Annotated in this window: 54 protein-coding genes and 2 pseudogenes (1 of these 56 only partly in view); 29 read left to right on the plus strand and 27 right to left on the minus strand. The window is 71.7% G+C overall.

What is annotated here, in order from left to right; genetic code table 11:
• Positions 1-137: 137 nt before the first annotated feature.
• The 9 genes from AB0B29_RS33935 to AB0B29_RS33975 all read right to left on the minus strand — a co-directional run bounded on the left by AB0B29_RS33935 (position 138) and on the right by AB0B29_RS33975 (position 8,617).
• Complete coding sequence (locus AB0B29_RS33935) at positions 138-470, minus strand: TcmI family type II polyketide cyclase (RefSeq protein WP_362245940.1); 333 nt, start codon at positions 468-470, stop codon at positions 138-140.
• A gap of 20 nt (positions 471-490) precedes the next feature.
• Positions 491-970 (minus strand): SRPBCC family protein, encoded by a 480-nt coding sequence (locus tag AB0B29_RS33940; RefSeq protein WP_362245942.1) that lies wholly within the window; start codon positions 968-970, stop codon positions 491-493.
• Position 971: 1 nt separating this feature from the next.
• Entirely contained in the window at positions 972-1,226 is a 255-nt protein-coding gene (locus tag AB0B29_RS33945; RefSeq protein WP_362245944.1) for an acyl carrier protein, read from the minus strand.
• A 32-nt stretch (positions 1,227-1,258) separates the two neighbouring features.
• Positions 1,259-2,512, minus strand: a complete 1,254-nt coding sequence (locus AB0B29_RS33950) for a ketosynthase chain-length factor (protein ID WP_362245946.1) — start codon at positions 2,510-2,512, stop codon at positions 1,259-1,261.
• On the minus strand, positions 2,509-3,777 hold the full coding sequence (locus tag AB0B29_RS33955) for a beta-ketoacyl-[acyl-carrier-protein] synthase family protein (protein ID WP_362245948.1): 1,269 nt from the start codon (positions 3,775-3,777) through the stop codon (positions 2,509-2,511). The genes AB0B29_RS33950 and AB0B29_RS33955 overlap by 4 nt, the downstream gene beginning before the upstream one ends.
• A complete protein-coding gene (locus tag AB0B29_RS33960) occupies positions 3,774-4,217 on the minus strand; it encodes a cupin domain-containing protein (RefSeq protein WP_170320929.1) in 444 nt (147 codons plus the stop codon). The genes AB0B29_RS33955 and AB0B29_RS33960 overlap by 4 nt, the downstream gene beginning before the upstream one ends.
• 69 nt (positions 4,218-4,286) lie before the next feature.
• Positions 4,287-5,441 carry a SchA/CurD-like domain-containing protein gene (locus AB0B29_RS33965; RefSeq protein WP_362245950.1) on the minus strand — a complete coding sequence of 385 codons (1,155 nt, stop codon included), beginning with the start codon at positions 5,439-5,441 and terminating at the stop codon, positions 4,287-4,289.
• A 357-nt stretch (positions 5,442-5,798) separates the two neighbouring features.
• Entirely contained in the window at positions 5,799-7,517 is a 1,719-nt protein-coding gene (locus AB0B29_RS33970; RefSeq protein ID WP_362245952.1) for an FAD-dependent oxidoreductase, read from the minus strand.
• A gap of 98 nt (positions 7,518-7,615) precedes the next feature.
• Positions 7,616-8,617: a TIGR00341 family protein gene (locus AB0B29_RS33975; RefSeq protein WP_362245954.1), complete on the minus strand. Its 1,002-nt coding sequence runs from the start codon at positions 8,615-8,617 to the stop codon at positions 7,616-7,618.
• Here AB0B29_RS33975 and AB0B29_RS33980 point away from each other — a divergent pair.
• Positions 8,616-8,801 (plus strand): hypothetical protein, encoded by a 186-nt coding sequence (locus tag AB0B29_RS33980; RefSeq protein ID WP_362245956.1) that lies wholly within the window; start codon positions 8,616-8,618, stop codon positions 8,799-8,801. The genes AB0B29_RS33975 and AB0B29_RS33980 overlap by 2 nt on opposite strands.
• A 213-nt stretch (positions 8,802-9,014) precedes the next feature.
• Here the strand turns inward: AB0B29_RS33980 and AB0B29_RS33985 are convergent, their stop codons facing one another.
• The gene (locus AB0B29_RS33985; RefSeq protein WP_362245958.1) at positions 9,015-9,467 is read right to left on the minus strand and encodes a MarR family winged helix-turn-helix transcriptional regulator; all 453 of its coding nucleotides are present in this window, start codon (positions 9,465-9,467) and stop codon (positions 9,015-9,017) included.
• Between the two features lie 93 nt (positions 9,468-9,560).
• Between AB0B29_RS33985 and AB0B29_RS33990 the strand changes: the two genes are divergently transcribed.
• Positions 9,561-10,100, plus strand: coding sequence for a phenolic acid decarboxylase (locus AB0B29_RS33990; RefSeq protein ID WP_362245960.1), 540 nt, complete (start codon positions 9,561-9,563; stop codon positions 10,098-10,100).
• Between the two features lie 92 nt (positions 10,101-10,192).
• Complete coding sequence (locus AB0B29_RS33995; RefSeq protein ID WP_362245962.1) at positions 10,193-11,233, plus strand: vWA domain-containing protein; 1,041 nt, start codon at positions 10,193-10,195, stop codon at positions 11,231-11,233.
• A gap of 144 nt (positions 11,234-11,377) precedes the next feature.
• Here the strand turns inward: AB0B29_RS33995 and AB0B29_RS34000 are convergent, their stop codons facing one another.
• On the minus strand, positions 11,378-12,445 hold the full coding sequence (locus AB0B29_RS34000; RefSeq protein ID WP_362245964.1) for an enoyl-CoA hydratase/isomerase family protein: 1,068 nt from the start codon (positions 12,443-12,445) through the stop codon (positions 11,378-11,380).
• Positions 12,446-12,822: 377 nt separating this feature from the next.
• Between AB0B29_RS34000 and AB0B29_RS34005 the strand changes: the two genes are divergently transcribed.
• The 12 genes from AB0B29_RS34005 to AB0B29_RS34060 all read left to right on the plus strand — a co-directional run bounded on the left by AB0B29_RS34005 (position 12,823) and on the right by AB0B29_RS34060 (position 24,492).
• Positions 12,823-13,245: a DUF350 domain-containing protein gene (locus AB0B29_RS34005; protein ID WP_362245966.1), complete on the plus strand. Its 423-nt coding sequence runs from the start codon at positions 12,823-12,825 to the stop codon at positions 13,243-13,245.
• Positions 13,246-13,567: 322 nt separating this feature from the next.
• The gene (locus tag AB0B29_RS34010; RefSeq protein ID WP_362245968.1) at positions 13,568-14,059 is read left to right on the plus strand and encodes a DUF7144 family membrane protein; all 492 of its coding nucleotides are present in this window, start codon (positions 13,568-13,570) and stop codon (positions 14,057-14,059) included.
• A gap of 220 nt (positions 14,060-14,279) precedes the next feature.
• Positions 14,280-16,982, plus strand: a complete 2,703-nt coding sequence (locus AB0B29_RS34015; protein WP_362245970.1) for a LuxR C-terminal-related transcriptional regulator — start codon at positions 14,280-14,282, stop codon at positions 16,980-16,982.
• A 206-nt stretch (positions 16,983-17,188) separates the two neighbouring features.
• Complete coding sequence (locus AB0B29_RS34020) at positions 17,189-18,817, plus strand: MFS transporter (protein WP_362245972.1); 1,629 nt, start codon at positions 17,189-17,191, stop codon at positions 18,815-18,817.
• Positions 18,818-18,835: 18 nt separating this feature from the next.
• Positions 18,836-19,360, plus strand: coding sequence for a hypothetical protein (locus AB0B29_RS34025; RefSeq protein ID WP_362245974.1), 525 nt, complete (start codon positions 18,836-18,838; stop codon positions 19,358-19,360).
• 120 nt (positions 19,361-19,480) lie between these two features.
• Positions 19,481-19,678: a hypothetical protein gene (locus AB0B29_RS34030; RefSeq protein WP_053669428.1), complete on the plus strand. Its 198-nt coding sequence runs from the start codon at positions 19,481-19,483 to the stop codon at positions 19,676-19,678.
• Positions 19,679-20,002: 324 nt separating this feature from the next.
• On the plus strand, positions 20,003-20,665 hold the full coding sequence (locus AB0B29_RS34035; RefSeq protein WP_362245976.1) for an HdeD family acid-resistance protein: 663 nt from the start codon (positions 20,003-20,005) through the stop codon (positions 20,663-20,665).
• Between the two features lie 121 nt (positions 20,666-20,786).
• Positions 20,787-22,142: a hypothetical protein gene (locus AB0B29_RS34040; RefSeq protein ID WP_362245978.1), complete on the plus strand. Its 1,356-nt coding sequence runs from the start codon at positions 20,787-20,789 to the stop codon at positions 22,140-22,142.
• A gap of 3 nt (positions 22,143-22,145) precedes the next feature.
• On the plus strand, positions 22,146-23,027 hold the full coding sequence (locus AB0B29_RS34045) for a ribonuclease BN (protein WP_362245980.1): 882 nt from the start codon (positions 22,146-22,148) through the stop codon (positions 23,025-23,027).
• A 47-nt stretch (positions 23,028-23,074) separates the two neighbouring features.
• The gene (locus tag AB0B29_RS34050; protein WP_362245982.1) at positions 23,075-23,521 is read left to right on the plus strand and encodes an SHOCT domain-containing protein; all 447 of its coding nucleotides are present in this window, start codon (positions 23,075-23,077) and stop codon (positions 23,519-23,521) included.
• Positions 23,522-23,600: 79 nt separating this feature from the next.
• Positions 23,601-24,170, plus strand: coding sequence for a dihydrofolate reductase family protein (locus AB0B29_RS34055; RefSeq protein WP_362245984.1), 570 nt, complete (start codon positions 23,601-23,603; stop codon positions 24,168-24,170).
• 133 nt (positions 24,171-24,303) lie between these two features.
• Positions 24,304-24,492 carry a hypothetical protein gene (locus tag AB0B29_RS34060; RefSeq protein ID WP_362245986.1) on the plus strand — a complete coding sequence of 63 codons (189 nt, stop codon included), beginning with the start codon at positions 24,304-24,306 and terminating at the stop codon, positions 24,490-24,492.
• A 14-nt stretch (positions 24,493-24,506) separates the two neighbouring features.
• On the opposite strand, the gene AB0B29_RS34065 is transcribed toward AB0B29_RS34060, so the two are convergent.
• From AB0B29_RS34065 to AB0B29_RS34075, 3 genes are all read right to left on the minus strand, one after another.
• Positions 24,507-25,616, minus strand: coding sequence for an enolase C-terminal domain-like protein (locus AB0B29_RS34065; RefSeq protein ID WP_362245988.1), 1,110 nt, complete (start codon positions 25,614-25,616; stop codon positions 24,507-24,509).
• On the minus strand, positions 25,613-27,436 hold the full coding sequence (locus AB0B29_RS34070) for a thiamine pyrophosphate-requiring protein (RefSeq protein WP_362245990.1): 1,824 nt from the start codon (positions 27,434-27,436) through the stop codon (positions 25,613-25,615). The genes AB0B29_RS34065 and AB0B29_RS34070 overlap by 4 nt, the downstream gene beginning before the upstream one ends.
• Positions 27,437-27,504: 68 nt before the next feature.
• A complete protein-coding gene (locus AB0B29_RS34075; RefSeq protein WP_362246181.1) occupies positions 27,505-30,543 on the minus strand; it encodes an FAD-binding and (Fe-S)-binding domain-containing protein in 3,039 nt (1,012 codons plus the stop codon).
• Positions 30,544-30,882: 339 nt separating this feature from the next.
• On the opposite strand from AB0B29_RS34075, the gene AB0B29_RS34080 reads away from it, so the two are divergent.
• Both AB0B29_RS34080 and AB0B29_RS34085 read left to right on the plus strand, forming a co-directional pair.
• Positions 30,883-31,455 (plus strand): MarR family winged helix-turn-helix transcriptional regulator, encoded by a 573-nt coding sequence (locus AB0B29_RS34080; protein WP_362245992.1) that lies wholly within the window; start codon positions 30,883-30,885, stop codon positions 31,453-31,455.
• A 207-nt stretch (positions 31,456-31,662) separates the two neighbouring features.
• Complete coding sequence (locus AB0B29_RS34085; protein ID WP_362245994.1) at positions 31,663-32,370, plus strand: 2-phosphosulfolactate phosphatase; 708 nt, start codon at positions 31,663-31,665, stop codon at positions 32,368-32,370.
• A gap of 107 nt (positions 32,371-32,477) precedes the next feature.
• Here AB0B29_RS34085 and AB0B29_RS34090 read toward each other — a convergent pair whose 3' ends face one another.
• Positions 32,478-32,993, minus strand: coding sequence for a hypothetical protein (locus AB0B29_RS34090; RefSeq protein ID WP_436845944.1), 516 nt, complete (start codon positions 32,991-32,993; stop codon positions 32,478-32,480).
• 207 nt (positions 32,994-33,200) lie between these two features.
• Here AB0B29_RS34090 and AB0B29_RS34095 point away from each other — a divergent pair.
• Positions 33,201-33,320 (plus strand): annotated as a pseudogene (locus tag AB0B29_RS34095) (inositol monophosphatase family protein); the annotation flags it as partial.
• 120 nt (positions 33,321-33,440) lie between these two features.
• Here the strand turns inward: AB0B29_RS34095 and AB0B29_RS34100 are convergent.
• The 5 genes from AB0B29_RS34100 to AB0B29_RS34120 form a co-directional block, all read right to left on the minus strand.
• On the minus strand, positions 33,441-34,004 hold the full coding sequence (locus AB0B29_RS34100; protein WP_362245996.1) for a snapalysin family zinc-dependent metalloprotease: 564 nt from the start codon (positions 34,002-34,004) through the stop codon (positions 33,441-33,443).
• 678 nt (positions 34,005-34,682) lie between these two features.
• Positions 34,683-35,309, minus strand: coding sequence for an Rv1733c family protein (locus tag AB0B29_RS34105; protein WP_362245998.1), 627 nt, complete (start codon positions 35,307-35,309; stop codon positions 34,683-34,685).
• A gap of 65 nt (positions 35,310-35,374) precedes the next feature.
• Positions 35,375-36,196, minus strand: coding sequence for a rod shape-determining protein (locus AB0B29_RS34110; protein WP_362246000.1), 822 nt, complete (start codon positions 36,194-36,196; stop codon positions 35,375-35,377).
• The gene (locus AB0B29_RS34115; protein ID WP_362246002.1) at positions 36,193-36,567 is read right to left on the minus strand and encodes a TraR/DksA family transcriptional regulator; all 375 of its coding nucleotides are present in this window, start codon (positions 36,565-36,567) and stop codon (positions 36,193-36,195) included. The genes AB0B29_RS34110 and AB0B29_RS34115 overlap by 4 nt, the downstream gene beginning before the upstream one ends.
• Before the next feature lie 44 nt (positions 36,568-36,611).
• Positions 36,612-36,920 carry a TraR/DksA family transcriptional regulator gene (locus AB0B29_RS34120; RefSeq protein WP_362246004.1) on the minus strand — a complete coding sequence of 103 codons (309 nt, stop codon included), beginning with the start codon at positions 36,918-36,920 and terminating at the stop codon, positions 36,612-36,614.
• Between the two features lie 356 nt (positions 36,921-37,276).
• Here AB0B29_RS34120 and AB0B29_RS34125 point away from each other — a divergent pair, with 356 nt between their 5' ends.
• The 4 genes from AB0B29_RS34125 to secD all read left to right on the plus strand — a co-directional run bounded on the left by AB0B29_RS34125 (position 37,277) and on the right by secD (position 41,785).
• The gene (locus AB0B29_RS34125; RefSeq protein ID WP_362246006.1) at positions 37,277-38,230 is read left to right on the plus strand and encodes a sensor histidine kinase; all 954 of its coding nucleotides are present in this window, start codon (positions 37,277-37,279) and stop codon (positions 38,228-38,230) included.
• Between the two features lie 2 nt (positions 38,231-38,232).
• Positions 38,233-38,916, plus strand: coding sequence for a response regulator transcription factor (locus tag AB0B29_RS34130; RefSeq protein ID WP_362246008.1), 684 nt, complete (start codon positions 38,233-38,235; stop codon positions 38,914-38,916).
• A 48-nt stretch (positions 38,917-38,964) separates the two neighbouring features.
• The gene (locus AB0B29_RS34135) at positions 38,965-39,426 is read left to right on the plus strand and encodes a hypothetical protein (RefSeq protein ID WP_362246010.1); all 462 of its coding nucleotides are present in this window, start codon (positions 38,965-38,967) and stop codon (positions 39,424-39,426) included.
• Between the two features lie 91 nt (positions 39,427-39,517).
• Positions 39,518-41,785: a protein translocase subunit SecD gene (secD, locus tag AB0B29_RS34140; protein ID WP_362246012.1), complete on the plus strand. Its 2,268-nt coding sequence runs from the start codon at positions 39,518-39,520 to the stop codon at positions 41,783-41,785.
• On the opposite strand, the gene AB0B29_RS34145 is transcribed toward secD, so the two are convergent.
• The 6 genes from AB0B29_RS34145 to AB0B29_RS34170 all read right to left on the minus strand — a co-directional run bounded on the left by AB0B29_RS34145 (position 41,775) and on the right by AB0B29_RS34170 (position 47,900).
• On the minus strand, positions 41,775-43,022 hold the full coding sequence (locus AB0B29_RS34145; protein WP_362246014.1) for a glycosyltransferase: 1,248 nt from the start codon (positions 43,020-43,022) through the stop codon (positions 41,775-41,777). The two genes, secD and AB0B29_RS34145, sit on opposite strands and share 11 nt — an antisense overlap.
• Positions 43,023-43,219: 197 nt before the next feature.
• Positions 43,220-44,227, minus strand: a complete 1,008-nt coding sequence (locus AB0B29_RS34150; RefSeq protein WP_362246016.1) for a trypsin-like serine peptidase — start codon at positions 44,225-44,227, stop codon at positions 43,220-43,222.
• Between the two features lie 268 nt (positions 44,228-44,495).
• Positions 44,496-44,990, minus strand: coding sequence for an SRPBCC family protein (locus AB0B29_RS34155; protein WP_362246018.1), 495 nt, complete (start codon positions 44,988-44,990; stop codon positions 44,496-44,498).
• 148 nt (positions 44,991-45,138) lie between these two features.
• The gene (locus AB0B29_RS34160) at positions 45,139-45,426 is read right to left on the minus strand and encodes a zinc-ribbon domain-containing protein (protein WP_362246020.1); all 288 of its coding nucleotides are present in this window, start codon (positions 45,424-45,426) and stop codon (positions 45,139-45,141) included.
• Between the two features lie 174 nt (positions 45,427-45,600).
• Positions 45,601-47,241, minus strand: a complete 1,641-nt coding sequence (gene pgm / locus AB0B29_RS34165; RefSeq protein ID WP_362246022.1) for a phosphoglucomutase (alpha-D-glucose-1,6-bisphosphate-dependent) — start codon at positions 47,239-47,241, stop codon at positions 45,601-45,603.
• Between the two features lie 230 nt (positions 47,242-47,471).
• Positions 47,472-47,900, minus strand: a complete 429-nt coding sequence (locus AB0B29_RS34170) for a hypothetical protein (protein WP_362246024.1) — start codon at positions 47,898-47,900, stop codon at positions 47,472-47,474.
• Positions 47,901-48,041: 141 nt separating this feature from the next.
• Between AB0B29_RS34170 and AB0B29_RS34175 the strand changes: the two genes are divergently transcribed.
• The 3 genes from AB0B29_RS34175 (at position 48,042) to AB0B29_RS34185 (ending at position 49,567) form a co-directional block, all read left to right on the plus strand.
• Complete coding sequence (locus tag AB0B29_RS34175; protein ID WP_167526658.1) at positions 48,042-48,188, plus strand: hypothetical protein; 147 nt, start codon at positions 48,042-48,044, stop codon at positions 48,186-48,188.
• A 106-nt stretch (positions 48,189-48,294) separates the two neighbouring features.
• On the plus strand, positions 48,295-49,167 hold the full coding sequence (locus AB0B29_RS34180; protein ID WP_362246026.1) for a hypothetical protein: 873 nt from the start codon (positions 48,295-48,297) through the stop codon (positions 49,165-49,167).
• 76 nt (positions 49,168-49,243) lie between these two features.
• Complete coding sequence (locus tag AB0B29_RS34185; protein WP_362246028.1) at positions 49,244-49,567, plus strand: antibiotic biosynthesis monooxygenase family protein; 324 nt, start codon at positions 49,244-49,246, stop codon at positions 49,565-49,567.
• 70 nt (positions 49,568-49,637) lie between these two features.
• Here AB0B29_RS34185 and AB0B29_RS34190 read toward each other — a convergent pair whose 3' ends face one another.
• Entirely contained in the window at positions 49,638-50,990 is a 1,353-nt protein-coding gene (locus AB0B29_RS34190; RefSeq protein ID WP_362246030.1) for a diacylglycerol/lipid kinase family protein, read from the minus strand.
• A gap of 311 nt (positions 50,991-51,301) precedes the next feature.
• Between AB0B29_RS34190 and AB0B29_RS34195 the strand changes: the two genes are divergently transcribed.
• The 4 genes and pseudogenes from AB0B29_RS34195 to AB0B29_RS34210 all read left to right on the plus strand — a co-directional run.
• Positions 51,302-51,808 carry an SRPBCC family protein gene (locus AB0B29_RS34195; protein ID WP_362246032.1) on the plus strand — a complete coding sequence of 169 codons (507 nt, stop codon included), beginning with the start codon at positions 51,302-51,304 and terminating at the stop codon, positions 51,806-51,808.
• Positions 51,808-52,874 (plus strand): annotated as a pseudogene (locus AB0B29_RS34200) (LLM class flavin-dependent oxidoreductase). The gene AB0B29_RS34195 and the pseudogene AB0B29_RS34200 overlap by 1 nt, the downstream one beginning before the upstream one ends.
• Before the next feature lie 55 nt (positions 52,875-52,929).
• Complete coding sequence (locus AB0B29_RS34205) at positions 52,930-53,610, plus strand: hypothetical protein (protein WP_362246034.1); 681 nt, start codon at positions 52,930-52,932, stop codon at positions 53,608-53,610.
• Positions 53,611-54,324: 714 nt separating this feature from the next.
• Positions 54,325-54,993, plus strand: the 5' portion of a protein-coding gene (locus tag AB0B29_RS34210) for a GNAT family N-acetyltransferase (protein ID WP_362246185.1). 435 nt of this gene lie beyond the right edge of the window; only the first 669 of its 1,104 coding nucleotides appear in the window; it begins with the start codon at positions 54,325-54,327; its stop codon lies off the right edge, out of view.

Consider the following 54,993-nt stretch of genomic DNA (forward strand, 5'->3'; position numbering starts at 1 on the left):
CTTGACATACACCGGAAACGTCCAGAGATGGGCGCCCCCTTGTGGTCGGTGTACAGGTGGTGCATGGCTGTCGTCAGCTCGTGTCGTGAGATGTCCGCAGCGTCGCGGACCCGGCGACCGGTGGTCACGGGCGGTGCTCAGCCGGCCGGCTCACGCTCCCAGAGGTAGAAGCGCTGCGCCATGGCGTCCTTGGGGGAACGCCAGGTCTCGGGGTCGTACGCGCTGACGTACGCGGCCAGCCGCTCGCTGACGTCCCGGAACTCGGGATGCCCGCTGACCCTGGCGATGGCGGGACCGGGATCCCGCTCCGCCTCGATCAGGTGCATGTACACATCGCCGAACTGGAAGAGGCTGCGCCGGGTCACCCCGACGAGCCGCGGCAGCTCCCCCCGGTCGGACTCCTCGAAGACCTTGGCGATGTCGGGCGCCGATCCGGGGGCCATCCGGGCGACGATCAGAGCTTGGTGCATGGGGTGGGTCTCCGTCCGGCTCAGTCGTTCAGACGGTGCGTCGCACCGCGCTCCGCTGCGATCTTCTCGATGCGGTCGCGGATCAGGGCCATCTGCACCTTGGAGTTCCGGTTGATGTTGTCCGTCATCCACTCGTCGTCGACCGGCGCATCGGGCTTCATCGCGAAGTCCTGAGTCCAGACCATGCGCGTGCCGGCCGGTACCTCCTCGTACCGCCAGTGGATGTCCATGTGGTCGAAGGGGCCCGTCTCGACGCGGCGGGCCTTGACCGTGAGCGTCTCGCGGTCCGGCTCGCGCTCCGAGACCCAGCTCCACACGGTGCCGTTCTCGTCCGGGTGCATGGTCAGCCGGAAGGTCGTCCTGTGGCCCTGCCGGGACAGGATCTCCACGGAGGCGTACTCGCTGAACAACTGCGGCCAGTTCTCCAGGTCGTTGGTCACCTCCCAGACCAGGTCCAAGGGCGCCGCGATGGTGATCTCGTTCTGTGTGTGCCCGGTCATCTCATGCTCCTGTCAGCAGTGCACTGTTGACGAGGTCGAGGAACTGCCGGGGTGTCTTGGAGCGTTCGGCGTCGGTCGGCATCGGCGTGCCGTACCGGTTCTCCAGCTCACCCACGATGCCCAGCAGCCCCAGCGAGTCGACGCCGAGACCCTCGAAGGCCGTGTCGTCGCGGCGCAGTTCCTCCGGTGTGACGCTGACACCGGTGCATTTCTTCATGAGTTCGGCCAGCTCTTCCACGGTGATGCGGTCGGTCATGCCATTCCCTTCCTCTCCTGCTCCGCGGCGCCTCAGTGCGAGGCGCCGGTGGCGCCATGCCGCAGCACGAGCGCCGAGTTCGACCCCATGAGTCCCCGGCTCAGAAGCAGCGCCGTGCGTACCTCGGCGGTACGGGCCCGGCCGGTCACGAGGTCGAGGTCGTGGCAGACGTCGAAGACATGGGGCGTGGGCGGGATCAGCCCGTGCTCCATCGAGAGCACCGCTGTCGCGGCGTCCATCAACGGCGCCGCGCAGTAGGCCCGGCCGATCCCGGTCTTCGGCGCGGTGACGGGCACACGGGTGCCGTGCGCCCCGAGAGCATCGGCGATGGCCAGGGCCTCGGCACGGTCGGCCTCCGGCACGCCGAGGGCGTCGGCGAAGACGACGTCGATGTCCTCGGGAGCGCAGTCGGCCTCGGCCAGGGCGACTCGGATGGCCTGGGCGAGTCCTTCCCGGGACTCCTCCCAGCGGGAGGCCCCGGTGAAGGTCGCCGCGTGTCCGGCCAGGTGGGCCCGCACGTGTGCGCCCCGCTCCCGGGCCATGCCCTCGGCCTCCACCACGACCATGGCGCCGCCCTCCCCCGGCACGAACCCGCAGGCCGCGGACGTGAACGGACGATAGGCACGGGTCGGGTCATCGACCGTACTGAGCTCCGGGTAGCCGAGCTGGCAGACCATCGAGTAGGGCGCGATCGGCGCCTCGGTCGCACCGGCCACGATCACGTCGGTGCCGCGCCGCACGGCCCGCGCCGCGTGGGCGAGGGCGTCCAGGCCGCCGGCCTCGTCGGCGGCGACGACCGAGCAGGGACCCTTGAAGCCCCGGCGGATGGAGATCTGGCCGGTGCTGGCGGCGTAGAACCAGGCGATGGACTGGTACGGGCCGACGAAGCGACTGCCCTTGCCCCACAACTGCTGGAGTTCGCGCTGTCCGAATTCGCCGCCGCCGGAACCGGCCGCGGTGACCACGCCCACGGAGTACGGCGCCTCGTCGGTCTCGGTCCGGGGCAACCGGGCGTCGTCGAGCGCGAGGTCGGCCGCGGCCATCGCGAAGTGGGTGAAGCGGTCGGTCTGGACGAGGAAGCGTTCCTCGATCGCCGCCGACGGGTCGAAGTCGCGCACCTGGCCCGCCACCCGCAGCGGCAGGTGTTCACAGCCCTCCCGGGTGATCCGCTCCAGGGCGTTGATGCCCTCCGTGGTGGCCTTCCAGAAGGTGTCGGTACTGGCTCCGTTGGGCGCGACCACACCGATTCCCGTGACCGCCGCGCGCCGTGTGCGGGGTTCGCTCATCGTGTCTTCTCCCTCGGCCGGTTCATGACCACCGCGGACTGGAAGCCACCGAATCCGCTGCCCACCGAGAGCACGCTGGCGAGCTCGCGCTCACGTGCGACGCGCGGGACGTAGTCCAGGTCGCACTCGGGGTCGGGCGTCTCGTAGTTCGCGGTCGGCGGTACCACCTGGTGGGCCAGGGCCAGCACGCAGGCGACGAGTTCGATCGCTCCGATGGCGCCCAGGGAGTGGCCCACCATCGACTTGATGGAGCTCATGGGGGTGTCGTAGGCGTGCGGGCCCAGAACCCGTTTGACGGCGGCGGTCTCGTGACGGTCGTTCTGCTTGGTTCCCGACCCGTGCGCGTTGACGTAGTCGATCGCGGTGGGGTCGAGCCGTGCGCAGTCCAGTGCGTCCTCGATGGCCCGGGCCATCTCCAGGCCTTCGCTGGTCAGGCCGGTCATGTGGTAGGCGTTGCCGAAGGTGGCGTATCCGCCGAGCTCGCAGTAGACGCGGGCGCCGCGGGCCCTGGCGTGCTCGAGTTCCTCCAGGACGAGTACGGCGCCGCCCTCGCCCATGACGAACCCGTCGCGGTCGGCGTCGAAGGGACGTGAGGCGTGGGCCGGGTCGTCGTTGTTCGGGGACGTGGCCTTGATCGCGTCGAAGCACGCCATGGTGATCGGGGAGATCGGCGAGTCCGAGGCGCCGGCGATGCACACGTCGGCCCGGCCCTCCTGCACGGTGTGGAAGGCGTACCCGACCGCATCGAGCCCGGAGGTGCAGCCCGTGGAGACGGTCTGCACCGGGCCGCGCGCCCCGTAGCGCTCCGCCACCGTCGAGGCGAGCGTGCTGGGCGAGAACGCACGGTGCAGGTGCGGGCCCGCCTTGCGGTGGTCCACGTCCCAGTGCTGTCCGCCGCTGCTGACCAGGACGTAGTCGTTCTCCAGCCGGGTGGTGCCGCCGACGGCGGTGCCCAGCGAGACACCGACGCGCCACGGGTCCTCGGCGCTCACGTCGAGACCGGCGTCCCGTACCGCCTCGTCGCCCGCGACCATGGCGAACTGGATGTAGCGGTCGCAGCGCTCCACGTCCCGTGCGTCGAGACCGTGGGCAGCCGGGTCGAAGTCGCATTCGGCGGCGATCCGGGAACGCAGCCCGGACGGGTCGAAGAACGTGATGGCCCGCGTCGCCGTACGCCCGGTCTCCAGCAGATTCCAGAAGGCCGGTACGCCTATGCCGCCGGGAGCGACGATGCCTATGCCGGTGACCACCACTCGTCGCGTCATGACCGGACCTGACGTCGTGCGGCTGCCTCCGCTCCCACCACCGCGGACTCGGCGTCGGTTTCCTCGGTGTCGACGTGGCCCAGCGGCGGGCTCGGGGCCAGCGGGCCGAGGTGGAAGACCATTCGCGCCTGCACGTCGCCGACGTTGCGGAAACGGTGGCGCACGTTGAGGGGGATCAGCAGCCCCTGCTCGGGCTGCAGGGGGTGCGGCTCGCCGTCGAGGTCCACCTCCAGCTGCCCGCACACCACGTACACGAACTCCTCGGAGTACGGGTGGTAGTGCTCGGCGATGCGGTCACCGGGCTCGATGAGGGCCACGCCCATGAAGCCGCTGGTGGCGCCGACGGCGGCCGGGGTGAGCATGGCACGCAGATCACCGCCTCGCCGGCGGTTGGGCTCGACGTCGCTCATGCTCACGATTCTGGGACGAGATGTGATCACGTGTTCCTCCGTTGATGTGCTGCACGACCGTGGGAGAGGCAGGCACCGCCTCTCCCACCAGGCGGTGAATCAGGCGTCGGGCGACCGTCGGTCGGTGACGAGGTCCATGCGCGCGAGTTCGAGGAGGCGCGCCGTGCCGCCGTCCTTCGACGCGGTGGCGTCCGTGCCCGCGTCGTCCAGGAGGGTCGTCAGCTCGGCCACCTGTGCCGAGTCGGTGAGACCGAGGATCTGGACGGGGTCGGCGGCTTCGAGCCCGTCGCACACGTCGATGAGCCGTACGACGACGTCGTCGCGCTGGAAGATGGTGCTGCGCAGGACCGGGCTGCGCGGGTCGTCGGCCGCCGCCTCGTCCCCGCGGGACAGGACTTCGGCCAGCTTCATGCCGAGATCCGGCCGGGCCGGGTAGAACAGGGCGTACCGCTCGGCCCGGGAGTCCTGCCGCCCCGCCATCACGTGGTGGACGGCCGGCAGCGCGGCCCTGGTGAAGAAGACCCGGGCGGACTCGGGGTCGTCGAGGTCCCGGTCCTGCTCGAGATGGGGGTTGATGGCCTCCTCGACGGCCCGGACCTCGGGCTGCCTGGCGACGTGGCGCAGCGCGGCCAGCAGGTCGCCCCGCACCTCGATGGCCCGCACCACGCGGTTGCCGTGCATGAACAGGGAGGTGCGGCACAGCCGGGTGGTGTCGTCGACCTGCGGCTCGGGCGAGGCGTAGTCGGAAAGGATCTTGGCGACGATCTCCTCGCTGCCCGGCTTGACGGTGAAGGTGAGGGCGTGCCGGATCACGCCGTCGCCGATCCTGGGTGCCGTCTGGAGCCGGCGCTCCGCCTGGCCCGCGTCCGCCGCCGGGCCCCCGGTCTCACGGACGACGTGGAAGCGCAGGGACCGGGTGTCGCGCACGCAGCTGTGCAGCGGCTCCACCATCCGCACGTGCTCCTCGCTGTTGACCCAGGCGAGGAACGGCGGGGCGCTCTCCCACTCGCTGGTGATGAGCCATTGCGAGGGGTTCTCGATCGACTGGCACAGCTGGTCGCTGACGTGCCCGGGGACGGACGCGACCTGGTTGCACAGCTGTTCGTAGGCATCGAGGAACTCCTGGTGGGCGCCGTCGTGGACGTCGACCAGGAGGACGACTCGGAGCCGGGAACCGTCGAACACGGACTGCGAGACATGGTGCGACGCCTTTTGCGCCCGCGAACCTGCAACCCGTTCGGATGTGGTGGTCATCCTGCGCACATCTCCTTCACGGAGGGGAAAGTGAACGTTGGCCGCAGTGATGCGACGTCAGCGTTCCTCGATCCTGTGCCCGTCCCCGCACATCGCGCGACTCGGATGAAGTACGTGAGTGACAGGGCGAATGACGTCGGGACCCGACGGGCGAAGGGGACCTCGGCCCTCGGCGTGCTCCTCGGCCCACCGGTAGCGGTCCTCCGCTCAGGTGATGCGCGCGTTCGCGCCCCGGCGTCCTCCTGCCCGTGCCACGGTCTTCGCCACCGGCGTCACAGGCGCCGGTGGCGAAGACGGCCGATGCCGCCGCCGGGGGCGGGGCCGACCCAGGACGACTCACACGGTGGAGCCCCGGGCTCAGGCGACTGCCAGTGCGGTCCGCAGGGCCTCGCGCAGCACCGTCTCGGCTTCCACCTCCGGACCCGGTGACCGCCATGCCACGAACCCGTCGGGCCGGACGAGGACGGCGCCCCCTGGTCCGGTGCCGTGGCGCTCCGCCCAGTCGGTGCCGTCCTCGGGCACCAGATCGGCCTGGGACCCGGTGCCCACCCGGTACGACTCGAGCGGGAGGGACAGTTCGGCGGCGAGGCGCACGGCGGCCGTGTGCCACTCGTTCGGTTCAGCGGCGTCACTGAGCAGGACGAGGGACCGCTCGTAGAGGTCGAGGGTCGAGATCCGCTCGTCCCCGCGCCGCAGCCACAGGTGCGGTGCCCTGCTGCCGGGTGCGCCGGTCAGGTCGAGGCCCTCCGGCACCACCGGGGCGGCGGGGTCGGCGCCGACGACGGCGCCCTGCGGGTAGCGGTAGCCGAGGGCCACGTTGAGGATGCCCTGCCGTGGGCCACCACCGCCCGCTGCGGGCGGGGCGGCGAAACCCGGGTGGCTGTGTTCGGCCGACCGCGCCGCGGCCCGCGCGCTGGTGGCCTCGGCCACGGGACGACGTTCGGCGTCGTAGGTGTCCAGCAGTTCCTCCCCGGCCCAGCCGTCGAGTACGGCGGCCAGCTTCCAGGCGAGGTTGTGGGCGTCCTGGATACCGGTGTTGGACCCGAAGGCCCCGGTGGGGGACATCTCGTGAGCGGAGTCCCCGGCGAGGAACACACACCCCGAGCGATAACTGCGGGCCACCCTCTGGGCGGCGTGCCAGGGTGCCTTGCCGGTGATCTCCACATCGAGGTCGGGGACGCCGACTGCCCGGCGGATGTGATCGGCGCACCACTCGTCCGTGAACTCCTCCAGGGACTGCCCGTGCTCGGGGTGCCAGGGGGCGTGGAAGACCCAGTTCTCGCGGTTGTCCACCGGCAGCAGGGCGCCGTCGGCCTCCGGGTTCGTCAGGTAGCAGACGATGAAGTGGCGCTCGCCCACGACGTCGGCGAGACGGCGGGAGCGGAAGGTGAGGCTGACGTTGTGGAACAGGTCACCGGGTCCGCTCTGGGCGATGCCGAGCTGCTCACGCACGGGGCTGCGGGGGCCGTCCGCGGCGACGAGATAGTCCGCGCGGACGGTGGTGTGCTCACCTGTCTCCCGGCTCTTGACCACGGCGGTCACACCGGTGGGGTCGCTGTCGAACGACATCAGTTCGGTGGAGAAACGCAGGTCGCCCCCGTGCCTTCGGGCGTGGTCGAGCAGGACCGGCTCGAGATCGTTCTGGCTGCACAGGCACCAGGCGCTGGGGCTGAAGCGGGCCAGTCCGCCCCCCGGGTCGATGTCCCTGAACAGCCACTCGCCCGCGTCGCCGACCAGGGTGGGCGCCTGCAGGATGCCGTGGTTGACGGACAGTGTGGCGGCCGCCTCCTGGATCGCCTTCTCCACACCGGCCACCCGGAACAGTTCCATGGTGCGGACGTTGTTGCCCCGGCCTCGCGGGTGGATGGAGGTGCCCGCGTGGCGCTCCACCAGCAGGTGCGGTACGCCCAGCCGCCCCAGGAACAACGAGGTTGCCAGGCCGACCAGGGAGCCGCCCACGATGAGGACCGGGACGTCGATGGCGTGGGGGCCCGCCTGTCCGGCTCGTTCTTTCGTCACTCTCGCCTCCAGTGCGTCGGTGCCGCCGGCCCAGCCGGTTGCGGCGGCGATCCTCATGCATGCCCCGGGGAGGTGACGGCGGCTCAGGCTTCACCCGCGTGCTTCGCGGCACGGCCCCCCCGGGAGAGAGGAAGAAACCACGGCGGCGGGGCGGTTCAGTCGCCCACTCGCCCGGCATCGATCCGCCGCCCGCGGGACTCGTCCACCACGATGGGTACGCCATCGGGAATCCGTCCCCGAAGCCGGTCGAGCAGCGGCTGCACCGGGGGAAGGTCACCGGGGAGGCGGACATGGATGTGCATCGTCCGCGAGACGGCGTCGACGCTGGTGACGGATGCGTCCGGCTGGTTCGCGAGCCACTCCTGGGCCGCTGTCTTCGCGCGCCCTGTCCAGATCTCGAGCAGCAGCATGAGCGCGGTGTTCGCGGCCAGAGGGATGAACACGGCGGCGAAAAGCAGTGCCATGGCAGCGTACGTCCGGCGCGCGGGGCCGTCGGCTGCCTTGTGGGTCGCTCGGTCGTAGCCGAGGCCGGCGAAGATCACCATTCCGCCGAACACCAGGGCGAAGAAGTTGGACACGAAGAGCACCAGGGCGCCCAGCGCCGGCCACCCGTCCAGCCGTCCCAGGCACACGCCCGACACCACCAGGGGCGGGACGAGCGAGATGGCGATCGCGACTCCGGGCAGCACGGCGGCGACGTCCTGCCGGGCGAGTGCGATCGCCCCGGCGAGACCCGTGGCCAGGGCGGCGACCAGGTCCAAGAGCCCCGGTGACGTCCGCGAGGAGATCTGGCTGTTGGAGAGCAGGTCGTAGTCATCGGGGAGCACCTGCGAGAAGACCATGCCGACCGCGATGACCAGGACGCAGGCGTACAGGACCACGACGAGACCGCCGGTGCCCCGGCGTCGCACCGAGCCGAGGGCGATGCCCATGATCGGTGTCGACAGGGGCGCGATGATCATCGCTCCGATCACGGTGGCCGTCGAGTCCGTCAGGACCCCGCAGGCCGCGATGACCGACGACAGCGTCAGCATGGTCCAGAACGCCGAACGTTTGGACCGGGTGTCCCCGGACGACAGATCCAGGTCCTCGGCCAGCTCCTCCAGCGAGCGGCGTTGGGAAACCGGCAGGACGAGGGCACGAACACCGCTGGTCATGCCCTCAAGAAACCACAGCGGTCACACGCACCCCGGCCAAGACACGGCCGTCCTCGCCGACTCCGCCGTACTCCCGAACGGGCAGGGCCGGTGTCCCGTCGTCGCCGGGACGGAGGCCGCCGTGTCGGACCTGCTCACCGAGGCCGGGTTCGCGGAGCACAAGCGCAGGCTGCTGCAGGCGTGATCAAGGTTGGCCGGCGGGAGGTCGGAGCGGCCTGACGACTGCGGACCGCTCGTGGGCACGGTGAAGGGAAGGGCCGCTCCGACCTCCCCAGGTGTCACGGCCCTTCCCGTCCAGCGGCAAACGCTTACCCCGAAGTGCGGAGCTCACTCCTCACCCCCGTCGGTGCTCTTCGCGCGGGGCCTGCCGCCCCCGCGCCCCTCGTGTTCTCCCCGGTCAACGCCGGGGCCGGTCGCCCGGCCCCTCCAGGGCTCCCCGCAGTTCCCTGAGCGCCGGCAGGGCGTCCTCGATGGCCCGTCGGCTGTCCGGTGTGAGGGCGGTCAGGGCGCTCCTCAGCTCCTGCGTGCTCACTCGGTCGTACCGGTCGAGGAGATCGAGAGCGTGCGGGGAGGCCACGAGGGTGACCGTACGCAGGTCGGTCGCCGACGGCCTGCGCTCGACGAGACCGGATGCGGTCATGGTGCGGACGAGGTTGCTGACCGTCGAGGAGGCCACGCGCAAAGTGGAGGCGACGTCACGCGGTGCGAGGGGCCCGGCCTCGGCCAGGACTCTCAGGAGTTCGATCTGCGCTTCGGGAAGATCCGGCAGGTCCTCCGCGCGGCGGGTTCGCAGCAGCACGGCTCGTCTGAGGGGCCCGATGAGGCGGCCGAGATCAGTCGCGGTGTCCATGGGTCCATGATGCCCCGGACTTCATTTTGCCGCAAAACAGTTTTGTGGCAAAATGGATTGCGTACTGCACTGACCGACAAGGAGGTCCCTCTCATGGACAGCCGCGAAGCACGCAGCACGACCGTCCGCAGCCCCGTCCCCCCGCAGCAGCTCTCCGGCATCGTCGGACACCGCTTCATCTACACCTATGCCAACGGCTGGCAGTACGAGATGTACGTGAAGAACCCGACCACCATCGACTACCGGATCCACTCCGGCATGGTGGGCGGCCGGTGGGTCAAGGACCAGCCGGTCGACCTGGTCCGACTGGACGACGACCACTACAAGGTGTCCTGGAACGAACCCACCGGCACGTCGGTCTGCGTGAACGTCATGCCCGGCAAGCGCCGCCTGCACGGCGTGATCTTCTTCCCGCGCTGGGTCGAGGAGCACGGCGAGCGCACCGTCCTCTTCCAGAACGACCACCTCGACGAGATGCGCAGGTTCCGCGACGAGGGCCCGACGTACCCGATCCATGTGGTCCCGGAGTTCGCCGAGATCACCCTCTTCGAGTTCGTCGGCCCGGACGACGACACCGTCATCTCCACGGCACCGGGCGACCTCCCGCCGGGATGGTCCGACCGCACCGGCTGACCGCCCGGCCCGGCCGCCCGGCTCTTCCAAGATCCATTGTCAGTGGTGGGTGAGAAGGTGGGTACACCAAGCCGGAACGAGGGGGAGCTGTGATGTCCGCAAGCCAGAACTACATCAACCACGTTGCTCTAGTGCTGGATGCCAGCTCGTCGATGTCGCATCTGAGCCGCAAGGTCGTCGAGGTCGCCGACCAGCAGATCGCCTATCTGGCCCGCCGGTCCAGGGAGTTGGACCAGGAAACCCGCGTCACGGTGTACGTCTTCGCCGACAAGGTGGAGTGCGTCATCTACGACAAGGACGTCCTGCGCATGCCGTCGCTGAAGCAGCTGTACCGGACCGGGGGCATGACGGCCCTCCTGGCCGCCGCGCTGAAGTCGCAGAGCGAGCTGGCTCAGACGGCCCAACTGTACGGAGACCACAGTTTCCTGACGTTCGTCCTGACCGACGGACAGGAGAACGCGAGCCACCGCTGTCCGGACGCCCCCGCCGGCGATCCGCGTCAACTGGTCCAGGCCGTGGCGGAGATGATCCGGACCCAGCAGGACAACTGGACGCTGGCCGTGCTGGTGCCCGACCAGATGGGCAAGCGCGAGGCCATGCAGTGCGGCTTCCCCAAGGACAACATCGCCATATGGGACGCCACCAGCACGCAGGGGCTCGAGGAAGCCGGGCAGGTCATCCGGCAGGCCACCGAGAACTTCATGATGGGCCGCACCCAGGGCATCCGGGGATCGCGGGCGGTGTTCTCCACGGGCGCGGAAGCGGTCAACGAAGACACCATCAAGGCAGCCGGCCTCACCCCCGCCGATCCGTCGAAGTACCAGCTGATCCCGGTTGCCCGCGACGCGGCGATCCGGGAGTGGGTCATCGAATGCGGGCACACCTACACCACCGGTGGCGCGTACTACGAGCTGAGCAAGTCGGAGAAGATCCAGGCGCGCAAGCAGATAGCGGTGCTGGAGAAGAAGACGGACCGCGTGTACACCGGCCCGCAGGCCCGCGCCCTGCTCGGGCTGCCCAGCACGGAAGTGCGCGTCAAGCCCGACCACAACGACCACTTCACCATCTTCGTGCAGAGCACCAGCGTCAACCGGAAGCTCGTGGCCAACACACGGTTGCTCCTCATGCTCTGACATGCCGTGAAGCCGACAGGGCTCCGAAGGACGCACGAGGGAAAAGAATGTCTCTGCGTCCCCGGCGCCCCGTCGGACGGCTCTTGTCCGCCATGGCAGGGCCGTCCGAGGCCCGGTCGAGCGAGGTTCGACATGGCGGTTCCGTCAGTGGAGGAGTCCCGGCGACAAGCCCAGTTCACGTTCGCCGAGCGGGGTGAAGAAGCGCTCCACGTCGGCATCCGTGACCTCGGCCAGGGTCTTGGGCGACCAGCGCGGCCTGCGGTCCTTGTCGACGACCTGGGCGCGGATTCCCTCCACCAGGTCGGGCGTCTCCAGGGCGGCGCAGGAGACGCGGTACTCCTGGTTCAGGACCAGCTCCAGCGGGCCCAGCGTCCGGGCTCGGCGCAGAGAGGCGAGGGTGACCTTGAGGGCGGTCGGTGACCGGGTGAGCAGGGTCTCCGCGGCCTCCTTGGCTGCGGAGTCACCGTGCGCGAGCAGCCGGCGCACGATCTCCTCGACGGTGCCGGCGCCGTAGCCGGCGTCGATCCAGTCGCGCTGGGCGGCCAGGACGCCCTGCGGGGGTGTGCCCGCACAAGCGGCCAGGGCCTGCTCCGCGGGCAGCTCGGCCAAGGCGTCGAGGAGGTCCCGCAGCGAGGCCGTCGGCACGAAGTGGTCGGCGAGTCCGCACAGCATCGCGTCGGCGGCGCCGACCTGAGTTCCCGTCAGGGCAAGGTGCGTGCCCAGCTCCCCGGGGGCGGCGGCCAGCAGGTGGGTGCCTCCCACGTCCGGCACGAAACCGATGCCCGTCTCCGGCATGGCGACCCGGGACCGCTCGGTGACGACACGGACGCTGCCGTGCGCCGAGACACCGACACCGCCGCCCATCACGATGCCGTCCATCACGGCGACGTACGGCTTGGAGCAGCGGGCGATGCGGGCGTTGAGGCGGTACTCGTCGCGCCAGAACGCGGCCGAGGCGCTACCGCCGCCGTCCCGGGCGTCGTCGTGGATGGCACGGATGTCACCGCCGGCGCACAGGCCGCGCTCCCCCGCGCCGGTGATGACGACGGTCTTCACGGCGGGGTCCCGCTCCCACGCGAGGAGCGCCTCGTCGATGCGGCGGACCATGGTGTGCGTGAGTGCGTTGAGGGCCCGAGGCCGGTTGAGCGTGATGTGGGCGGCGTGCCCGCTGGTGTGGAAGAGGACGGCTTCCCGTTCCTCGGTTCCGCTCATCGGAACGCCTCCCCCGGGTCGCGGGCCGCGTTGACGCGCATGTCCTGTCGGTTCCTTCCCGTTCCGGTCCAGGGCATTCATCCGCCGTGGCCGGCGGCGAACCACCTGGCCGCTGCGGAACCTACGGTGCCTGATGACCTCTCCGAACGAGTCGGCGGGGTGGACGGAGAGGGGCCCTACCGGTTCCGGGCACGAGCCGTACCGATTCCGGGTCCCAGGACCGTACCGGTCCCGGGGCCGGACCCGAAGCATGCCGCTCACGCCGGTGATCTCCCGGTGGGCCGGGCGCCGTTCACCGGGCGGCACGCGTGCGCTACATTTTGCCTCTCCTTGACCGCGATCACTCATGATCTCTACGCTTCGGAGTTGGCACCCCCATGAGCGACATCGTCAACGGACTCGGCCGGGCCACTGCATACGGCGGTCTGGGACTGGTTCTGTTGCTCCTCGGCATCGTCCTGGTCGACGTGCTGACGCCGGGCAAGCTCGGCCGGCAGATCTGGCAGGAGCGCAATCGCAACGCCGCCACCGTCCTCAGCTCCGCACTGCTCGGTATCGGCGGCATCGTGTTCACGTCCATCTGGACGACGTACGAGGACTTCGGCAAGGGGCTGGTCTCGACCGCGGCGTTCGGGGTGCTGGGGCTGGTGATGATGGCGCTGGCGTTCCTGGTGGTGGACCTGGTCACGCCGGGGCGCCTGGGTGCGACGCTGGTCGAGGCAGAGCCGCACCCCGCGGTCTGGGTGACGGCCTCCTGCAACCTCGCTGTCTCCGCGCTCATTTCGGCGTCCATCGCCTGAACCACCCGCGCGGGCCCGTCGGCCGGCAGGAGTGGCTCGCCGGGAATGCCCCTCGGCGTGGGTGAGGTGCACGGGCGGCGTCGGCACCGTGCGCGACGCCACTCCGGCGTGGTGGGCAGCGCCCGGTGGCGCACCGTAGCGAGGCGTGGGCGATGGGGAACGAGGGACGGCGAGCGCCGCACACTCACCCGCGTCGGGTGAGGCGGCCCGCGCCTGCCGTGGGCACGCTGATGAGGACACCGAACGGTTCGGAGCGGGGACCTGGAACTCAGGGCGTGGCCTCGCTCCCTCCGGTCCCTGAGCATCGCAAACGAGGCGCACGATGACCGCGACAGACACTCAACCGGCACACAGGGCGAAGGACGAGTGGGCCACCGGCCTGACCGCCTTCGCGGCTGTGATGCTCTTCCTGGTCGGCCTGCTCGACATATTCCGGGGCATCATGGCCATCGCCGAGGACGACATCTTCGTGACGACCCGCAACTACGTGTTCGAGTTCGACCTGACCGGCTGGGGCTGGGTCCACCTCGCCCTCGGCGCACTCGCCGTGATCGTCAGCCTGGGTCTGCTCAAGACGGCGACGTGGGCCCGCGTCCTGGGCGTGGCCATCGCCGGACTCGTCATCATCGCCAACTTCCTCTCCCTGCCGCAGTACCCGGTGTGGTCGGTCGTGATGATCGCGCTCTCGGGCTTCATCATCTGGGCCCTGTGCGTAGTGCCCCGCGACAACCTCCTGGAGCCCTCGGAGGCCGCTTCGTGGCGCGACCGCGACGACACGTACCGCCCGACGGCCACCCCCCGCCCGCCCCGCTGACGGGTAGGGCCGGCCTCTCCGGGTGTGCCCGCCCGCATCGGGGGCACACCGGGGCCGAGGCCGGCCCGATTCCGGTGGAGGTCGCTCACGATTCGGCTGCTCTGCCACTGAAAGCGCAGGTCAACGGGGTGCCGACGCGGTCTGCCGTGCGGCTGGGAGGGAACGCTGGGATGCTGAGGGTGAAGCGCTGCCCATGACGTGGCCCTGACCGACAGGGGTGATGAGCGCCGTGGCGGAAATTCATGAGAACGTCCAAGGACCGGCGGTTCACCTCGTGCCGGCGCTGTCGCGCACCGATCCCGTGGGGGATCCGTTCCTGCGCACCCGGTTCGCCCTCCCCGCCAGGCCCCGCACGTTCCTGCGTCGTCAGCGGCTCGTCGACCACCTCGGCGAGGCTTTGAGGACGCCACTGACTCTGCTCAACGGCCCCGCCGGTGCGGGCAAGACCCTGCTGGCCGCGGACTGGGCCTCGGGGCTGGGCCCTCCGGTCGCCTGGCTCACCGTCGATGTGGGCGATTGCCGTCCCGGGGTGTTCTGGGCGTACGTGCTGCAGGCCCTGCGGGCCTGTGGTGCCCCGGTGTCCGAGGCGGTCGGGGCACCCGCGGACGCCGCCGGTGTGGACCACAGGCTCCTGTCGGCACTGGCGGGCGAGTTGAACGACCGGGAGCGGCCGGTCGTCCTCGTGCTCGACGAGTACGACCGCGTGACCGACGCGACGGTCGCCGAGCAGCTGGAGTTCGTCCTGCACCACTCCGGCCGGGGACTGCACCTCGTGCTCGTCACCCGCACCGAGCCCCTGCTGCCGCTGCACCGCTACCGGGCGGCCGGTGATCTGACGGAGATCCGCTCCGCCGAGCTGGCGTTCACACCGGAAGAGGCCGCCGTACTGCTGGAGCTGCAGGGTCTGAGCCTCCCGGTCCAGGCGGCGCGGAACCTGGTCGACCGCACGCGGGGCTGGGCCGCCGGCCTGAGCCTGTCCGCGCTGGCCGCCCGGGAGAGTTCCGACCCCGAGCTGTATCTGAAGGAGTTCGAGGCGGACCGCAGCACGGTGGCGGACTTCCTGCTGGCCGAGGTCCTCAAGAGGCAGCCGCGGCAGACGCAGGACCTGCTGCTGCGCGTCAGCGTCCTGGAGCGCTTCTGTCCCGACCTGGCCAACGAGCTGACCGACCGCGTCGACGCCGAGGCCATCCTCGCCGGGCTGCACCGTGAGAACGCGTTCGTCGAGCGTCTCGGGCAGTCGTGGTATCAGCTCCACCCGCTGTTCGGGGAAATACTGCGCGCGCATCTGCGCGTCCGCCTGCCCGGGCTGGAGCCGGAACTGCACCGACGGGCCGCGCGGTGGCTGCACCGTCACGGCTTCCTGCCGGAGACCCTCGCCCACAGCGCCGCCGCGGACGACTGGGACCTCACCGCCGGTGCCCTCGTGGACGATCTCGCGATCGGGCTGCTCTTCACGGCTCCGAGCGCGGAGAACCTGGCCCGGTTGTTCTCCCGCATGGGGCCCGAGGCGAGGAGTCCGGCCACCCATCTCGTGCGTGCCGCCCACGACCTGGCCCGGCACGACCTGGATCACGGGCTGCCCGGATTGCGCCACGCCGAGGAGCAGCTCGCCCGCGAGGAGAACGACGCTCACGACGCGGCCGCCCGGCTGAGCTGCGCGCTGCTGGACGCCTTGGCCGCCCGCCTGACCGGATGTCCCCCAGAGGCCGAGAAAGCCGCCGAATCGGCCGCGGAGCTCAGGCAGGAGGTTCCGGCTCACCTCCTGGACAAGCATCCGGAACTGACCGCCCTCCTGATGACCCATGTCGGTTCCACGCTCCTTTGGGCCGGGCGCTACGAGGACGCGCGCGCCGTCCTGACCGGCGTGGCCGGCGCTCCCGGCGGAGTCTCGACCGCGCTGCCCCGGCAGGAGGCGATGGGGCACCTGGCCCTGCTCGACTACATGAACGGCTGGCCGGGCCGGGCCGAGCGCAAGGCACTGGCAGCGGTGTCCGAGGCGGACCGGCCGGGCGCACCCCGGCCGTCCGGGTCCGGCATCGGAAGGCTGGTCCTGGCCGCCGTCGCGGTGGACCGCAATGAACTGGGCCGGGCACAGGCCCTCATCGACGAGACGGCCGAGCTCTCGTCCGGGAGTCCTGATCCGGTACCGGCGGCGGGCCGCGCCCTTGCCACGGCGCGCCTGTTGATGGCCCGGGGAAAGGTACGCGACGCGATGGAGGCGGCGGACCCGGCCGTCCCGGCCGCCGTGGACTCGCCGTGGGCGCGGAGCCACGAGGCGCTCGTCACCTCGGCCGCCCACCTTGCCGGGGGGCGGCCGGACGAGGCCGCGGAGGTGCTGCAGGCCGTCTCCGGTGACCAGCCCGTGTGCGCGGTGGAGGCCGCGGCGATCCAGCTCGCCGCCCGGCGCCCCGAGGCGGCCTTCGACCTGCTCGACCGTGTCCACGCCGAGGGACGCACCGGCCCGGCGGTGACGGTGAGGGCAGCGCTGGTGAGGGCCGGGGCCGCCGCGACGGCCGGAGACGAAGTCACGGCCCGCAAGCTCGTGGCGCAGGCGCTGCTCGACGCCCGCCGCGAGCGGCTGCGTCGTCCGTTCCTGGACGCCGGAGCGTGGATCCGGCCTCTCATCGCCACGGCTCCGCTGCAGGAACTGGCGGCAGGCTGGCTGACACCCGCCGCACCCGCGCAGGGCGGCCGGACCCGGCCGCACCCGCCGCCCGCACCGCTCGTGGCGGTGGAGCTGAGCGCACGCGAGCACGACGTCCTGGACCGGGTGGCCCGGATGATGTCGACGGAGGAGATCGCCGCCGATCTCTGCCTGTCGGTGAACACGGTGAAGACCCACCTGAAAAGCGTCTACCGGAAACTGGCGGTGAACCGGCGGGGCGAAGCGGTACGCCGCGCACGCGACCTCCGGATGCTCTGAACCCGAGCCGGGTCACCGGCGCCCGGATCCGCTGTGCTGCGAGGCCGTACTTCCGAGGGCCGTACGTGCGAGGCCGGAACTTCCCCCTTCGTGGGTGAGGCGCGCGGCGCGCACATGGGGTGCGATGAGGAACAGCCGGCGACGCGTACGCCGGCGGATGCCGGGGCCAGCGCCGGCGTACCGGTCCGACTCGGCGAGGTGACACCGTGAAGCGGCGGCGGGCTCTGATCGTCCTGGGGGCGGCCCAGTTCCTGATGGTCCTGGACACCTCCGTGATGAACGTGTCGATCAGCCAGCTGGTCGAGGACTTCGACACGGAGGTCACCGCCATCCAGGCCGTCATCACCCTGTACGCGCTGGTCATGGCCGCGTTCATGCTCATCGGCGGCAGGCTCGGGGACATCGTGGGACGTCGCCGCGTGTTCGTGCTCGGGATGGTCGTCTACGGCGTCGGGTCGGGCCTGACGGCTCTGGCACCCGCGCTGTGGGTCCTCATGCTGGGCTGGTCCGTCATCGAGGGGCTCGGAGCCGCCATGGTGCTGCCGGCCATGGCGGCCCTCGTCGCGGAGTCGTACCGCGGACGCGACCGGGCCGTCGCCTACTCGGTCATCGGCGGGCTCGCCGGTGCGGGCATCGCGGTCGGGCCGCTGGTGGGCGGATGGGTGACGACGTATCTGACCTGGCGTCTGGTCTTCGCCGGCGAGGTCGTGGTCGTCGTGGCGGTGCTGCTGTGCCGCCGGGTGATCGCGGCACCCGCCACGAGCGGGCCGCGCCCCCGTCTGGACGTGGCCGGCGCGGTCCTCTCAGCGGCCGGGCTCGGGTTGGGCGTCCTCGGCGTGCTGCAGAGCAGTACCTGGGGGTGGGTGCAGCCCCGGAACCCGCCCTTCACCGTGTTCGGCTTCGCCCCGACCCTGTTCGTCGTCGGCGCCGGGGCCGCCGTCCTGGCGGCCTTCCGCTGGTGGGAGCGGCGGCGGGAGCACGAGCGTGCCGATCCGCTGGTGCACCTGTCCCTGCTGGGCAGACCCGTGCTGCGGTCGGGACTGATGACGCTGCTGAGCCAGAACCTCATCCTGCTGGGGCTGTTCTTCACCATTCCGCTGTACTTGCAGGTGGTCCAGGGGTTCGACGCCTTCGAGACAGGTCTGCGGCTGCTCCCGGTGTCCGCCACCATGCTGGTGACCTCTCTGTGCGCCTCTTCCCTGGGACGCGTGGTGGGTCCGCGCCGGGTGGTCCGGCTGGCCCTAACGACCCTGGTGGCGGCCATCGTGTGGCTGCTGGCCACGATCGACCCGGCCATCGACGACGGGCAGTTCGCCGGGGCCATGGCCCTGCTGGGAGTGGGGGTCGGGCTGCTCGCCTCGCAGCTGGGCAACGTCGTGCAGTCGGGGGTGGGCGAGGAGGAGCGCAGCGAGGCGGGAGGGCTGCAGTTCACGGCGCAGAATCTGGGCTCCGCGCTGGGCACCGCGCTCATCGGGTCCCTGCTCATCGGCGCGTTGGCCCACGCCTTCACCACGCATGTGGAGGAGGACCCGAGGCTGTCCGAGGAGACCCGCGAGCAGGTCGGTGTCGCCCTGGAGGCCGGGATCGCGTTCGTCCCCACGGACCAGGTGCGTTCGGCGGCCGAGCGCGCCGGGCTGCCGCCGTCCGAGGCCGGCGCCGTCGCCGAGTCCTACGCCTCCGCGCAGTTGCAGGGTCTGAAGGCGGCGATCCTGGCCACCGGCGGGGTCGCTCTGGCCAGTTTCCTCGTCACACCGCACCTGCCGGCCGGGCGCGGGAGCCGTCCGCGCGAGCAGGACGCCGGTGCCACGGCCGGGGCGACAGGAACGTCGCGCTGAGTCGCTGGGGAGCCGTTCATGTCCAGGACCACAACCACCTCGGCCGACCGCAGTAAACGCCGGGCCGAGCGCCGGGCCGGTGCGGACTACACCGGCGGCGTCTACGGTTCCATGCTGGCGTCCTCCGTGGTGATCGGTGCCGGATCCCTGGGGCAGTTCCCCCGGACCGAGCTCGTGTTGCTGCTGCTCCTCACCGGAGTGGTGTTCTGGATCGCGCACGTGCACGCCCAGCTGTTCGGGGCACGCCTGGCACAACAGGCACCGGACCGCCGTCTCGTCCTGCACGTGTGCCGTGACGAGTGGCCCATCGTCAAGGCCGCGGTCCCGCCGGCCGTCGCGGTGGCGGTCAGCCCGCTCCTGGGGCTGGACGTCCGAGGTGCGCTCTGGCTGGCTCTGTGCGTCGCCGTGGTCGGCCAGATCGGCTGGTCCGTGGCCGCGGCACGCCGCGCCGGTGCCTCGCCCCGGCTCATGGCCGTCACCGCGTCGGTCAACCTGTTCCTCGGCCTGCTCATCATCGCTTTCAAGATCGTGCTGAAGCACTGATCCCGGTTCCGTCACCCGGTGGGTCACCTGCTTCGGGTGAGGTCCGAGCCCGGACAGAGGCGCACGATGGCGGAAAGGGCGCCGTCCGCCTGTCCCGGGCATCCGTGGGAGGACAAGCTCGTGCGCTATGAGATCCGCGTCGAGGGGCACCTGTCGGAAACGCTGGCGAAGGCCTTTCCGGAGCTGGGCCATGTGGTGATGGCCGGCCAGACCGTGCTGTTCGGTCACGTCGTGGACGAAGCGCACCTCTACGGGCTGCTGGCGCGCTGCCAGTCACTGGGACTGCGTGTCGTCGAGATGCGGCCGGTGCCGGAATGACGTGACCGGCCCGATTGCCCCCTCACCTCCTCAGGTGCACTGATCCGTGTCAACTCCACTGCTGAGCACGCTGACTGATCCTTCGTCAGCTCGACTTGGGGCGACTGGTTCGCAAGGCCGGTGCCGGTCAGCGCGCTCGCGGATTCCCGGACAGGCTTTCCGGGGCCGCCGGGGCACCGGCAGATCACCCTTGACGGGTGACCCCGCACCCGGCGCCAGGCGGGATTCTGGAGCCGGCAGAGCTGCACACCTGCCCTGCCACATCCCTCGGGCACCGCACCGGAGCGGTCCCTGAACGACCGATCGATCACGCGAGGAGGAACCATGACCATGTCGCGTGGTCCGACACCGCTCCCCGGTCAGGAACACCGGCCCGACGGGGCGGTCCTCACTCCGGCGCCCGGCACCGCGTACGGCCTGGACCGGCTGGGCCGTTCATGGACCTGGCTCCTGGGCTCGGCTGTCGCGACCTTGGTGCCGGGCGTGCTGGTCCTGGTCTGGCCGGAGGCGACCCTGCACGTCCTGGCCGTGCTCGTCGGACTGTACCTGCTGGTGAACGGGGCGTTCCGGTTGGTGGCCGTCTTCGGCCGGGAGGAACACGGCGAACGGCTGCCGGGACTGCTCCTGGCCGTGGTGTACGTCCTGGCCGGGGTGTTGTGCCTGCGCGACCCGCTGCAGACGATCACCGTGCTCTCGCTGGTCACCGGCGTCGTCTGGCTGGTGTCCGGGATCCTCACCCTCTACACGGCCGTCGTCGCCGAGGACCTGCCGCACCGCGGCGTCGTCCTGGCTGCCGCGCTGCTGGGCATCGTCGCGGGAATCGTGGTGCTCGCCCTGCCCATGGAGTCCGCCCGCGGCCTGACCCGGCTGCTCGGCCTGTGGCTCGTGCTGCTCGGCCTGGCCGAGACGGCGGTCGCTCTGGCGTGGCGGGCCGCGCTCCGCACGACGCACACGGCGGGGCCGCATGCCCCTTCCCAGGCTGCCTGAGACACACCGCCGGGCAACACGGAAGCGCGGCGGCCCGTGCCACGCCCACCTCCGGCACTCCGAGCGGCAGTACCCCAGGCGCCGTGGCGGCGCACACGCGGAAAGGCGGAGAGGCGCACCCATGAACTCGGCAACCCCGGATCCGCCGCACTCCGGCGAAGCCGGGAACACCCCACACGTCATGACCGCCGAGGAACGAGCGGAGTTCGAGCGGCTGCGCCGGCACGCGGCGGTTCGTCACCGGCGGTTGCGGCGGGCCGGATCCTCGGTCCTTCTCCTGCTGGCCCTGCTTCTCGCACCCCTGGCCGCCGTCGCGGCATGGGTCCACGACACGGTCTCCGACACCGGCAGATACGTGGCGACCGTCGCGCCGCTGGCCTCCGCGCCACCCGTGCAGAACGTCCTGATCGACCGGCTCACGGACCGTGTGGTGGACAACGTCGATGTCCAGGCGGTGACGGACTCCCTCGTCCGTACCCTTCAGGACGCCGGGGCGCCACCCCGCGCCGTCGACGGGGCCGCGTCCCTCGAGGGTCCGCTGCGCGACGCGGTCAGGACCGCCGTGGACCGCACCGTCACCCGTGTGATCACCAGCGACGCCTTCCAGCAGGTGTGGGAGGGCGCCAACCGGCGCTCGCACGCCGCGGTGGTGAACATGCTCACGGGTGACCGGGAGGGCGCCGTGGGCGCCGTGAACGGCACCGTCCAGCTGGATGTGGGAGAGGTCGTCGACCAGGTACGGGAGCGCCTCGTCGACGCGGGCTTCGAGAAGGCCGCCGCCATCCCGGACACGGACCGGACGATCACCCTGTTCGAGGCCGAGCAACTGGGCAAGGCACAGGACGCGATGCGGCTGCTGGACGTCCTCGGCACCTGGCTGCCCGTCCTCACCGTCGTACTGGCCGCACTCGCCGTCTGGACCGCTCCCGCACACCGGGTCATGCTGCTGATCACCGCCACGGGCGTCGGCGTGATGATGGTGGGACTGCTCGTCGCGCTCGCCCTGGTCCGGCGCGTCTATCTGGACTCGGTGCCGCCGGCGGTGCTGCCCGGCGAAGCGGCCGCGACCGTCTACGACACGTTCGTCCGTTTCCTGCGCGACAGCACGCTCACCCTGCTGGTCGTGTCGGTGATCACCGCACTGGTCGCGTACCTGTACGGCCCCGGGCGCCTGGCCCGTGGCATCCGGACGGTGGCCGACCGAGGGACGACGGCCACCGGCAGGGCGCTGGGGAACGCGGGTGTGCGCACCGGTGCCGTGGGACGCCTGCTGGCCGACCACCGGCAGTGGATCACCGGGGTGGTCATCGGGGCCGCGGCTCTGACGCTGGTGCTCTGGAACCACCCCACCGTGGGGGCAGTGGCCCTGGTCGTGGGTGTCGCCCTGGCCGTCCTGCTCGTGCCGGCGATCCTCGCGGCCGCCGCCGCACCGGCCCGGCCCGTGGCGGGGCAGGCCGGGCAGCGGGCGGTTCCGTAGGTCATGACGCTGAGACCCGACCTCTCCGGCAGGCCCCGCGGGCGCACTGCGGCGGGGCTTTCGGCGAGCCTGCGGTCCGGGGCCACCGCCCGCATGCTGTCCCGTCTGGCGGGGCTCAACATCGTGGAGGGGTCGGTGCGGCTGGCCGCACAGGCGTTCCTCACCGCCCTCCCGCTGCTGATGACCGTCGCGGCGTTCGCTCCGGAGGGCATGCAGGACCTGCTGGCGGACTCCCTCCGGGCGGTTCTGGGCATGCGCGGTGACACACTCGACGAGCTGCGCCGGGTCTTCTCCGCGACGGGCACGACACGCAACACGGCCGGAGCGGTGAGCGCGGTGGTGACCCTCGTGTCGGCCACGGCGTTCAGCCGTGCCCTGCAGGCGGTGTGCGAGCGCTGCTGGCGCCTGCGGCGCGCACCGATCCGAGCGGCCTTCTGGCGCTGGCTGCTCTGGCTGGTGGTCTGGCTCGCCTACCTCCTGTTCCAGGCGCCTGTGCGCAAGGGGTTCGGCGCGGGCACGGTGACCGGGCTGGTGCTGTCCCTGCTGTCCGTGACGCTGCTGTGGTGGTGGTCCCAGCACCTGCTGCTGGGTGGCCGCATCGGCTGGCGGAGTCTGCTGCCGGGGGCGGTGCTGGCCGGCGCCGGTACGGTCCTGCTGAGTCTGGCCGCGCGCGTACTGGTGCCCACCGCGATGGAGCGCAGCCTGGACGAGTTCGGTCCTCTCGGTCCCGTGTTCACGTTCCTGTCCTGGCTCATCGCCGTCTTCCTGGTGGCCGTGTCGGGCCTGGCGCTCGGCGAGTACGTCGCCTCCACCGCGTGGTACCGGGCTGCCGCACGCTCACCCGCGCCGGGTGAGGCCGATCGTGTCTTTCCGGACCCAAGCTGAGGGCACGCCCGCCGGTGGCCCGGCGAGCGCCGGGACGGAGGAGAGAGATGAGCGCGCAGACGTATCTGGCCTACGACTATCCCCTGTTGAGCGTCTTCTGGAGCATGCTCCTGTTCTTCCTGTGGATCATGTGGTTCATCCTGCTCTTCCGTGTGGTGGTCGACATCTTCCGTGACGACGACCTGAGCGGCTGGGCCAAGGCCGGCTGGCTGGTGTTCACCGTCGTGCTGCCCTTCCTGGGCGTGTTCGTCTACGTCATCGCCCGCGGCAAGAACATGGGTCGCCGTGAGAGGGCGCAGGCCCGAGCACAGCAGGATGCCCTCGACGCCCGCATCAGGCAGGCCGCCGGGAGCGAGGGCCGGTCCAGCAGCGTCGACGAGCTCGCCAAGCTGTCCGAGATCCGCGACAGCGGGGCCATCACGGACGACGAGTACCGCAGGGCGAAGGAACTCGTCCTGACGGGGCATGCCCCGGCCGGGCAGTCGGGGCGATGATGACGCGTCGCGCGCCCGGCACCGGGGCAGGACGCCGGGACGTCGTACGGTCGAACTCCGTGACCGAGGAGGACGGCCGATGCGCAGCGTGACCTATTCGATGAACGTCTCACTCGACGGCTACATCGCCGGGCCGGACGGCCGCTTCGACTGGTCGGTGCCGCCCGAGGAGGTCTTCCGCTACTGGATCGACGAGATCCGTGGGGTCGGCGTCCACCTGATGGGGCGACGGTTGTACGAGACGATGCTGTACTGGGAGACCGCCGACCAGGATCCCTCGCTCGACGACTCGCAACTCGAGTGGGCCGCGTTGTGGAAGCCGCTGCCGAAGGTGGTGTTCTCCACGTCGTTGTCGGAGGTGCGGGGCAACGCCCGTCTGGTGTCCGGGGGTGTGGCGCGGGAGATCGAACGGTTGCGGGCCGAGCCGGCGGAGGGCGAGATCGCGATCGGCGGCGCGACTCTCGCCCACGAGGCGGCGGCGTCGGATCTGATCGACGAGTACCGGACCATGGTTCACCCGGTGCTGGTCGGCGGCGGCATCCCGTTCTTCCCGCAACACGAACGCAGGGTCGATCTCGAACTCGTCGAGTCCCGCACCTTCGCTTCGAACTTCGTCTACCACCGGCACCGTGTGGTGCGCCGGGACTGACGATCCCGGACCGGACAGACGCCCCTCCTCCCCTCGGCCGCCGATCGGTTCACCCGAACGGCCACCCCCGCGCTGTGCCGCAGCCGTTCATGCGATGTGCTGGTCGCAGAGTCGTCCGTCCCATGGGGGAAGCATGTACGAGATGTGCCCCGGTCTCGACGAGCCCGGCACGACCTTCGTCTGGCACGTGAAGGCCAAGAACGGAACCGTGGCCCTGTGCGGCCTGCCACTGGAACCGAGCGCGGCGAAGCCGGTGGAGACGGATCGCCACTGCCCGTCGTGCATGACCTCGTTCGGCCGGCTCGTCGACCGGCGCGGCTAGATTCCGTCCCCCCCTCAGCCCACCCGGTACCGCTCTGCGCGCTCGGTGTTCAAGGTCAGGCCCAGGCCGGGCTCGACCCCGCCGCCGGGGGTGACGCTGCCCCCGCGGGGGTCGAGGATGCCGTCGAACAGGATGCGTTCGATGCGGACGTGGTCGTGGAACCACTCCAGGTGGCGCAGATTGGGCACCGCCGCGGCGGCATGGGCGTGGGCATGGGGAGCACAGTGACCTGAGATCTCCAGGCCGCGGCCCTGGGCGAGGGCCGCGGCGCGCAACCAGACCGTGATGCCGCCGCACCGGGTGATGTCCGCCTGCAGGCAGTCGACGGCGCCGGCAGCGAGCATGTGCTCGAAGTACGGCAGGGTGTAGCCGTACTCGCCGGCGGCCACCTCGACCGTGACCTGGTCGCGGATGCGGGCGAGGGTGCCCGGGTGGTCGGAGGAGACGGGCTCCTCGAACCAGGTCACACCCTGGTCGGCCAACGCGCCGGCGACCCGGACGGCCTGTTTGGCGTCGTAGGCTCCGTTGGCGTCCACGAACAGGGCGGTTGCGTCGCCGACGCTCGCGCGGGCCTCGGCGACCCGTCGCAGGTCGTGTTCCTCTCGCCGCCCCCACGACTCACCGATCTTGATCTTGACGCGCGGAATGCCCTCCTCTTCCGTCCAGCCGCGCAGTTGGCGGTCCTGTCGTGCGGCGTCGTAGGTCGTGAACCCGCCGCTTCCGTAGACCGGCACGTCCGGCCGGGCGGCACCCAGCAGATCGACGAGAGGCAGGTCCAGCAGGCGGGCCTTGCAGTCCCACAGCGCGATGTCCACGGCGGCGATCGCCTGAGCGGCGACGCCGGGCAGCCCGGCGTTGCGTACGGCACGGTGCATGGCCTCGTTCAGGCGCGGCACGTCGAAGACGGGGCAGCCGACGACGACGCCGCCGAGCAGGTCGCCGACGACCCGTGCCGCGGCCGCCGGCGCGTAGGTGTAGCCGGTTCCGGTCACCCGGCCGCTCCGTACCGCCGCGAGGACGAGGGTGGTGCTGTCCCAGCTCAGGGTGCCGTCCGCTTCAGGGGCGTCGGTGGGCACCGTGTAGACGGCGGTGTCCAGCCGCTCCACCACCGCCGCGTCCGTCACCGGTCCTCACCCGCTCCGGGGCGGTCCTCACGGTGCCGGCTGCCGGGCAGCATCTCCTGCACCTTGGCCTTGAAGCCCTGACGGACCATCGCGGTGCGGTCGCTGTCACCCTTGAGCACGGACGCAGCCGCGGCCTCGATCTGGTCGAGGGACGCGTGCGGCGGGATGGGCGGCACGGCGGGGTCGGTGCGGAAGTCCAGCACGAAGGGCCGGTCGGACGCCAGGGCCGCCTCCCACGCGCCCTGTACGTCCTGCGGCTTCTCCACCCGCATCCCGTTCAGCCCGACCGAGCGAGCGAAGTCGGCGTAGGCGACGTCGGGCAGGGACTGCGAGGGGAGGAACTGGGGGGCGCCGGACATGGCGCGCATCTCCCACGTGACCTGGTTGAGGTCCTGGTTGTTGAGCACGGCCACCACCAGGCGCGGGTCCTCCCACTGCTGCCAGTACTTGGCGATCGTGATCAGCTCGGCGAGTCCGTTCATCTGCATCGCCCCGTCGCCCACGAGCGCGATGGCGGGGCGGTCACCGTGCGCGAACTTCGCCCCGATCACGTAGGGGACGCCGGGGCCCATGGTGGCGAGCGTGCCGGAGAGCGAACCGCGCATGTCCGCGCGCAACCGCAGGTGACGTGCGTACCAGTTGGCGGCGGAGCCGGAGTCGGCGGCCAGGATGACGTTGTCGGGCAGCAGGCCGTTCAGCGTGTGGGCCACGTACTCGGGGTTGATCGGATCGGCGTCCACCGCGGCACGCCGTTCCATGACCTCCCACCAGCGGGCGGTGTTCTTCTCGATCGTCTTGCGCCAGCCGTCGTGCTCGGTCTGCCGCAGGTGCGGCAGCAGCCGCTGCAGGGTCGCGCGGGCGTCGCCGACCAGGTTGACCTCGAAGGGGTAGCGCAGGCCGACCATGTGCGGGTCGATGTCGATCTGGACGGCCCGGGCCTGACCGAACTCGGGCATGAACTGTGTGTAGGGGAAGCTGGATCCGATGACCAGCAGGGTGTCGCAGTCCTGCATCAGCTCGTACGACGGGCGCGTGCCCAGGAGGCCGATCGCACCGGTGACGTAGGGGAGGTCGTCGTCGAGCGCGTCCTTGCCGAGGAGCGCCTTGGCCACGCCGGCGCCCAGCCGGTCGGCGACCTCCATGACCTCCTGGCGGGCCCCGCGAGCGCCCTGGCCGATGAGCAGGGCGACCTTCTCACCGGCGTTGAGCACCTCGGCGGCGCGCTCGATGTCGGCTTCCGCGGGCACCGGGGCGTACTGGGACATGCCCAGGCTGGAGGGCACCATCTTGAAGGCGTGCCCGGGGGCGGAGTAGTCGAGTTCCTGGACGTCGGCCGGGATGATGACGGCCGTCACCGAGCGGCGCGCCATGGCGGTGCGCATGGCCCGGTCGAGCACGTTGGGCAGTTGCTCCGGGACGGTGACCATCTCGCAGAAGTCGGAGGCGACGTCCTTGTAGAGGCTCAGCAGGTCGACCTCCTGCTGGTAGGAGCCGCCCATCGCGCTGCGGTTGGTCTGCCCCACGATCGCGACGACGGGCACGTGGTCGAGCTTGGCGTCGTACAGGCCGTTGAGGAGGTGGATGGCGCCGGGCCCGGAGGTCGCGGCGCACACTCCCACCCGGCCCGAGAACTTCGCGTAGCCGACGGCCTCGAAGGCGGCCATCTCCTCGTGCCGGGCCTGGACGAACTCGGGCTTGTTGTCGGCCCGTCCCCAGGCGGCGAGCAGTCCGTTGATGCCGTCTCCGGGGTACGCGAAGACGTGCTCCACCTCCCATTCGCGCAGGCGCTGCAGGAGGTGGTCGGAGACCTTCATCGACATGATGCTGACCTTTCCGTTGGGAGGCGTCTGTCAGGTGGTTGCCGGGCCCGGTGGATGCCGGGGGTGGGCTAGGCCCGGTGCAGGCGTCGTGCCGCGCTGCGGGCGGCCACGGCGGCGGCTGCGGAGGCCAGGGCCGCGGCGCCCGCGGTGAACGCCCAGCGGCCCGCCGGGGAAGGGTCGGGCGGCCGCTGCGCCAGGCGTTCGGGGTGTTCACCGGGCAGGTTTCCGTCCAGGCCGAGGGCCAGCACCTCGGCGAGGTGCAGCGCCCGGCGGCCGGTGTCGCTCTGTTCGATCTGGGTGCGGCAGCTGAAGCCGTCCGCGAGGAGCAGACTGCCGGGGGCGGCCGCGCGCACCGCCGGCAGGACGCCCTGTTCCGCGACGGCCAGGGAGAGCTCGTGGTGGCCGCGCTCGAAGCCGAAGTTGCCGGCGAGCCCGCAGCAGCCCTCGTCGAGGACCTCGGCGTCGAGGTGGGCGCGGCGCATCAGTTCCCGGTCGGCGTCGTCCTTCAGGACCGCGTGCTGGTGGCAGTGGGTCTGCACGAGTGCCTGCCGGGCCAGCGCGGGGGGCTGCCAGCCGTCGGGCGCGTGCCGCACGAGGTGTTCGGAGAACGTACGGAATCGGCCGGCCAGGCGCTGCACGTCCTGGTCGTCCGGCATCAGCTCCGGCGCGTCGGCGCGGAACACCGCGGTGCAGGACGGTTCGAGCCCGATGACCGGCGTGCCGGCCTCGATGTAGGGCCGTAGGACGTCGAGTGTGCGGCGCAGGACCTTCTTCGCGACGTCCAGTTGCCCGGTGGAGATCCAGGTGAGGCCGCAGCACACGGCTTGTGTGGGCACGGCGACGCGGAAGCCCGCACCCTCCAGGACACGCACGGCCGACGTCGCGATCGAGGGGTGGAAGTAGGTGCTGAAGGTGTCGGGCCACAGCACGACGGTCCGCTCGTCGGCCGGATCCGGCTGCTCCACGGTGCGTGCCCGCCACCACTGCACGAACGACTGCGGGGCGAACACCGGTGCCCGGCGGGCGCCGTCCACACCCGCCAGCCACTTGCCCGCCCGGGCCAGTCCGGGGGCGTGCAGCGCGCTGTTGACCAGCGACGGTGCGAGACGTGACAGCCGCGCCCACACCGGCAGCCAGCCCATCGAGTAGTGCGCCGCGGGACGCGGGCGGCCCTCGTAGTGGTGGGCCAGGAACTCGGCCTTGTACGTGGCCATGTCGACGCCCGTCGGACAGTCCGACTTGCAGCCCTTGCACGCCAGGCACAGATCGAGGGCGTCGCGCACCTCGGTGGACCGCCAGCCGTCGGTGACCGCGGAGTCCGGGTGGCCGTCGAGCATCTCGAAGAGCAGCCGGGCCCGCCCGCGCGTGGAGTGCTCCTCCTCCTTCGTGGCCCGGTACGACGGGCACATCACGCCGCCATGGTGGCTGCGGCAGTTGCCGATGCCGACGCAGCGCATCACGGCGCGCGTGAACGAGTTCTCGTCCTCCGGGTATCCGAAGTGCGTCTTGGAGCCGGCAGGACGCCACCCGGGGCCGAGCCGCAGTTGTCCGTCGACCGGGTTCGGTGCCACGACCTTGCCCGGGTTCATGAGGTTGTCCGGGTCGAAGAGGGCCTTCACCTCGCCGAAGGCGGTCACGAGGCGTTCCCCGAACATGCGGGTGAGCAGCTCGCCCCGGGACTGGCCGTCCCCGTGTTCCCCGGACAGGGAACCGCCGTAGGAGGCCACGAGGTCCGCGGCCCGTTCCACGAAGCGGCGGAATCCGGCGACGCCCTCGACGGTCTTCAGCCCGAACGGGATGCGGGTGTGCACACAGCCCTGACCGAAGTGCCCGTACAGCGACGGGTGGTCGTAGTCGAACTCGGCGAACAGCTCCTTGAGGTCGCGAAGATAGTCGCCCAGCCGCTCGGGCGGGACGGCGGAGTCCTCCCAGCCCTCCCAGGTCTCCCGGTCGTCCGGCGGGCGCGCGGTCACGCCGAGGCCTGCCTCCCGGGCCTTGAGCATCTTCTGCTCGCGTGCGGGGTCGTCGGAGAAGGCCACCGTGGCCTCCTTCTCGCTGCGGCCCAGAGCACGCAGCAGCGCGTGCGCCTGTTCGTCGACCTCCTCCTCGCTGTCGCCCACGAACTGCAGCATCAGCCAGCTGTCGCCGTCCGGCAGGGCGTCGAGGGACTCCAGGTAGGCGTGCTCCTCACGCATGAGCTGTGCCATCCTGCCGTCGAGGGCCTCCAACTGGCCGGGAGAACAGTGCCGCAGCAGCTCGGGTACGTCGTCGGCGGCGGCGCAGATGTCGTCGTAGCCGAGCACCAGCAGTGACTGGTGGGACGGCACCGGCACCAGGTCGAGTTCGGCGCGCAGCACCGTCACCAGGGTGCCCTCGCTGCCGACCAGGGCCTTGGCCAGGTCGAAGCCGTGCTCCGGCAGCAGGGAGTCGAGGTTGTAGCCCGAGACCCGGCGCGGGATGCGGGGGTACCCCGTGCGGATGTCCGCCAGGTACTCGGCGACGATGCGCTCCAGACCGCGGTGGATCTCGGCCCGGCGCCCGCCCTCGGCGATGATCCGCTCCCGTTCGGCCTCGGACGTGGGCCCGACCCACATACGGGTGCCGTCGTACGTGAGGACCTCCAGGCGGCGCACGTTGTCCACGGTCTTGCCGTAGGCCTGCGCCGACGCCCCGCACGAGTTGTTGCCGATCATGCCGCCCAGGGCGCAGTGGCTGTGCGTGGACGGCTTCGGCCCGAACTGCAGCTTGTGTCCCGACAGCTGCCGGTTGAGTTCGTCCAGGACGATCCCGGGCTCCACCACGCAGGTACGCGCGTCGGGGTCCACCGAGACAAGGGCGTGGCAGTACTTGGTCCAGTCGATGATCACGGCGGTGTTGGTGGTCTGCCCGGCCAGGCTGGTCCCGCCGCCCCGGGAGAGCACCGGGGCCTTCAGCCGCGCGCAGACCTCCACCGCCCGCGCCCCGGCGTCCACGCTGCGGGGCACCACCACGCCGAGCGGCACCTGGCGGTAGTTGGAACCGTCCGTGGCGTAAGCGCCCCTGCTGCCCGCGTCGAAGCGGACCTCGCCGTCGACCGCGTCACGCAGCGCGGCCTCCAGCTCCGCCATGTCGACCGCCGTGTCGACCGCCTCGTGCGACCCGCCGGTCGAGCCGCGGGTGCCCTGTCGCGATGTACGAGTCATCGGGAAAACCGTTCCTTTTGCGTGCCCCGCGTACGGCCGGGATCCTGTGCTGGAGGTCTCCCGCCGGGTGCTCCTCCGCCGCAGCGCCGGACCCCGGAGAACCTCCTGCCTCCGCGTACCCACCGTTGCACTCTGCAATGATGGTTTTCGCAGAACTTTTCAGCCGGATCCGGACCGGTCCCGCCCCCCTTACCATTGCTGTCTGCAATGGTTCGCTCTCGAGGGCGACGACAAGATCGCCGGTTCGGGAGGTGGAACGGCATCATGGCGCGCTCCCCCGCGGATTTGGATCAGGAGGCCGAGGAGCTCACCCTCGCCGTCATGGCGGCGTCCAGACTGCTCGTGGCCATCTCCGCGCGAGCCCTGTCGTCCACTGACAGCGCACTGACCCTTCCCCAGCTGCGCGCCCTCGTGGTGCTGGAGACGTGCGGGCCCGTCAAGCTCGCCGCCATGGCCGCGACCCTGGGCGTCAACCCCTCGACCGCCCTGAGGATGGCCGGCCGGCTGGAGGACAGCGGCCTCATCGACCGCAGGACCAACCCCGCCAACCGGCGGGAGGTGATCCTGCGCCTCACCCCCGCGGGGCGTGACCTGGTGGAACGCGTTCTCACACACCGGCGTACCGAGATCCGCGCCCTCGTGGAGCGGCTGCCCGCCGAGGCGCGTGCCGGGCTCGTTCCCGCGCTGGAGGCTCTCACCCGGGCGGCGGACGAGATGGCCGTGGCCCCCGTCGACGAGGTGCGCCGCGTCGCAGGCCTCGTCGACGACCCGCTCAGCCCCGCCCCGCCCGGCGCTCCTCGGGGCGGGGGTGGCCGGCCGAAGGGCGAGACGGCCTAGACACCGGGACGGGGCCGGCCTGGGGGCGTGGCCGGCGATGCACCGGTGCCTTTGGCGGAAGGTCTTCGGGTCGGGAGGAAGCTGTGGTTCACAGGTGACTGCAGGCGCGGGTGCACTTCTGGCGGTCGCATACGGAGCGTGCCTGCCCCTCAAGCGGGCGCGATAACTCGAGCGCGCTTCGGGTCGGACGTGGGCGATCATGGCCGGATGAAGACTCGTTTCGTCGGCATCGCCGGGCTGGTCGAAGTCCCCTCCGTGGCCGTCGTCGTCGACGTCATGCGCGCTTTCACGGTTGCTGCGTGGGCCTTCGGCCAGGGGGCGGAGCGGATCGTTCTCGCCGAATCGCCGGAGGAAGCGCTGGCGCTCAAGGCCCGGCACCCGGACTGGGTCGCGCTCAAGGACGGTCCGCCCGCCCCGGGGTTCGACACCGTCAACTCGCCCGGCCTGCTGCGCTCTGTCGATCTCGGCGGACGCACCGTCGTGCAGAAGACGACTGCCGGGACGGTCGGCGCCCTTGCGGTCAAGGAGGCGTCACTGGTGCTGTGCGCCGGGTTCGTCGTGGCGGAGGCGACAGCTCGGCTCCTGCGGACCCGCGCCAGTGGCAGCGACCGCGTCACGTTCGTGGTCACGGGCGAGGGCGGGCAGGCCGATGAGGATCTTGCATGTGCTCAGTACATCGCCCTCAGGGCCGCCGGAGCGGGGACGGACGCAGCCGCGTACCTCCGCCGCGCCGAGTGTTCGCGCGCCGCCGCCGAGCTGGCGCAGGGCGTGCGTCAGGGAGTCCACCCGGATGACGTCGCGCTCTGTCTCGAGCTCGACCGGTTTCCCTTTGCCATGGTGGCGGCTCTGGAAGACTCGCTCATGGTCCTCCGCCCGTGTGCCGTGCCTCCGCCGGCCGACGAGCTTTCCATCTGAGCGCTCCCCCGACGGCCGAGCGGGTCGATCGACGTTTCGGGGCCCGTCAGCGAGGCGGTGCCCGGCGAATCGGCGGCCCGGGCACCCAGGATGGGTTCCTCACCCGATCAGTGCCCGGCGGCTGCCTTCACCAGGGCCACCGCAACGCCGATCGCGGCGTCCAGGAGCCCCGCCACCACCGCCGTCACCGCGCCTCCGCCCATGCGCAGCCCGCCCAGACAGCCCCACAGGAAGAGGGACACGACGCCCACTCCCGCCGCTGCCGACAACGCGGCGTCCAAGCCGAGGACGCCCAGCGCGGCCAGAGCGATCAGTACGGCCGGCCCCACGGCACACGACAGGAGCGGGCTGCTGACGTACAGCATGCGGCGCAGCTCCTGGCCCGTGGCGAGGCGGCGGTGGACGGTGCGGTGCGCCTGCTGGTCTGCGACGAACGCGGCGAGCCACAGGCCCAGCGCGGTCGTCACAACGGTGGCGACGGCACCGATGGAGCCCACCTCACCGAGGGACAGCCCGACCACCACGGCGATCATCGTGATGGTCGCGTAGATCCTTTCCTTCAGCCGGTCGGCCAGCACACCGGCCTCCGCCTCAGGCGGCACATCCGCTCGACGATCGTCCACCACTGATGCCCCTCACCTGTGCTCCTCGCAGCAACCGCGATGCGCGTGCGCCGGCCACCCCGTCAGCATGCCTCCCGAGCGGGTGGGCCCGCCGCTTCCACGCCGGACCTGAAGAGGGCGTTGCCGCGAACCGGCAGCGGGTCGGTGTCGCCGACCACCGCGCGCGGATTTTGACGAGGTCAGGGTCTTGTGTGACCGGAGCATGCCGCGGTCGCGACAGCCGGGGCGGACGTGGTCCGCGCCCCGTACGGCCGGTCGCTCACCCGTTTCGACAAGGGTGGCGGGAACTTCGCCACCGCCGCCGATGTACGCGCTTCGCGACGCGTCCGGCTCCCCTGCCCTGCCGCACTCCGGGCAGGGAGCCGTCGGCGCTTGCCACCGCCGCTGATCGACGGCGAGCCGTCCTGCGAGGCGCCGGCCCTTCTCAACAGGGGCGCGGTTTCCGTGTCAGTCCACGATCACCCCGGCACGCGCCACCTGGGCCCGCCCGGCGAGTGCGCCGCCGAAGTTCCCCTCGACCTCGGCCTTCTCCGCCGCGTTCGGGTAGGGGTTCGTGCACGACGTGCCCGCGGTGGAGCCGGACATCAGGCTCGAGCACGGTCCGGGCTTGCGATCCGGCAGGCCCAGGATGTGCCCGAGTTCGTGCGCGGAGATGCGGATCGTGTCGTAACCCTGGTCGACGGCCTGGCGCCCGATGTACACGGTGCCGTTGCCCAGGGTGGTGGGCAGGGCGCGCGGCCAGCCGTTGTCCGCGAGGACCCGTATGTTCGCGCGTTGCCCGGCTGCGGCGGGCCGCAACTCGACGGCGTCGACACTCTCGTTCCAGATCGCGGCGCCCCGGTTGACGGCGTTCTTGAACTCAGCGGAGCCACTCGCGTCGTAGGTCACCACACGGGCGGCCGGTGGCGCGAGGGCCGTCGAGGAGACCGCGGCTGCGGCCTGACCGCCCGTCAGTGACACGGACAGCAGACAGGCGGCGGCGAGACCGCCGGTCAGCATACGGACGTGCATGATCGACCTCCTTGTGGGGGAAGGGCAGTCGTGCTCATGACATTCCCTAGCCCATTGCCCAGCCGGGTCATTCCTGAATCCTCAGGCGACGGCCGCCACCGAGACGCCGATGGCGATGAACAGCCGGACCCGGCACCACATACGCCACCAGCACGACGCCGAGGAAGCCGAGCAGGTCGACCGTCATCCGCCCTCCAGTTCTGCGCGCGCCCCGAAATCGTCCGCGACCGGGGCCCGTTGGCATACCTCGTGCACAGGTGGCGAGTACCCCCGTGCGGGCCTCCCGTACGGCCCGGCCGCCGTAGGCTGGGGTGAGCGGCAGTCAGGGGCGCGTGCCCTCAACGGCGTTGACCTCGCATCCACGACACCAGCACAATCTGCGGGCCTGGGTGTCATCCGCCGGCGAACAGGGGGAATCGTGCGCGGCACCTGTCGTGACCGCGAGACGCTCCATGCCATCGCCCGGAACCCGGCGGCACCGGTCGACGTACTGGCCAGGCTGCTCTCGCAGCAGGCCGCCGCGGCCCGGGGCACGCTGGCCTGGCCGCGCTGCCGGACGTCACCGTCATCCCGCCGGGCAGCTTCGCCAAGGACTGGACGGAGGTGAGCGCTCTGCGTCCGCAGGAAAGCCGTCTGCGAATCGGTCGTGCCGTGGAGGAGCACCACGCCTGACCCTGGCTAGGGGAACGTCGTCCAGCGAGGGGCCGTTCCGGCCCAGGCGGATTCCCATGCCGCCAGGTTGCGGTGCTGGATGACGCGGTGGGCCGTGCCGTAGGCGACGGCTGCCGCGGTGTGCACGCCGAGAACGGCGATCAGGGCGGAGCCCATGGCACGGCTGCGGATCTGATCGGGGCTCAGAGGTGGGCCGGTGAGCTTCCCGTCGGTATCGGCCCAGACGCGGAGGGTGCTGCCCTTGGGCAGGGCCGGCTGGGCATCGGCGTGCGCCGTGCGGGTGCGTCCCTGGGCGTCGGTGAAGCGGACCTCGGTCGGGTAGAGGGTCCGCTTCGCCTCGGCCGAGCCGGGCTCGGGGTGGCTGCGGGCGTCCTCGACGAGTACGGCGGTGGTCCGGTGGCGGGTCGCTGCCTGGTGCTCGGCGGTGCGGGCGTAGTGGCGGTGGGCTGCGTCGCCGACGAGGAACAGGGCGAGGGGGGTGGCCGCCAGCACCACCAGGGTCAGGCCGAGGCCGATCCATCCCTGGACGACGTCGCTGCGGCGGCGCAGGGGGTTGCGCCGCAGGCGCCAGAACATGACCCGGGGCAGCTCGCGCGGCGGCGGTGGCGGAGGGAGGGACGTATGGCCGGGCATGGTCCTCCTTTCGGCGGTGGACGCGGCGCATGCGGGATGCCGACCGGGGTGGGGGCATGGGCGGCCTAACGGGGGCGGGCGACGAGTGGCGGGGGCGCCGTCGAGGGGTGAGTGTGGGCCGCTTGCAGGAACCTGGCGGCACCGCGGACGGCCGCGGTGTGCGGGGCCGGGACGATGCGCAGCGGTGCCTTCAGCCGCGCCGTGAGGGCGCGGGTGATCTCAGGTCGCAGGGCTCCCCCGCCGGCCAGGAGGATGCCGCGTCGCAGGGCACCGGCGGTGAGGGAGGTGCGGTCGTGGCGTCGGATCGCGGTCAGCATCTCGGCCACCGCTTCGACGAGCTGCTCGGGCGTGGTCGTCTCACCGAGGTCGCTGGTGCCCACGGCCGTCCGGTGCGCGTCGGTGACGGCGCCGTCGCACAGCAGCACCGCCTCGGTGAGGTGGGCTCCGATGTCCACCACCACCCAGGGCCGTGACATGTCGGCGTCGGCGGCCAGGGCGATGCTGCGGGCGCTGGGGACGGTCAGGACGCTGCGGGGCCGCAGCACCTCGACGGCGGCGCGGGCCCGGGTGCGGTAGGCGACGCCGTCCAGGACGGGTGTGGTGACGATGACCATGGGGCGGGTGAAGTGGGGCAGCCGGTGGCCCAGCAGGCGCTGCAGCATCCGGGCGCACCCCGCGGCGTCGACGATGGTGCCGCGCTGGACGGGATGGATCGCACCGGTGCCGGGAAAGGTGACGGTGGGCACGTCGACGACCGTGCCCTTGCCGGCGATCCAGACGCGGGTGCGGGCGCTGCCCAGGTCCAGCGCGATGCCGCAGCAGCGCCTGCACCGGGGCCACGGCCGGTGAAGGACGGTCTCACCGGGCAGGTCGTGCGGGGCGGTCATGGCTGTGCCTCCTTGACCTGCTGGCAGCGGGCGCAGTAGCGGGCCTGCGGCACGATCATGAGCCGTTCTCGTTCGATCGGGCACCGGCACAGGTGGCAGGGGCCGTAGGAGCCCTCATTCATGCGGGTGAGGGCTGCTTCGACGTCGCTGAGGACCATGCGGGCGGAGGCGGCGAGTTTGACGCGTACCTCGATCTGCGCGGCGGTCCGTTTCCGGAGCCGGTCCTCGGTCCGGGAGGTGACCGGTCCGGCGAGCAGGCGCAGTTGCTCCTGGCGGAACAGGCGCTGCTCGTGGAGGTTCTCGCGCAGCGCGGCGAGGTCCTCGGCCGACAGGTGCGTCGCGCTCTCGTCGACGGTCTGGTGGTTCACCACGTCACCCCTTTGCGGCAGGGCGTAGGAGGTCGGTACGGGAGGGGTCAAGCGCTGCGCCGGCAAGCGACGCAGTGGCCGGTGTAGGGCAGGATCTCGAGCCGTTCGGCGGGGACGGGCTTCGCGCAGCCCACGCAGATTCCGTAGGTGCCGTCGTCGATACGTGTGAAGGCTTCCTCGATCTCTCCGAGGACCCGTTCCATCGCGGTCTTCTGCGCGGACAGCAGGTGATCGTCCGGACCGCGCTCGCTCTCGTCGAGGGCTCGCAGCTGGGCCAGGCGGGAGCTGCGGGCGTGTTCCAGGCGCCGTCGGGCCTCGTGCGGGTGGGGTTCGGCCCGGGTGACATCGAGCGACATGGTCGGTCCCTTTCTCGGCGGCGGGTGCACGGGTCGGTCATGCGCGGCGGGCGGCCCGGCGGCGTTGCCGGGCCGCCCGTCCGCTGTCGGGTGGTCGTGTGCTCCCACCTTGGCGCGGCCCGCGACGGATACCCATCGGGCGCGGAACCCATTTGCGGCGGGACGGGGGACCCATGGGGCCGCGCCTGGGTGCGGCGTGCCCGCGGAAATGGGGGTCAGGCCCCATGGACGGGACGCTCGGGGAGGGGGCAGCCTGATCCACAGGGTTGCTCAGCGCCCGCCGCGAAGGCGGTGGGCCCCGCAATGCCCGACTGTGGAGGTGAGACCCGGGTTTCAGAAGGGGAGGCGCAGGGACGGTGTCCTTGTTCTGGCGGATCTTCGCGCTCAACGCCGTGGTGCTCGGCGCGGCCACGGCCTTGCTGCTGTGGGCTCCGGTCACCGTCTCCGTGCCGGTGCTGCTGACCGAGGCGGTCATCCTGGTCGGCGGTCTGGCCGTGATGCTCGTCGCGAACGCCGCGCTGCTGCGGTTCGGCCTGGCTCCCCTGGACCGGCTCACCAAGCTGATGACGACCGTGGACCTGCTGCGGCCCGGCCAGCGCCTGCCCGCTTCCGGCGGCGGCGGGGTCGCGGAGCTGATCCGGACGTTCAACGCCATGCTGGAGCGGCTGGAGCAGGAGAGGGTCGCCAGCAGCACCCGGGCCCTGCTGGCCCAGGAGGGGGAACGCCGCCGCATCGCTCAGGAACTGCACGACGAGGTCGGCCAGAGCATGACCGCGATCCTGCTGGGCCTCAAGCGCTCGGCGGACGACGCCCCGGAGCCGCTGCGCAAGGAGCTGCAGGAGTTGCAGGAGATCACCCGGGAGAGCCTGGACGAGGTCCGCCGGCTGGTGCGCAGGCTGCGGCCGGGCGTGCTCGACGATCTGGGCCTGGTGAGCGCGCTGACCTCGCTCAGCGAGGACTTCGCCACCCACACCGGGCTGCTGGTCACCCGCCGCTTCGACGCCGACCTGCCCGCGCTGGAGCCGGAGTCGGAGCTGGTCCTCTACCGCGTCGCCCAGGAGTCGCTGACCAACGTCGCCCGCCATGCGGACGCCCGGCGGGTCACCGTCGCCCTGTGCCGCGCGGACGGCGGGGTGGTGCTGACGGTGACCGACGACGGCAGCGGCATCGAGGCCCTCCGTGAAGGCGCCGGCATCCGCGGCATGCGCGAACGCGCCCTGCTCGTCGGCGGCACCCTGGAGATCACCCCGGCGCCCCGGGCCGGCACCCGCGTCCAGCTCACCGCGCCCGTCGCAAGGAAGCAGCCCTGACCATGCCCGACACCACCGCACCCGCTCCGACGGAATCCGGCGCGATTCGCATCCTGCTCGCCGACGACCACGCGCTGGTCCGCCGCGGTGTGCGGCTGATCCTCGACCAGCAACCGGACCTCGACGTGGTGGCCGAGGCCGGTGACGGGGCCGAAGCCATCGAACTGGCCCGCACCCACGACGTCGATCTGGCCGTGCTCGACATCGCCATGCCGCGGCTGACCGGTCTGCAGGCGGCCCGCGAACTGGCCGCCCTCAAACCGGGTCTGCGGATCCTGATGCTCACCATGCACGACAACGAGCAGTACTTCTTCCAGGCCCTGAAGGCGGGCGCGAGCGGGTACGTGCTGAAGTCCGTCGCCGACCGGGACCTGGTCGCCGCCTGCCGGGCCGCGATGCGGGACGAGCCCTTCCTGTACCCCGGCGCAGTCACCGCCCTGATCCGCAACTACCTGGACCGGGCCCGCCACGGCCAGGAAACGCCCGACCAGATCCTCACCCCGCGCGAGGAGGAGGTCCTCAAACTGGTCGCGGAGGGCCACTCGTCCAAGGAGATCGCGGACCTGCTGTTCATCAGCATCAAGACCGTCCAGCGGCATCGCGCCAACCTGCTGCAGAAGCTCGGCCTGCGCGACCGTCTCGACCTCACCCGTTACGCCATCCGCGCCGGTTTGATCGAGGCCTGACCCGCATCAGGGTCCGGGCCGGCCGCACATCGCGAGGAGGGGGGAACGGTGCACCGCATCGTGCGCACAGCGCCCGTCGTCAGCATGCGGCCCCGCTCCCCCGTCGCCACGGTGCACGCGGTCGTCGTGGCCGTGCTGGCCGCCGTCCTCGGTCTCGCCACCCCGCCGCCCGGCGCACCGGCCACAGGCCCGTCAGCCCACGTGACGTCAGCCGACCACATCCGGCACGACGGAACACGCACGGCGGCGGACCATCTCCGGTACGACGGGGCGTGTGCCGACGACGGGTGCGATGCCGCTCGCGTCGTCCGTGCGGCCGGCCGTCACGAGCAGCCGCACGGCGAGCGCCCGGCCCCCCGCGGACCCTCCGGCATCTGCGAACGGAGCGCGCACGTCACCCCGTGCCTGCTACCGAACCGGCACGCTCCTGCGAACCGGTGCGTGCCGGCCTCGCAGCCGCACGGGGCCCAGGACCAGGGGCGGGCGCCCCCGGCGTTCTCCGGCACCTGACGTCACTTCCCCCCGCCCCCTCCCCTTCACCGACCACACCGCAGCGGCCCGCGACGGCCGCCGCCGCGGTGTGCCCTGCCGGAGGCTCGCCTTGAACCGTGCCCTGCGCCTGAGAGCGCTCCTCGCCCTCGCCGTGCTCGCCCTGTCCCTGTACATCGCCGCCACCGTGCCCGTCCGGCTCGGACTGGACCTGCGCGGCGGTACCCAGATCGTGCTCGAGACCCGTTCCACCCCGACGGCCGACGCCGACCGTGCGGCCACCGACCGCACCCTCGAGGTGCTGCGCGGCCGCATCGACGCGCTCGGCGTCGCCGAACCCGGTCTGGTGCGCTCCGGCGACAACCGGATCATCGTCGAACTGCCCGGTGTGCAGGATCCGAAGGAGGCCGCCGACGTCCTGGGCCGCACCGCACAGCTCACCGTCCACCCCGTCCTCGGCACCGCGGACGGATCCGACGGCACTTCCCGGCCACTGCCGAAGCGCCCCCGGGAGCGCGTCCTGCCCGACGAGTCCGGCACCGCGCTGCGCCTCGGGCCCACCTCGCTGACCGGCGAGGACGTCAAGGAGGCAGCCGCCCGGTTCGACCAGCAGGGCGGCGCCGGATGGCACGTCACCGTCGGCTTCGAAGGCGCCGGCCGGGCCCACTGGGCCCGCCTGACCGGAGAAGCCGCCTGCCGGGCCCCGGGCGACCCGGCGCGGCGGGTCGCCATCGTCCTCGACGACAAGGTCATCTCCTCCCCCCAGGTCGACCCGGCCGTCGCCTGCGGGACCGGCATGCGCGACGGCGCCGCCCGGATCACGGGCTCCTACAGCGCCGAGGAGGCCCGCGAACTCTCCCTGCTCATCAACGGCGGGGCCCTGCCCGTACCCGTCGAGACCGTCGAACAACGCACCGTCGGCCCCACCCTGGGCGCGCAGGCCATCGCCGCCGGCGCCTGGGCGGCCGCCATCGGCACCGCGCTGACCTCGCTGTTCGTCATCGCCGTCTACCGGCTCATGGGGAGCCTGGCCGCCCTCGCCCTGGCCTGCCACGGCCTGGTCTCCTATGCCGCCCTGGCCGCCCTCGGCGCCACCCTGACCCTGCCGGGTCTCGCGGGTTTCGTCCTGGCCATCGGCATGGCCGTGGACGCCAACGTGCTGGTCTTCGAGAGGGCGCGTGAGGAGTACGCGGTGCGCCGCCGGCCCAGTGTCCGTTCGGCGCTCACGGCCGGCTTCCGCAACGCCTTCAGCGCGATCGCCGACTCCAACATCACCACACTCATCGCGGCGGCTCTGCTGTTCCTCCTCGCCTCCGGGCCCGTTCGCGGCTTCGGTGTCACCCTCGGCATCGGTGTGCTCGCCTCCATGTTCAGCGCCCTGGTTGTCAGCCGGGTGCTGGCCGAGTTCGCCGCGAGCCGTCCGGGCGTACGCCGTCGCCCCGGGCTCACCGGCATCGCCGGCATCGGCGCGGTCCGCGACCGCCTCACCCGCCGCAAACCCCTCCTGATGCGCCGTCAGCGCCGCTGGCTCGCCACCTCCGCCGCTGCGCTGGTGCTGGCCGGCTCGGGCATCGCCGTGCGCGGCGTCGATCTCGGCGTGGAGTTCACCGGGGGCCGCCTCATCGAGTACAGCACCAGCGGTCCCGTCGATCCGGGCCGGCTGCGTGCCGCCCTCGCCGACGCCGGATTCCCCCGCGCGGTCGTGCAGTCCTCGGGCGACACGGGTCTGACGGTGCGCACCGATCCGCTAACCCGCGCCGAGGAGGCGGAGGTCACCGGCACGCTGCGCGACCTCGACCGCCGGGCGGACAAGGTCCGCGACGAAATGATCGGTCCCAGCCTCGGCGAGGAGCTGCGCCGGGGAGCGCTGATCGCACTCGCCGTGGCCCTCGGGGCACAGTTCGTCTACCTCGCGGCGCGCTTCCGCTGGGTGCTGGGCACGGCCGCGGTCGTGGCGCTCGTCCACGACGTGGTGATCCTGCTCGGGGTCTTCGCCTGGCTCGGCAAGCCCGTCGACGGGGTGTTCCTGGCAGCCCTGCTGACCGTCATCGGCTACTCCGTGAACGACTCCGTCGTCCTGTTCGACCGGGTCAGGGAACTGGTCCGGCGCAGCCCCGGGGTTCCGTTTCCCGGCCTTGTCGACGAGGCGATCCTGCAGACCCTGCCCCGAACGGTGAACACCGGCATGGGTGCGGCGTTCATGCTCACCGCGCTCGCCGTGCTGAGCGGCCCGTCGCTCACGGACTTCGCCCTGGCGCTGCTGGTCGGCCTTGTCGTGGGGACGTACTCCTCGGTGTTCACCGCCGCTCCCCTGGCGATCCGGCTGCACCGCCGCTTCCCGCGCGTGGGGCCGTCCCGCCGGCGACCGGTCACGGCGTGAGCCGGTCCAGCGCGCTCAGGACCGGGGCCACGCCGTCCTCTTCGGCCAGGCCACGGGCCAACTCCTGGGCTCTGACGCGGTGGTGAGGCTCGCTCGTGGCGCGGCGCAGGGCGGAGGCCAGCGAACCGGCGGTGAGGTGCCGCAGGGGGACGGCGCACGGTGCCGTCCCCAGGGCGACCAGGCGCGCCGCCCAGAAGCCGCCGTCGAACTGCACGGGTACCGGAATCGTGGGGACGCCCGCGCGCAGGACGGCGGCTGTGGTGCCGGCCCCCGCGTGGTGGACCACGGCGGCGGTACGGGGGAACAGCAGCGCGTGCGGCACGTCCCCCACGGTGATCACGTCATCGTCGGCGCCGAGGGCGGCGAGGCCCGCCCAGCCCTGCTGGATGATGCCGCGCAGTCCGGCCGTCCGCAGCGCACGCACGATCTCGGCACTGAGGTGCTCGGCGTCCGGCACCGTCGCACTGCCCAGACCCACGAACACCGGCGGGGGTCCTGCGGCCAGGAAGTCCTCCACGTCACCGGGCAGTGCGCGGGTGTCGTGCGGCCACCAGTACCCGGCGACCTCCAGTCCGGGGCGCCAGTCCTTCGGCCGGGGCACCACCCGTTCGCTGAAGCCGTGCAGCACGGGCCAGTGGGCCCGCTCGTGGGCGCGCCGGCCGGCGGAGGGGCCGCGCAGCGTCATGCCGTGCCGGGTGCGCAGCCGGTGCACGGCCTGGGTGAAGACCCGGTCGACGGCGGAGATCACGGCCCGTCCGCCCAGGTGGTTGCCGACCGTGCCGAACGATCGCCCGCCGAGCATGGGAGCGCCGAACTCGCGTGTCGGGTGCTGGGGTTGGAGGAACAGGCCGAGACTGGGCAGGCTCAGTCCCTCGGCGATGGCGCGGCCCAGCGGTGCGACGGCGCCCGCCGCCAGGACGACGTCCGCGCCGCGGGCCGCCTGGACCAGGGCGTCGGTCATCTCCTCGGCCGCGGACCGGGCCATCGACACCACCCGCAGCAGCTTGCCGAGACCGGTGGTGCTGGTGTGCAGATCGCGGCCGCGGTCGGAGTGCGACACGGCGTGCGGGTCGACCGGGGTCGGGTGGAAGCGCACCCCCGATCCGGCGGCCAGGGGCTCGAACAGGCCGTGGGTGGCGAGCGTGACCTCGTGCCCGCCGCGTGCCAGCCCCGCGCCCAACCCGGTGTAGGGCGCGACGTCGCCGCGCGATCCCGCCGTCATGATCACCACGCGCATGGGTCCCAGTGTGGACCGGCCGGGCGGACGACACGCGGTGCATGGCCACACGTGGACGAAAATCGCCGTTGCGGGTGTGTCTCGGGCCGGTTCCACGGTGCCCGCTGTGCGTGGGGGCGGCTCGCGGCGCAAGGATCCGGAACCGCTTCCTCCGTCACGCGGTGACGGAGGAAGCGGTTCCGGGGTGAGGCGCCGGGTCAGGACGACTGGGCGCTCTGGTACAGGTTCTGGGCGTCCGCGCCGAAGTAGGGGCCGTACATGGCGTTCGGCAGGAAGTTGTACTTGAAGCTGTTCACCGAGGACTGCAGGCCGGTCCCGGTGGCCTCGCTGAACTGGGTGAACCAGGGGCCGCCGCTGGAGCCGCCGGTCATGTTGCAGGTCAGGCCGTGGTCGTTGGAGAGCAGGAAGTCGCGGGTGGTGGTGCCGCTGCAGTAGATGAACTTCTCGCCGTCGTACGGTGCCGCGGCCGGGAAGCCGAAGGAGTACATGGCCTTGTTGTAGCCGGTGTTGAACGCCAGCCCCTGGCCGCCGACGACGTCGGTCAGCTTCTTTCCGTCCAGCGGGGCGACCACGGCCGCGCCGATGTCGTAGTTGATGTCCTCACTGGCCGTCCACTGCGGGGTGGACAGGGTCTTGGCGGCGGCCCAGGTGCCGTACGGGCGCTGCCCGTCGTGGTAGCCGGGTACGAACACCCAGTCGGTGTGCCAGGCGCCCTCCAGCTTGACGCAGTGACCGGCGGTGATCACGGTGCTCTTGTTGGCGCTGGTGACGGCGTTGCCGGAGCAGGACGCGGTGCGGCCCTGGTAGCTGAAGAACACTCGTCCCGCGGTCTTGGCCACCGCTCCCCCACCGGCCCAGGGGCCGCCGCCGTACGGGAAGGCCAGCGGACCCGCGGCGGAGGCGGGTGCGCTGGGAGCCACGACCGTCGCCTTGCCCTTGCGCGGCGCCGGGGCCTTGACGTCGGAGCGGTCGACGGTCAGCAGGTCGAGCGGGGTGGCCTCGCGCATCCGCTGCGGGGTCCAGAAGGCCAGGGCGCGTTCCTGCGCCGAGGAGGTCATCACGCCGGGGTCCGGTGCGGCGCTCGCGGGTGTGGCGGTGACGCCGGTCGCCAGGAGCGCGGCGACGCCGGCGAGCGCGCCGAGGACGGAGCGGCGGACGCGGGTACTGCCGCCGGACGGATACGAGCTGCGAGGTCGGCCTATCACGCGGTCTCCTTCTGCTGTGGGGGCCGGGCGGCGGGAAGCCCGCCCACCCGGTCAGGCAGGGGTGTCACTGCGGACGGTCAGGGGGCAGCGTGCCACCGGGAGGCCGATATGGACAGGTGCATGTCATGACGTTGGCCGAAACTTCACGCGGCACAGCACCGAGCGCGCCACCAACGGCGGCGGCAGCAACGTGGGCACAGAAGAACCCGGCCTCACCGTGGAGGCCGGGTTCGGGGATGCCGCTGGTGTCAGAAGAGTGCGGCCGGAGTCAGAGGATGGGGCCGGCACCGCCGGTGCCGCCGGCGCCGCCCGGCTCGACACGGCCGCGCCATGCGCCGGATTCGACTCCGCGCTCCTCGATGTACTGCTTGAAGCGCCTCATGTCGCCCTTCACCCGGCGGTCGATCGTGCCCATCATGTCGCCCGCCTTCTCCACGACGCCGCTGGGCTCGACATCCAGCACGAGCTCCACCCTGGTGTGGGTGTCGTCGAGACGCTCGAAGCGGACGGAGCCCCTCTGGTGGGTGTCTCCGCTCGTCGTGCGCCACGTGACCCGCTCGTCGGCCAGCTGGTCGACGATCTCGGTGTCGAATTCGCGCCGTACCCCGCCGATCTTGGTGGTCCAGTGGTTGTGACGGTCGTCCAGCTGCCTGACCTCCTCGACGCCCTCCATGAAGTTCGGGAACTCCTCGAACTGCGTCCACTGGTTGTAGGCGGTGTGGACGGGAACGTCGACTTCCACGCTTTCCTTGATGGTGCTCATCTGACTGCCTCCGTATTCACTGATCGACTGCGGGAGGCCCATCGGCCCACTCAGGTCCGGGCCCGTGCAGGCCGAGTACCCGGGATGCTCCGGTTGCCACATCGATCGTGATCACGAGGCGCGTGCCCGAACGGTCCGGCCGCGGGGATCAGAACCGGTCGTGCTGCTGCGGCTGCCCGTACGGCTGGCCGCCCGGGCCACTGGCGTTCTGGGTCTGCAGTTGCTCCGCCTGCTCCTTGGTCACCTTCTGTTCCGCGCCGCAGAACGTGCACTGCGTCAGGTACTTCGTCGAGATCGGGAACAGCGGGACGAAGAACAGGGTGAACTTCGTGACGCGCTTCCTGAGCGTATGGGCGGCGGGGTTTCCGCACTGACCGCACACGAGCGTCAGTATCGCCAGCTGGTAGAGATAACCCTTGGTGCCGAAGATGATCACGTGTCGGTCCTTCCCGGTCGGATCTTCATCCAGTGTCCTGCATCGCGGCCACGTCGGGCGCGCGGGCCCCTCGTTCGTGTGGAGCTCCCGGCGCGGGCTGATCCGGTCGGGTGACGGTGGAGAGGCGCACGGCCCGGGCCCCGTGAGAGCGGCCCGGGCCGTGCTGTGCCGTGGTCAGCCGGACAGGGCGGTCAGCACCACGGACTTGGCCTCCTCCTGGACCCGGCCGAGGTGGTCCGGGCCGAGGAACGACTCGGCGTAGATCTTGTAGACGTCCTCGGTGCCCGAGGGGCGGGCCGCGAACCAGGCGTTGTCCGTCGTCACCTTGATGCCGCCGATGGCCGCGCCGTTTCCGGGGGCCTCGGTGAGCACCGCGGTGACCGCGTCCCCGGCCAGGGTGTCGGCGGTGACCTGCGCCGGGGAGAGCTTGGCGAGCAGGGCCTTCTCCTCGCGGGTCGCGGGGGCGTCGATGCGCGCGTACGCCGGTTCGCCGAAGCGGGCGGTCAGCGCCGCGTAGTGCTCGGAGGGGGTCTTCCCGGTGACCGCCGTGATCTCGGAGGCGAGCAGGGCGAGGAGGATGCCGTCCTTGTCGGTGGTCCACACGGAGCCGTCCCTGCGCAGGAAGGACGCCCCGGCGGATTCCTCCCCGCCGAAGCCGATGGTGCCGCCCGCCAGTCCGTCCACGAACCACTTGAAGCCGACGGGCACCTCGACCAGCTCGCGCCCCAGGTCGGTGGCGACCCGGTCGATCATGGCGGAGGAGACCAGGGTCTTGCCGATGCCGGTGGTGGCCGGCCAGCGGTCGCGGTGGGCGTAGAGGTAGGAGATGGCGACGGCCAGGTAGTGGTTGGGGTTCATCAGGCCCGCGTCCGGGGTGACGATGCCGTGCCGGTCCGCGTCGGCGTCGTTGCCGGTGGAGATGCGGAAGCGGTCGCGCTGCTCGATGAGCGAGGCCATCGCGTACGGCGACGAGCAGTCCATGCGGATCTTCCCGTCCCAGTCCAGCGTCATGAACCGCCAGGTGGGGTCGGTGTGCGGGTTGACCACGGTCAGGTCGAGGCCGTGCTGTTCGGCGATGCGGCCCCAGTAGGCGACCGACGCGCCGCCGAGCGGGTCGGCCCCGATGCGGACGCCCGCCGTGCGGATCGCGTCCAGGTCGAGCACGCCGGGCAGGTCGGCGACGTAGGTGCCGAGGAAGTCGTAGCGGACTGTGGTGGGAGCCGCGAGGGCGCGGGCGTAGGGGACGCGCCGTACGTCCTTCAGGCCGCCGCGGATGATCTCGTTGGCCCGGTCCTGGATCCAGGAGGTCGCGTCGGCGGCGGCGGGGCCTCCGCTGGGCGGGTTGTACTTGAACCCGCCGTCGGCGGGCGGGTTGTGGGAAGGCGTGACGACGACGCCGTCCGCGAGGCCGGTGGTGCGGCCGCGGTTGTGGGTGAGGATGGCGTGCGAGACGGCCGGGGTCGGTGTATAGCCGTCCGCGTCGTCGATCAGCACGGTCACGTCGTTGGCGGCGAACACCTCCAGGGCGGTGACGCGCGCGGGCTCCGACAGGGCGTGGGTGTCGGCGCCCAGGAAGAGGGGGCCGTCGATTCCCTGGCCGGCCCGGTACTCGCAGATGGCCTGGCTGGTCGCGGCGATGTGGTCGTCGTTGAACGCGTTCGTTAGCGACGAGCCGCGGTGTCCTGAGGTCCCGAACGTGACGCGCTGGCCCGGGTCGTCCAGGTCGGGGCGGCGCGCGTAGTACGCGGTGACCAGCCGAGCGACGTCGACGAGATCCTCGGGTCCGGCCGGACTTCCCGCTCGCTCGTGCTGCATGGGCCCGCTCCTCCGCATGGGTTGTTCCTTCGTGTGCGGTCCCATCCTTTCTCGTCACGGCGGGGCCGCGCGAGGGGCACGCCCCGGTGAGGGTCGGATGTGCGCCAGGCCACGTGGGAGGGGGCGGCTCGGATCATGAGGAAGGCGGCGCCACGGACCACCGGACCACCCGGTGGCGCGTAGCGCCGCCTGCTCCCCCGGTGCCGGCACGTCCATCGCGCCGGCCCTGCTCAGATCCGCCCGCCGGTGAGACGGGTGAGGGGACCGTGCGCGCCGCGTTCCGCACGGCGCCCGACGGCGTAGGACGCGGCGCTCAGGGCGGTCAGGCCCGCTCCGACGCCCGCCGCCACCAGCTTGCGGTGGGCGATGGCCGTCCAGGCCGTCTTCGCCGTGGTGGCGACGTGGCCGGAGGCCGTGACGACCGCCTGGCGGCCCGCCTCGACGCCCTTGGCCGCGGTCTGCGCGGCCGTCTTGGCCGTATCGGCGGAGCGCTCCGCGCCCGACTTGGCTGCTGACGCCGCCTCACCGGCCTTGCCCGCGGCACCCTTCGCCGCGCGGGAGGCCGGCGCGGTGGCCTTGTCCGCCGTGCGGCGGGCCTTGGCCTCGGCGGTCCGCACGGTGCTCGCCTTCTGGTTCGTGCGCTTGTTCTCTTCAGTCATGGACACCGACTTGCCTCTGACTCCGGCGGCAAACACATTCGCTCGGGGCACGCCGACCGGGCGAGGAGGTGCCTGAGCACGTCGCCGAAGGGGTAGGCGTAGTGCAGGCAGGTGACATCACGACAGGAAGGAAGGTGCGTCATGGCCGGAATGCTGGACCGCATCAAGCAGTTCGCCCGGAGCCCCCAGGGCCGGCGGGCCGTCGAACAGGCACGCCGGGCCGCGGCCGACCCCCGCAAGCGGGCCCAGGCCCAGCGCCTGCTCGGCAGGCTCAAGGGCCGCCACTGACCGGGACACCCGGCCCGCCCGATGGGCAACTCACGCTCCACACAGGTGTGTTCATGCCCGATTCGGGCACTTGGGTCGCACCACACACCTGAGGGGAGCTGGTTCGATGAGCAGGGCGGGAAACGGCAGGCGGGTCTGTGCCTTAGGCGTCGCCGGAGTCCTGGCCGGGACGGTGCTGGTCGGCTGCGGCGACGACGACTCGGCCGACGGCGCACAGGGCACCTCGGCGACATCCGGCGCCGGGGCCCGGGAACGGGGAACGCAGGCGGTGCGCTCGGCCTACGACAGGACGGCCGAGGAGGACACCGCCAAGGTGAAACTACGGGTGCGGACCTCGGCCCAGGGCGCCTCACAGACCGCGAACGGGCAGGGCGCCGTGGACCTGGACGACGGCGACAGCGTCATGACGCTCACGGTGCAGGGGCAGCAGATCGAGCAACGGGTGATCGACCAGGTCCTGTACCAGAAGCTGCCCAAGGGGCAGGCGCCGGGAGGCAAGCCCTGGATCAAGATCGACCTGAGGAAGGTCGTCGCGCGGCAGGGCGCCGGTGAGGGGTCCATGAGTGATCCGGCCCAGTCCGCCGCGTACGCCAAGGCGATCAGCGACAAGGACGTCACCGAGAAGGGCAGGGCCACGGTCAACGGCGTGGAGACCACGCACTACCGCGTCTCCGTCGACGTGACCGATCTCCCGAACGGCGACACCCTGCGCAAGCAGGTCGGTCCGACCCTGCCGATGGACGTCTGGCTGGACGACGAGGGCCGGATGCGCCGTCAGCAGCTCGACATGACCGTCAAGGCCCCGGAGACGACACAGCGGTCGTCCGCCGACGCCTCGTCCGCTCCCGAGAAGGTCTCGGTGCGCACGGTCATGGACTTCACCGACTTCGGAACCGAGGTCGAGGCGGACGAGCCTCCGGCCGGGCAGGTCACCGACATGACCGGCAAGGCCCTGGAGCAGGGCAAGCGGCAGAGCTGACCCGCCGGTCGCCGGGAGCACGCGCGGGCGGAGGGCTCGGCCCTGCGCCGACGGGACATCGGGCAAGATGGGGCACATGAGCGTAGTCAAGATCAACGTGCTGACCGTGCCCGCCGAGCAGCGGGAGACGCTGGAGAAGCGGTTCGCCTCCCGGGCGCACGCCGTGGAGAACTCCGACGGGTTCGAGTGGTTCGAGCTGCTCCGCCCGGTGGAGGGCACCGACACCTACCTCGTCTACACCCGGTGGCGTGACGAGGAGTCGTTCCAGGCCTGGATGGAGGGGCCGATGAAGAGCGCGCACCAGGGCGGCGAGGGCGGTGAACGGCCGAAGCCCGCGGCGAGCGGCTCGACGCTGTGGTCCTTCGAGGTGGTGCAGCAGGCCGGGCCGAAGGAGGCCTGACCGACGGCTTGACGCAGGAGGTCCCCCGTGCCGCTCGGCACGGGGGACCTCCTGCGTGAGCGCCCTGCGCTCAGGTGCGCCGGGAGCGCGTCGGGACGGCGGTGCGCCCGACCGCGGCCGCCAGCTTCCGCAGCCGGCGCCAGTCGAGGCGCGGGGGCGCCTCGGGCACCCCCGGACGGTCGCGGGGCACCCGGACGCGCAGGGCGCGGCGTGCGATGCGGCAGTGGACGGGGGCGGGCATGGTGAGCGCCTCACCGTCGAGGCCGACCTCCAGCTCCGCCTGGTCGGCGTCGACGACGACGCGCTGGGCGGTGAGCACCGTGAGTCCCTCCGGGCGCGGGGACAGCAGCAGTTCGGCCGCCTCCACGGCACTGTCCACCCGGACGGCGAGCACACCCAGCCGCCCGGAGTTGAGCCGCTCGCGCCGGCCGAAGCCGAAGGGGTCGTCCATGCGGTAGGCGTTGTTGCTGACCAGGATCGCCTGCGGGTCGGCGACGGTGGTGCCGTCGGCGGTGGCCGTCAGACGCGGACCGCTCTGCCGGCTGAGCAGGTCGGGCAGCCGCTCCAGTGCCGCACCCACCTTGCCCTCCCGATAGCCGGGGCTCTGCACCACGGCCCCGTACACGCCGAACGAGGCGTTGTTGACGAAGGGGCGGTCGTCGGCGAACCCGAGGTCGACGCGGAGTTCGACACCGTCGGTGAGGGCGTCGAGGCAGCTGGCGGGGTCGTCCCGGTCCAGGCCCAGGTCCATGGCGAAGTGGTTGCGCGTTCCTGCGGCGATGACGAGGAACGGCAGTCCGTGGTCCGCGGCGACGGCGGCGACCAGGGCCTGGGTGCCGTCGCCGCCGGCGACGCCCAGGAGGTCGGCTCCGTCGGCCACGGCGGCTTTGGCCAGGGCGGTGACGTCCTGGTGCTGGTCCGGGTCGAGCAGCACGACCTGGGCGCCCAACGCCTCGGCTTTCTCCTGCAGGTTGAACTTCTCGACCTTGCCGCCGCCCGAGCGCGGGTTGAGCAGCAGGAAGGGGCGCAGCGGCGGAGGTGTGCGGTACTCCTTGACCCGTACGGTCCGCAGGCCCGTGCTGCGCAGGGCGTAGCGGCCGCTCCAGACCGCCCCGCACCACAGGAGCAGGGACAGGAAGACCACCCAGAGCAGATTCGCGGTGGCGAAGAGGGTGATGAGGCCGACGGGCGCGGCGACGGCCAGGGCGGCCGACGCGATACGGACCACTCCCCGCCGGGACAGCACCCACCAGAGCGCGGCCGCGGTCACGGCGAGTCCCGCAAGGCCCGCCACGAGCAGCAGCAGCCCTCGCAGGCCGCCGGAGACGAGCGGCAGCAAGGCCGCCAGCGCGGCCGCGGCCAGGGCGCCCCGGGCGGCCCATCGCTGCCGGCGGTGAAACCGCTCGTCCATCGCCGATCCCATCTCGTCCCTCCGCTCGAAGGCCGGCGCGGGCGGACCCTGAAGACCGCGCCCCGCCGTGACCATGGTGCCCGCCGACGCTTCGGCTCCACCATCGTCTTCCCGGACGGCTCCCCCACCGTGGGTCACGTCGGACGCGACGATCCCGGGGCGGAGCCACCGGTAGCGTACGCGGCCCCGCGGGCGCGGTTCCGCGCACCGGGCCACATCGGCACGTTCAGCCACCTCCCTTCAGCCTCCCACCGCTTGACCTGGTGAGTCTCATTACGCAACCCTGTGGCGACAGTTCTTGTCGACGAGGAGGCCGGCACGCGATGGAGTGGACGGGCGCGCGGTACGCGGACCAACCGACGGTCGAGGTGACGACGTGGGTCGCCGCCCCGCCGGGGAGGGTGTGGGCTCTGGTGTCGGATGTGACGCGCATGCCCGAGATGAGCGACGAGCTGCAGTCCGCGCGGTGGACCGGGGGTGCGACGGGGCCGGCCGTAGGGGCCCGGTTCGTCGGCGGGAGCCGGCACGAGCAGTTCGGCGAGTGGGAGACGACCTCGACGGTGGTCGCGTGCGATCCCGAGCGGGTGTTCGCCTGGGCGGTCGGGGATCCCGCGGAGCCGAGCGCGGTGTGGCGGTTCGCGCTGGAGCCGAGGGACGGCGGGACCGAGCTGTCGCAGTGGATGCGGATGGGGCCGGGGCGCTCGGGGCTGTCGTTCGCGATCGACGCCATGCCGGAGAAGGAGCAGAAGATCGTGTTCGTGCGGCTGCGGGAGTTCGAGCGGGGCATGACCGCCACGCTGGAGCACATCAAGCACCGGCTGGAGGCGTGATGCGCGCGGCGACGACCGTCGAGGCGGCGGCTCTGGGCTCCTGGTCCCGGCAGGCCGACTTCGTCGTGGAGGCGGAGAAACTGGGGCTCGACGTCTGCTGGGTGGCCGAGGCCTGGGGCTCGGACGCCCCGTCCGCCCTGGGCTTCTACGCGGCCCGCACGGAACGGATGCTGCTCGGCTCCGGGGTCATGCAGGTCGGCACCCGTACGCCGGTCGCCCTCGCGCAGACGGCGATCACCCTGTCGAACCTGTCCGGAGGGCGGTTCCTGCTGGGCTCGGCCCGTCCGGTCCGCAGGTGATGGAGGGCCTGCACGGGGTGGCGTTCGACCGTCCCCTGGCGCGGGTGCGCGAGACGGTGGAGATCCTGCGGCAGGTGGTCGCGGGGGAGAAAATCGCCTACTCGGGCTCCGAGTTCGGTATTCCGCTGCCCGGCGGGGAGGCGGTACCGATGCGTCTGTCGATGCGCGCCGAGCACCCCGTCCCCGTCTACCTGGCGGCTCTGTCGCCCGCCATGCTGCGGCTCACCGGCCGGGTCGCGGACGGCTGGCTCGGCACCAGCTTCGTTCCCGAGGGCGCCGCGGAGGCCTATTTCGCTCCCCTGGACGAGGGGCTGGCCGCCGCCGGCCGTGAGCGCGCCGGCTTCGACGTCTGCCAGGGCGCCGAGGTCGCGTTCGCCCGGGACGAGGACGCGCTGGCCGCCATGGTCGCGGGACGGAAGAAGGAACTCGCCTTCAGCCTGGGCGGCATGGGGTCAGCGTCGACCAATTTCTACAACCGGGCCTACAGCCGCCAGGGCTGGGCCGAGGTCGCGGCCGAGGTCCGGCGGCGCTGGCAGGCGGGCGACCGGGACGGCGCGGCTGGCCTCGTATCCGACGAGATGGTGCTGGCCACCACGTTCATCGGCACGGAGGAGATGGTGCGGCGGCGCCTGCGCGTGTGGTGCGACGCCGGGGTGAACACCGTCCGCCTCTACCCGGCCGGCGAAACCCTCGACGAGCGGCTCGACACCCTCGGCAGGGCGATCGAGCTGGTCCACGAGACCGAGCCGACCGGGGCGGGCGGGTAGGCTCCCCTGGTTGATCACCGGCCGACATGACCGACAGGGGGGCTCCGTGCGGGCCATGGCCAAGCTGACGACGACCGCGCTCTGCCTGCTGACGGGGGTGGCCCTGGCCGGGTGCGGGGCCGGCGGTTCCGGCGAGGACAGGTCCGCGGGCGAGATCCTCGACGAGGCCAATGCGCGGATGCGGAGGCTGGACACCGTCACCGTGGACATCACCAACCGCACCACGAGCGGCGCCACGGTGACCAGCCACCTCGTGACCGACCTGGACAGCCGGTGCAGGTCGAGGACCACCTGGTCCGGAGGTGGCGCCCTGGAGCAGATCCGGCTGGGCAGGACCGACTACGTCCGTCCGAACCGGGCCTATCTGCAGAAGTGGAAGAACAACCCCGGCATCACCGGCGAGCAGAAGCAGTGGGTGAAGACGCCGGTGGACCCGGCCTCCAGGGGCGGTGACGGCCTCACCTCCTGCACCCGGCCCTTCGACTCGTTCGGCACCGCGAAGAAGGGCGGATCCACGCGCGTCGGAGACACGAAGGCCATCAAGCTGATCGTCACCGACAAGGCGGACAAGGAAGGGACGTACACCTTCTACGTGGCCGACGAGGGCGAACCGTATCTGCTGAAGACGGTGTACAAGAGCGCCGCGCAGCACACCATCACGGCGTTCAGCGGTTTCGACGAGCCGCTGGACCTGCGGGCGCCGAAGCCGGGCGAGGTGCTGGGCGTCGGCGACTGAGCACCCGTCAGGAGGCGGCGCTTTCCGTCGGATTTCCGTCGGCAACCGACCGAGAGGGACGAATCGTCACACCAGGGCTTGACGGGGTGGAGCCGGGCTCGGCCTACTGGAAGCGCAGCCGGCCGTGTCGGGGGTCTGGTCCGGTGCCGGCCCTGGCGTCGAGTCCACTCCGTACTCCCCCACCGGAACGCGGGTCAGGGGTCTGATGGTGCGACGACGTTGGGCAGCGGTGGTGGGTCTGGTGACCTGCGTGCTGTTGCTGCAACTCGTCGTCCCCGGGTTCGCGGGCCACGGGCGTCCTGCCGTGACGGTCGCGGCGGCGATGGACGCGACGGCTTCGGGCGCCGCTTCGGGCGCCGAGGCCCAAGGGGCCGGAGGGGCCGAAGGGGCCGAAGGGGCCGGAGAGTCGTGCCCCTGTGAGGACGAGCCGTCGGTTCGTCAGCTCGCGGCGCGCACTCCGCGGGCCACGGGGGCGGCAGGGGCGAGCCCGGTGGTGACCGGGGCGGCCTTGGTGGGCCACGGCGGTACGGATCTGCGTGCGGCGCCAACGAGTCCGTGTCCGGAGGCGGCCGGATCCGCCCCGAGCGCCGAACGGTTGCAGACGTTCCGCTGCTGAGCGACGGCAGTACCGCCGAGGGCCTGCGCCGTGCGGCCTGAGTACTGCCCTGGTGCCGAATCGCGGTGATGTGCAGGCCTTCGTGTGTCCCCATGCCGATGACACAGGAGGCAGAGTTGCCTGGAAAGCGCGTTCTCGTTCTGAGGCCGGACGAACTCGGCCCGAACGACCAGAAGATGTGGCGGGAGATCCGGACGGAGTCCGGCGCACCGGCGAATCCGTTTCTCGACCCGGCCTTCACCGTGGCGGTGGGTCAGGTCAGGCCGGGGGCCAGAGTGGCGGTGCTGCTGGACGACGGTTCACCGGTGGGGTTCTTCCCGTACGAGGCGGGGGTGCTGGGGCAGGGCCGGGCCATCGGGCTGGGGGTGTCCGACAGTCAGGGGGCCGTGCTGCGCCCCGGGATCGGGCTGGACGCCCGGCGGTTGTTGCGGGTCTGCGGTCTGTCGTCCTTCGAGTTCGACAATCTCGAAGCCGGTCAGGAGGTGTTCGTGCCGCACGCGGTCGAGGAACTCGCCTCCCCGGTCGTCGACATCGGCGAGGGCTTCGCGGCGTACACGGAACATCTGCGGGCGCGGTCGCCGGGCTTTCTCAGACAGCTGCTGGCCAAGGAGCGCAGGCTGGCCCGGCAGGTAGGCGAGGTGCGGTTCGTGTACGACGCCCGGGACCCGGCGGCGCTGCGGGCGCTGATGGAGTGGAAGTCGGCGCAGTACCGGCGGACCGGCCGGCGGGACCGGTTCGCCCAGGAGTGGATCACCCGGCTGGTGGAG

The sequence above is a fragment of the Streptomyces tibetensis genome (assembly GCF_040647715.1).
Taxonomy (GTDB): domain Bacteria; phylum Actinomycetota; class Actinomycetes; order Streptomycetales; family Streptomycetaceae; genus Streptomyces; species Streptomyces tibetensis_A.

Coding starts and splice junctions, on each gene's coding strand:
- AB0B29_RS34130 (WP_362246008.1), top strand. CDS start 38,233: ATGCCCGACACCACCGCACCCGCTCCGACGGAATCCGGCGCGATTCGC.
- AB0B29_RS33990 (WP_362245960.1), top strand. CDS start 9,561: ATGGACAGCCGCGAAGCACGCAGCACGACCGTCCGCAGCCCCGTCCCC.
- AB0B29_RS34190 (WP_362246030.1), bottom strand. CDS start 50,990: ATGGGATCGGCGATGGACGAGCGGTTTCACCGCCGGCAGCGATGGGCC.
- AB0B29_RS34100 (WP_362245996.1), bottom strand. CDS start 34,004: ATGCACGTCCGTATGCTGACCGGCGGTCTCGCCGCCGCCTGTCTGCTG.
- AB0B29_RS34180 (WP_362246026.1), top strand. CDS start 48,295: ATGAGCAGGGCGGGAAACGGCAGGCGGGTCTGTGCCTTAGGCGTCGCC.
- AB0B29_RS34145 (WP_362246014.1), bottom strand. CDS start 43,022: ATGCGCGTGGTGATCATGACGGCGGGATCGCGCGGCGACGTCGCGCCC.
- AB0B29_RS33975 (WP_362245954.1), bottom strand. CDS start 8,617: ATGACCAGCGGTGTTCGTGCCCTCGTCCTGCCGGTTTCCCAACGCCGC.
- AB0B29_RS34070 (WP_362245990.1), bottom strand. CDS start 27,436: ATGTCGATGAAGGTCTCCGACCACCTCCTGCAGCGCCTGCGCGAATGG.
- AB0B29_RS34105 (WP_362245998.1), bottom strand. CDS start 35,309: ATGCCCGGCCATACGTCCCTCCCTCCGCCACCGCCGCCGCGCGAGCTG.
- AB0B29_RS34025 (WP_362245974.1), top strand. CDS start 18,836: ATGTCCAGGACCACAACCACCTCGGCCGACCGCAGTAAACGCCGGGCC.
- AB0B29_RS34185 (WP_362246028.1), top strand. CDS start 49,244: ATGAGCGTAGTCAAGATCAACGTGCTGACCGTGCCCGCCGAGCAGCGG.
- AB0B29_RS34120 (WP_362246004.1), bottom strand. CDS start 36,920: ATGTCGCTCGATGTCACCCGGGCCGAACCCCACCCGCACGAGGCCCGA.
- AB0B29_RS34155 (WP_362246018.1), bottom strand. CDS start 44,990: ATGAGCACCATCAAGGAAAGCGTGGAAGTCGACGTTCCCGTCCACACC.
- AB0B29_RS33935 (WP_362245940.1), bottom strand. CDS start 470: ATGCACCAAGCTCTGATCGTCGCCCGGATGGCCCCCGGATCGGCGCCC.
- AB0B29_RS33940 (WP_362245942.1), bottom strand. CDS start 970: ATGACCGGGCACACACAGAACGAGATCACCATCGCGGCGCCCTTGGAC.
- AB0B29_RS34175 (WP_167526658.1), top strand. CDS start 48,042: ATGGCCGGAATGCTGGACCGCATCAAGCAGTTCGCCCGGAGCCCCCAG.
- AB0B29_RS33970 (WP_362245952.1), bottom strand. CDS start 7,517: ATGAGGATCGCCGCCGCAACCGGCTGGGCCGGCGGCACCGACGCACTG.
- AB0B29_RS34040 (WP_362245978.1), top strand. CDS start 20,787: ATGAACTCGGCAACCCCGGATCCGCCGCACTCCGGCGAAGCCGGGAAC.
- AB0B29_RS34000 (WP_362245964.1), bottom strand. CDS start 12,445: ATGAGCGGAACCGAGGAACGGGAAGCCGTCCTCTTCCACACCAGCGGG.
- AB0B29_RS33945 (WP_362245944.1), bottom strand. CDS start 1,226: ATGACCGACCGCATCACCGTGGAAGAGCTGGCCGAACTCATGAAGAAA.
- pgm (WP_362246022.1), bottom strand. CDS start 47,241: ATGCAGCACGAGCGAGCGGGAAGTCCGGCCGGACCCGAGGATCTCGTC.
- AB0B29_RS34195 (WP_362246032.1), top strand. CDS start 51,302: ATGGAGTGGACGGGCGCGCGGTACGCGGACCAACCGACGGTCGAGGTG.
- AB0B29_RS33965 (WP_362245950.1), bottom strand. CDS start 5,441: ATGACCACCACATCCGAACGGGTTGCAGGTTCGCGGGCGCAAAAGGCG.
- AB0B29_RS34015 (WP_362245970.1), top strand. CDS start 14,280: ATGAGCGCCGTGGCGGAAATTCATGAGAACGTCCAAGGACCGGCGGTT.
- AB0B29_RS33985 (WP_362245958.1), bottom strand. CDS start 9,467: ATGGACACCGCGACTGATCTCGGCCGCCTCATCGGGCCCCTCAGACGA.
- AB0B29_RS34050 (WP_362245982.1), top strand. CDS start 23,075: ATGAGCGCGCAGACGTATCTGGCCTACGACTATCCCCTGTTGAGCGTC.
- AB0B29_RS34110 (WP_362246000.1), bottom strand. CDS start 36,196: ATGACCGCCCCGCACGACCTGCCCGGTGAGACCGTCCTTCACCGGCCG.
- AB0B29_RS33995 (WP_362245962.1), top strand. CDS start 10,193: ATGTCCGCAAGCCAGAACTACATCAACCACGTTGCTCTAGTGCTGGAT.
- AB0B29_RS34055 (WP_362245984.1), top strand. CDS start 23,601: ATGCGCAGCGTGACCTATTCGATGAACGTCTCACTCGACGGCTACATC.
- AB0B29_RS34075 (WP_362246181.1), bottom strand. CDS start 30,543: ATGGCGGAGCTGGAGGCCGCGCTGCGTGACGCGGTCGACGGCGAGGTC.
- AB0B29_RS34060 (WP_362245986.1), top strand. CDS start 24,304: ATGTACGAGATGTGCCCCGGTCTCGACGAGCCCGGCACGACCTTCGTC.
- AB0B29_RS34045 (WP_362245980.1), top strand. CDS start 22,146: ATGACGCTGAGACCCGACCTCTCCGGCAGGCCCCGCGGGCGCACTGCG.
- AB0B29_RS34010 (WP_362245968.1), top strand. CDS start 13,568: ATGACCGCGACAGACACTCAACCGGCACACAGGGCGAAGGACGAGTGG.
- AB0B29_RS34170 (WP_362246024.1), bottom strand. CDS start 47,900: ATGACTGAAGAGAACAAGCGCACGAACCAGAAGGCGAGCACCGTGCGG.
- AB0B29_RS34005 (WP_362245966.1), top strand. CDS start 12,823: ATGAGCGACATCGTCAACGGACTCGGCCGGGCCACTGCATACGGCGGT.
- AB0B29_RS33950 (WP_362245946.1), bottom strand. CDS start 2,512: ATGAGCGAACCCCGCACACGGCGCGCGGCGGTCACGGGAATCGGTGTG.
- AB0B29_RS34080 (WP_362245992.1), top strand. CDS start 30,883: ATGGCGCGCTCCCCCGCGGATTTGGATCAGGAGGCCGAGGAGCTCACC.
- AB0B29_RS34035 (WP_362245976.1), top strand. CDS start 20,003: ATGACCATGTCGCGTGGTCCGACACCGCTCCCCGGTCAGGAACACCGG.
- AB0B29_RS33955 (WP_362245948.1), bottom strand. CDS start 3,777: ATGACGCGACGAGTGGTGGTCACCGGCATAGGCATCGTCGCTCCCGGC.
- AB0B29_RS34205 (WP_362246034.1), top strand. CDS start 52,930: ATGGCCAAGCTGACGACGACCGCGCTCTGCCTGCTGACGGGGGTGGCC.
- AB0B29_RS34085 (WP_362245994.1), top strand. CDS start 31,663: ATGAAGACTCGTTTCGTCGGCATCGCCGGGCTGGTCGAAGTCCCCTCC.
- AB0B29_RS33980 (WP_362245956.1), top strand. CDS start 8,616: ATGCCCTCAAGAAACCACAGCGGTCACACGCACCCCGGCCAAGACACG.